The organism is Paenibacillus sp. Z3-2, assembly GCF_054161325.1.
The window spans coordinates 4497322-4554463 of the sequence record NZ_CP096397.1 but is presented as its reverse complement, the minus strand read 5'-3'; the positions used below and the strand labels follow the sequence as shown (position 1 = coordinate 4554463).

69 protein-coding genes and 3 tRNA genes (2 of these 72 running past the window's edge) are annotated in these 57142 nt (G+C 45.2%); 63 read left to right on the top strand and 9 right to left on the bottom strand.

What is annotated here, in order from left to right:
- Both ileS and M1D71_RS20350 read left to right on the top strand, forming a co-directional pair.
- Positions 1–854: the end of an isoleucine--tRNA ligase gene (gene ileS, locus M1D71_RS20355; protein WP_458123419.1), read on the top strand. 2245 nt of this gene lie to the left of the window's left edge; 854 of the gene's 3099 nt are visible here — the last part of the coding sequence; the start codon falls outside the window, past its left edge; the stop codon is at positions 852–854.
- 165 nt (positions 855–1019) lie between these two features.
- Positions 1020–1379: a DUF5665 domain-containing protein gene (locus tag M1D71_RS20350; RefSeq protein ID WP_458123418.1), complete on the top strand. Its 360-nt coding sequence runs from the start codon at positions 1020–1022 to the stop codon at positions 1377–1379.
- Positions 1380–1408: 29 nt separating this feature from the next.
- Here M1D71_RS20350 and M1D71_RS20345 read toward each other — a convergent pair whose 3' ends face one another.
- Positions 1409–2158: a TraR/DksA C4-type zinc finger protein gene (locus M1D71_RS20345; RefSeq protein WP_458123417.1), complete on the bottom strand. Its 750-nt coding sequence runs from the start codon at positions 2156–2158 to the stop codon at positions 1409–1411.
- Between the two features lie 218 nt (positions 2159–2376).
- On the opposite strand from M1D71_RS20345, the gene lspA reads away from it, so the two are divergent.
- From lspA to M1D71_RS20205, 28 genes are all read left to right on the top strand, one after another.
- A complete protein-coding gene (lspA, locus tag M1D71_RS20340) occupies positions 2377–2871 on the top strand; it encodes a signal peptidase II (protein ID WP_458127310.1) in 495 nt (164 codons plus the stop codon).
- Positions 2864–3826 (top strand): RluA family pseudouridine synthase, encoded by a 963-nt coding sequence (locus tag M1D71_RS20335; RefSeq protein ID WP_458123416.1) that lies wholly within the window; start codon positions 2864–2866, stop codon positions 3824–3826. The genes lspA and M1D71_RS20335 overlap by 8 nt, the downstream gene beginning before the upstream one ends.
- 110 nt (positions 3827–3936) lie before the next feature.
- Positions 3937–5190, top strand: coding sequence for an LL-diaminopimelate aminotransferase (locus M1D71_RS20330; protein WP_458123415.1), 1254 nt, complete (start codon positions 3937–3939; stop codon positions 5188–5190).
- A gap of 203 nt (positions 5191–5393) precedes the next feature.
- Entirely contained in the window at positions 5394–6284 is an 891-nt protein-coding gene (locus tag M1D71_RS20325) for a decaprenyl-phosphate phosphoribosyltransferase (RefSeq protein ID WP_458127309.1), read from the top strand.
- A 17-nt stretch (positions 6285–6301) separates the two neighbouring features.
- Positions 6302–6934 carry an HAD family hydrolase gene (locus tag M1D71_RS20320; RefSeq protein ID WP_458123414.1) on the top strand — a complete coding sequence of 211 codons (633 nt, stop codon included), beginning with the start codon at positions 6302–6304 and terminating at the stop codon, positions 6932–6934.
- Positions 6931–7251: an EamA family transporter gene (locus tag M1D71_RS20315; protein WP_458127308.1), complete on the top strand. Its 321-nt coding sequence runs from the start codon at positions 6931–6933 to the stop codon at positions 7249–7251. Before M1D71_RS20320 ends, M1D71_RS20315 begins: the two co-directional genes overlap by 4 nt.
- Positions 7238–7558, top strand: coding sequence for an EamA family transporter (locus M1D71_RS20310; protein WP_458123413.1), 321 nt, complete (start codon positions 7238–7240; stop codon positions 7556–7558). The genes M1D71_RS20315 and M1D71_RS20310 overlap by 14 nt, the downstream gene beginning before the upstream one ends.
- Positions 7559–7589: 31 nt before the next feature.
- Positions 7590–8915, top strand: a complete 1326-nt coding sequence (locus tag M1D71_RS20305; RefSeq protein ID WP_458123412.1) for a DUF6080 domain-containing protein — start codon at positions 7590–7592, stop codon at positions 8913–8915.
- A gap of 525 nt (positions 8916–9440) precedes the next feature.
- Entirely contained in the window at positions 9441–10004 is a 564-nt protein-coding gene (gene pyrR / locus M1D71_RS20300; RefSeq protein ID WP_017687330.1) for a bifunctional pyr operon transcriptional regulator/uracil phosphoribosyltransferase PyrR, read from the top strand.
- Positions 10004–10915 carry an aspartate carbamoyltransferase catalytic subunit gene (locus M1D71_RS20295; RefSeq protein ID WP_458127307.1) on the top strand — a complete coding sequence of 304 codons (912 nt, stop codon included), beginning with the start codon at positions 10004–10006 and terminating at the stop codon, positions 10913–10915. Before pyrR ends, M1D71_RS20295 begins: the two co-directional genes overlap by 1 nt.
- Before the next feature lie 126 nt (positions 10916–11041).
- Positions 11042–12346 (top strand): dihydroorotase, encoded by a 1305-nt coding sequence (locus M1D71_RS20290; protein ID WP_458123411.1) that lies wholly within the window; start codon positions 11042–11044, stop codon positions 12344–12346.
- Positions 12347–12755: 409 nt separating this feature from the next.
- The gene (gene carA / locus M1D71_RS20285) at positions 12756–13898 is read left to right on the top strand and encodes a glutamine-hydrolyzing carbamoyl-phosphate synthase small subunit (protein WP_458123410.1); all 1143 of its coding nucleotides are present in this window, start codon (positions 12756–12758) and stop codon (positions 13896–13898) included.
- Position 13899: 1 nt separating this feature from the next.
- The gene (carB, locus tag M1D71_RS20280) at positions 13900–17118 is read left to right on the top strand and encodes a carbamoyl-phosphate synthase large subunit (RefSeq protein ID WP_458123409.1); all 3219 of its coding nucleotides are present in this window, start codon (positions 13900–13902) and stop codon (positions 17116–17118) included.
- Positions 17119–17220: 102 nt separating this feature from the next.
- Entirely contained in the window at positions 17221–17961 is a 741-nt protein-coding gene (gene pyrF, locus M1D71_RS20275; RefSeq protein ID WP_458123408.1) for an orotidine-5'-phosphate decarboxylase, read from the top strand.
- A complete protein-coding gene (pyrE, locus tag M1D71_RS20270) occupies positions 17958–18599 on the top strand; it encodes an orotate phosphoribosyltransferase (protein ID WP_458123407.1) in 642 nt (213 codons plus the stop codon). Before pyrF ends, pyrE begins: the two co-directional genes overlap by 4 nt.
- Positions 18600–18871: 272 nt before the next feature.
- Positions 18872–19819 (top strand): ABC transporter ATP-binding protein, encoded by a 948-nt coding sequence (locus M1D71_RS20265; RefSeq protein ID WP_458123406.1) that lies wholly within the window; start codon positions 18872–18874, stop codon positions 19817–19819.
- Positions 19782–20891, top strand: coding sequence for an efflux RND transporter periplasmic adaptor subunit (locus M1D71_RS20260; RefSeq protein ID WP_458123405.1), 1110 nt, complete (start codon positions 19782–19784; stop codon positions 20889–20891). The genes M1D71_RS20265 and M1D71_RS20260 overlap by 38 nt, the downstream gene beginning before the upstream one ends.
- Positions 20891–23803 carry an ABC transporter permease gene (locus M1D71_RS20255; RefSeq protein ID WP_458123404.1) on the top strand — a complete coding sequence of 971 codons (2913 nt, stop codon included), beginning with the start codon at positions 20891–20893 and terminating at the stop codon, positions 23801–23803. The genes M1D71_RS20260 and M1D71_RS20255 overlap by 1 nt, the downstream gene beginning before the upstream one ends.
- Before the next feature lie 2 nt (positions 23804–23805).
- Positions 23806–24669: an ABC transporter ATP-binding protein gene (locus M1D71_RS20250; protein WP_458123403.1), complete on the top strand. Its 864-nt coding sequence runs from the start codon at positions 23806–23808 to the stop codon at positions 24667–24669.
- Between the two features lie 20 nt (positions 24670–24689).
- Entirely contained in the window at positions 24690–26141 is a 1452-nt protein-coding gene (locus M1D71_RS20245) for an ABC transporter substrate-binding protein (RefSeq protein ID WP_458123402.1), read from the top strand.
- Between the two features lie 105 nt (positions 26142–26246).
- Positions 26247–26438 carry a hypothetical protein gene (locus M1D71_RS20240; protein ID WP_458127384.1) on the top strand — a complete coding sequence of 64 codons (192 nt, stop codon included), beginning with the start codon at positions 26247–26249 and terminating at the stop codon, positions 26436–26438.
- A 71-nt stretch (positions 26439–26509) separates the two neighbouring features.
- Positions 26510–26583: transfer RNA gene (locus M1D71_RS20235), tRNA-Met, on the top strand.
- Between the two features lie 56 nt (positions 26584–26639).
- Positions 26640–26713: transfer RNA gene (locus M1D71_RS20230), tRNA-Ile, on the top strand.
- Between the two features lie 311 nt (positions 26714–27024).
- On the top strand, positions 27025–28578 hold the full coding sequence (locus M1D71_RS20225; RefSeq protein ID WP_458123401.1) for a tetratricopeptide repeat protein: 1554 nt from the start codon (positions 27025–27027) through the stop codon (positions 28576–28578).
- A 136-nt stretch (positions 28579–28714) separates the two neighbouring features.
- Positions 28715–28894, top strand: a complete 180-nt coding sequence (locus tag M1D71_RS20220; RefSeq protein WP_458123400.1) for a hypothetical protein — start codon at positions 28715–28717, stop codon at positions 28892–28894.
- A 169-nt stretch (positions 28895–29063) separates the two neighbouring features.
- A complete protein-coding gene (locus M1D71_RS20215) occupies positions 29064–29741 on the top strand; it encodes a hypothetical protein (RefSeq protein ID WP_458123399.1) in 678 nt (225 codons plus the stop codon).
- A gap of 115 nt (positions 29742–29856) precedes the next feature.
- Complete coding sequence (locus M1D71_RS20210; protein WP_458123398.1) at positions 29857–29982, top strand: YjcZ family sporulation protein; 126 nt, start codon at positions 29857–29859, stop codon at positions 29980–29982.
- 158 nt (positions 29983–30140) lie between these two features.
- A complete protein-coding gene (locus M1D71_RS20205) occupies positions 30141–30470 on the top strand; it encodes a DUF1904 family protein (protein ID WP_145323102.1) in 330 nt (109 codons plus the stop codon).
- Positions 30471–30510: 40 nt separating this feature from the next.
- Here the strand turns inward: M1D71_RS20205 and M1D71_RS20200 are convergent, their stop codons facing one another.
- Positions 30511–31737 (bottom strand): MFS transporter, encoded by a 1227-nt coding sequence (locus tag M1D71_RS20200; protein ID WP_458123397.1) that lies wholly within the window; start codon positions 31735–31737, stop codon positions 30511–30513.
- Positions 31738–31880: 143 nt separating this feature from the next.
- Positions 31881–32045 (bottom strand): DUF6199 family natural product biosynthesis protein, encoded by a 165-nt coding sequence (locus M1D71_RS20195; protein WP_458127306.1) that lies wholly within the window; start codon positions 32043–32045, stop codon positions 31881–31883.
- A gap of 336 nt (positions 32046–32381) precedes the next feature.
- On the opposite strand from M1D71_RS20195, the gene M1D71_RS20190 reads away from it, so the two are divergent.
- Entirely contained in the window at positions 32382–33530 is a 1149-nt protein-coding gene (locus M1D71_RS20190; RefSeq protein WP_458123396.1) for an ATP-binding protein, read from the top strand.
- Between the two features lie 109 nt (positions 33531–33639).
- Entirely contained in the window at positions 33640–34122 is a 483-nt protein-coding gene (locus tag M1D71_RS20185) for a NucA/NucB deoxyribonuclease domain-containing protein (protein ID WP_458123395.1), read from the top strand.
- 195 nt (positions 34123–34317) lie between these two features.
- Here M1D71_RS20185 and M1D71_RS20180 read toward each other — a convergent pair whose 3' ends face one another.
- Positions 34318–34542, bottom strand: a complete 225-nt coding sequence (locus tag M1D71_RS20180; RefSeq protein WP_017687353.1) for a hypothetical protein — start codon at positions 34540–34542, stop codon at positions 34318–34320.
- A 208-nt stretch (positions 34543–34750) separates the two neighbouring features.
- Between M1D71_RS20180 and M1D71_RS20175 the strand changes: the two genes are divergently transcribed.
- The gene (locus tag M1D71_RS20175; protein WP_458123394.1) at positions 34751–35200 is read left to right on the top strand and encodes a hypothetical protein; all 450 of its coding nucleotides are present in this window, start codon (positions 34751–34753) and stop codon (positions 35198–35200) included.
- A gap of 233 nt (positions 35201–35433) precedes the next feature.
- Positions 35434–35519 (top strand) — tRNA-Leu (locus M1D71_RS20170).
- A 74-nt stretch (positions 35520–35593) separates the two neighbouring features.
- Here the strand turns inward: M1D71_RS20170 and M1D71_RS20165 are convergent.
- The 3 genes from M1D71_RS20165 to M1D71_RS20155 all read right to left on the bottom strand — a co-directional run bounded on the left by M1D71_RS20165 (position 35594) and on the right by M1D71_RS20155 (position 37793).
- Positions 35594–36874, bottom strand: coding sequence for a tyrosine-type recombinase/integrase (locus M1D71_RS20165; protein WP_458123393.1), 1281 nt, complete (start codon positions 36872–36874; stop codon positions 35594–35596).
- Between the two features lie 73 nt (positions 36875–36947).
- Positions 36948–37367, bottom strand: a complete 420-nt coding sequence (locus tag M1D71_RS20160; protein ID WP_313958613.1) for an ImmA/IrrE family metallo-endopeptidase — start codon at positions 37365–37367, stop codon at positions 36948–36950.
- Positions 37368–37793 (bottom strand): helix-turn-helix domain-containing protein, encoded by a 426-nt coding sequence (locus M1D71_RS20155; protein ID WP_458123392.1) that lies wholly within the window; start codon positions 37791–37793, stop codon positions 37368–37370.
- Between the two features lie 191 nt (positions 37794–37984).
- On the opposite strand from M1D71_RS20155, the gene M1D71_RS20150 reads away from it, so the two are divergent.
- From M1D71_RS20150 to M1D71_RS20095, 12 genes are all read left to right on the top strand, one after another.
- Positions 37985–38191, top strand: a complete 207-nt coding sequence (locus M1D71_RS20150; protein ID WP_145323087.1) for a helix-turn-helix domain-containing protein — start codon at positions 37985–37987, stop codon at positions 38189–38191.
- A 38-nt stretch (positions 38192–38229) separates the two neighbouring features.
- Positions 38230–38538, top strand: coding sequence for a helix-turn-helix transcriptional regulator (locus M1D71_RS20145; RefSeq protein WP_458123391.1), 309 nt, complete (start codon positions 38230–38232; stop codon positions 38536–38538).
- A 55-nt stretch (positions 38539–38593) separates the two neighbouring features.
- Complete coding sequence (locus M1D71_RS20140) at positions 38594–39730, top strand: ParB N-terminal domain-containing protein (protein ID WP_458123390.1); 1137 nt, start codon at positions 38594–38596, stop codon at positions 39728–39730.
- A complete protein-coding gene (locus tag M1D71_RS20135) occupies positions 39714–40139 on the top strand; it encodes an ORF6C domain-containing protein (RefSeq protein ID WP_458123389.1) in 426 nt (141 codons plus the stop codon). The genes M1D71_RS20140 and M1D71_RS20135 overlap by 17 nt, the downstream gene beginning before the upstream one ends.
- Positions 40140–40317: 178 nt before the next feature.
- A complete protein-coding gene (locus M1D71_RS20130) occupies positions 40318–40620 on the top strand; it encodes a hypothetical protein (RefSeq protein WP_458123388.1) in 303 nt (100 codons plus the stop codon).
- Positions 40621–40719: 99 nt separating this feature from the next.
- Complete coding sequence (locus M1D71_RS20125; RefSeq protein WP_458123387.1) at positions 40720–41880, top strand: hypothetical protein; 1161 nt, start codon at positions 40720–40722, stop codon at positions 41878–41880.
- Positions 41881–41887: 7 nt separating this feature from the next.
- Positions 41888–42295, top strand: coding sequence for a hypothetical protein (locus M1D71_RS20120; RefSeq protein ID WP_458123386.1), 408 nt, complete (start codon positions 41888–41890; stop codon positions 42293–42295).
- A 23-nt stretch (positions 42296–42318) separates the two neighbouring features.
- Positions 42319–43347: a phage replisome organizer N-terminal domain-containing protein gene (locus M1D71_RS20115; protein ID WP_458123385.1), complete on the top strand. Its 1029-nt coding sequence runs from the start codon at positions 42319–42321 to the stop codon at positions 43345–43347.
- 37 nt (positions 43348–43384) lie between these two features.
- Complete coding sequence (locus tag M1D71_RS20110; protein WP_458127305.1) at positions 43385–44308, top strand: ATP-binding protein; 924 nt, start codon at positions 43385–43387, stop codon at positions 44306–44308.
- Between the two features lie 128 nt (positions 44309–44436).
- Positions 44437–45567, top strand: a complete 1131-nt coding sequence (gene dnaN, locus M1D71_RS20105; RefSeq protein ID WP_458123384.1) for a DNA polymerase III subunit beta — start codon at positions 44437–44439, stop codon at positions 45565–45567.
- Positions 45567–46079 (top strand): DUF1064 domain-containing protein, encoded by a 513-nt coding sequence (locus M1D71_RS20100; RefSeq protein WP_458123383.1) that lies wholly within the window; start codon positions 45567–45569, stop codon positions 46077–46079. The genes dnaN and M1D71_RS20100 overlap by 1 nt, the downstream gene beginning before the upstream one ends.
- Entirely contained in the window at positions 46039–46332 is a 294-nt protein-coding gene (locus tag M1D71_RS20095) for a hypothetical protein (protein ID WP_458123382.1), read from the top strand. The genes M1D71_RS20100 and M1D71_RS20095 overlap by 41 nt, the downstream gene beginning before the upstream one ends.
- Before the next feature lie 27 nt (positions 46333–46359).
- Here the strand turns inward: M1D71_RS20095 and M1D71_RS20090 are convergent, their stop codons facing one another.
- Positions 46360–46572, bottom strand: coding sequence for a helix-turn-helix domain-containing protein (locus M1D71_RS20090; RefSeq protein ID WP_458123381.1), 213 nt, complete (start codon positions 46570–46572; stop codon positions 46360–46362).
- A gap of 145 nt (positions 46573–46717) precedes the next feature.
- Between M1D71_RS20090 and M1D71_RS20085 the strand changes: the two genes are divergently transcribed.
- The 13 genes from M1D71_RS20085 to M1D71_RS20025 all read left to right on the top strand — a co-directional run bounded on the left by M1D71_RS20085 (position 46718) and on the right by M1D71_RS20025 (position 52956).
- Positions 46718–46879: a hypothetical protein gene (locus tag M1D71_RS20085; protein ID WP_193748451.1), complete on the top strand. Its 162-nt coding sequence runs from the start codon at positions 46718–46720 to the stop codon at positions 46877–46879.
- Between the two features lie 113 nt (positions 46880–46992).
- A complete protein-coding gene (locus M1D71_RS20080) occupies positions 46993–47172 on the top strand; it encodes a hypothetical protein (protein ID WP_127549746.1) in 180 nt (59 codons plus the stop codon).
- A 13-nt stretch (positions 47173–47185) separates the two neighbouring features.
- Positions 47186–47365 carry a hypothetical protein gene (locus tag M1D71_RS20075; protein WP_458123380.1) on the top strand — a complete coding sequence of 60 codons (180 nt, stop codon included), beginning with the start codon at positions 47186–47188 and terminating at the stop codon, positions 47363–47365.
- A gap of 64 nt (positions 47366–47429) precedes the next feature.
- Positions 47430–48095, top strand: a complete 666-nt coding sequence (locus M1D71_RS20070) for an HNH endonuclease (protein ID WP_458123379.1) — start codon at positions 47430–47432, stop codon at positions 48093–48095.
- 89 nt (positions 48096–48184) lie between these two features.
- Positions 48185–48358, top strand: coding sequence for a hypothetical protein (locus tag M1D71_RS20065; RefSeq protein ID WP_458123378.1), 174 nt, complete (start codon positions 48185–48187; stop codon positions 48356–48358).
- Entirely contained in the window at positions 48333–48881 is a 549-nt protein-coding gene (locus M1D71_RS20060) for a hypothetical protein (RefSeq protein WP_458123377.1), read from the top strand. The genes M1D71_RS20065 and M1D71_RS20060 overlap by 26 nt, the downstream gene beginning before the upstream one ends.
- A 236-nt stretch (positions 48882–49117) precedes the next feature.
- Positions 49118–49555: a hypothetical protein gene (locus M1D71_RS20055; RefSeq protein WP_458123376.1), complete on the top strand. Its 438-nt coding sequence runs from the start codon at positions 49118–49120 to the stop codon at positions 49553–49555.
- A 24-nt stretch (positions 49556–49579) separates the two neighbouring features.
- Positions 49580–49771, top strand: coding sequence for a hypothetical protein (locus tag M1D71_RS20050; RefSeq protein WP_458123375.1), 192 nt, complete (start codon positions 49580–49582; stop codon positions 49769–49771).
- Between the two features lie 140 nt (positions 49772–49911).
- Positions 49912–50658, top strand: coding sequence for a hypothetical protein (locus M1D71_RS20045; protein ID WP_458123374.1), 747 nt, complete (start codon positions 49912–49914; stop codon positions 50656–50658).
- Between the two features lie 121 nt (positions 50659–50779).
- The gene (locus tag M1D71_RS20040; RefSeq protein ID WP_458123373.1) at positions 50780–51232 is read left to right on the top strand and encodes a hypothetical protein; all 453 of its coding nucleotides are present in this window, start codon (positions 50780–50782) and stop codon (positions 51230–51232) included.
- Positions 51229–51612, top strand: a complete 384-nt coding sequence (locus M1D71_RS20035) for a YopX family protein (protein WP_458123372.1) — start codon at positions 51229–51231, stop codon at positions 51610–51612. Before M1D71_RS20040 ends, M1D71_RS20035 begins: the two co-directional genes overlap by 4 nt.
- A 484-nt stretch (positions 51613–52096) precedes the next feature.
- Positions 52097–52327, top strand: coding sequence for a hypothetical protein (locus M1D71_RS20030; protein WP_458123371.1), 231 nt, complete (start codon positions 52097–52099; stop codon positions 52325–52327).
- Entirely contained in the window at positions 52324–52956 is a 633-nt protein-coding gene (locus M1D71_RS20025; protein WP_458123370.1) for a hypothetical protein, read from the top strand. The genes M1D71_RS20030 and M1D71_RS20025 overlap by 4 nt, the downstream gene beginning before the upstream one ends.
- 115 nt (positions 52957–53071) lie before the next feature.
- Here the strand turns inward: M1D71_RS20025 and M1D71_RS20020 are convergent, their stop codons facing one another.
- Positions 53072–53392, bottom strand: coding sequence for a hypothetical protein (locus M1D71_RS20020; protein WP_458123369.1), 321 nt, complete (start codon positions 53390–53392; stop codon positions 53072–53074).
- A gap of 539 nt (positions 53393–53931) precedes the next feature.
- Between M1D71_RS20020 and M1D71_RS20015 the strand changes: the two genes are divergently transcribed.
- From M1D71_RS20015 to M1D71_RS20000, 4 genes are all read left to right on the top strand, one after another.
- Positions 53932–54486, top strand: coding sequence for a tyrosine-type recombinase/integrase (locus tag M1D71_RS20015; RefSeq protein ID WP_458123368.1), 555 nt, complete (start codon positions 53932–53934; stop codon positions 54484–54486).
- A gap of 258 nt (positions 54487–54744) precedes the next feature.
- Entirely contained in the window at positions 54745–55473 is a 729-nt protein-coding gene (gene terS / locus M1D71_RS20010) for a phage terminase small subunit (protein WP_458123367.1), read from the top strand.
- Positions 55463–56887, top strand: coding sequence for a DEAD/DEAH box helicase family protein (locus tag M1D71_RS20005; RefSeq protein WP_458127304.1), 1425 nt, complete (start codon positions 55463–55465; stop codon positions 56885–56887). Before terS ends, M1D71_RS20005 begins: the two co-directional genes overlap by 11 nt.
- A gap of 84 nt (positions 56888–56971) precedes the next feature.
- Positions 56972–57142 carry the start of a DUF4062 domain-containing protein gene (locus M1D71_RS20000; protein WP_458123366.1) on the top strand. Its footprint extends 849 nt past the window's final position, so 171 of the gene's 1020 nt are visible here — the first part of the coding sequence; it begins with the start codon at positions 56972–56974; its stop codon lies beyond the right edge, outside the window.

Below are 57142 nucleotides of genomic sequence, written 5' to 3'. Positions count from 1 at the left end.
CTACAGCGAAGTTGGTTGCTCCGTTCACGCCGATGCTGGCAGAAGATATCTATCTGAACCTTGCAACAGGTGCGAGTGTGCACATGGAGGACTATCCAGTAGCCAATGAAGCGCTGATTGATGCAGGACTGGAACAGGATATGGAGACGGCCCGCCGTGTGGTTGAACTTGCCCGTAACGTTCGTAACGAAACAGGCATCAAGACACGTCAGCCGCTGTCTGAATTGATTGTTTCCCTGGATAAAGGCTTTGATCTGGCAAGTTATGAAGAGATCATCAAGGAAGAGATCAATGTGAAAGGAATCCGTACGGAGCATAATGATGCGGAATTCGTTGACTTTACATTGAAGCTGAACCTGAAGGTCGCAGGTAAAAAATACGGCAAAAACGTAGGTTTCCTGCAAAACTTCTTCAAGGGAATGTCCGCAGATGAAACACGTAAAGTGGTTTCGGAAGGTGTGCTGAACATCGTTTCTCCAGAAGGTGAAGAGCTGCAAGTGACGAACGAAGAATTGTTGGTCGATAAACAGGCCAAATCAGGCTTTGCCTCAGCATCTGGTTACGGTCTGACGGTTGCGCTCAATACCGAAATCACGACAGCATTGGAACAGGAAGGTTGGGTCCGTGAAGTGGTTCGTGCCGTGCAAGATACCCGGAAACGACTGGACCTGCCGATTGAGAAAAGAGTACGTTTGACGCTGGATGTGGATGCAGCGCTTCAGGAAGCTATTCAGGCGTTTGATGATGTGTTGCGCGAAAATGTACTCGTGACAGAAGTGACATTTGGCACGAACGAGGCCATGGAACGTGTTGAAGCCGGAGGCAAATCGATCGGTATTTATATCGAGGTGTAATTCGGAGTATCTTCCATCCAACGAGGACAGCATATAGAGTATGGACCAACGAGCCGCAGAGGCAGGGAACATTTTCCCTGTATCTGGGCTCGTTTGGTTTTTGGGCAAAAAGGAAATGATTCTATTGTACAGTCAATCTATATTGATCAAAGGAACGGAGCAAACATGAGCGAACATGATGACAAGCAATCTGCATCCATTTCACAATCGACATCAGATGATCTGACTTCACATGACAAAATTGAAGAGTTACATACCTTGACTAACCGCCTTGCTAATGAACTGGAGCGTTCCCGAATTGCGCAATACACGGAATTGTTAAACAGACCCTGGAAGCTGATTGGACTGAACTTGATGTCTGGAGCCGCACGAGGTGTGGGGATCGCAATTGGGTTCACTTTTTTCGCAGCAACGATCATTTATGTTTTACAGCTGCTTGGGGCGCTCAATCTTCCTATTGTTGGGGATTACATCGCTGATATTGTGCGCATTGTCCAGCGTCAGCTTGATATGAACACCTACTAAGTCATGTAGGGATTGATATTAAGGTGCAATTAATACATGTCATCCGTCTCCGTGTCCGTGTCCGTGTCCGGTTCTAACAGACCATCGCCTTCACCATTCTCCAGGTACTGGCGATATTGCCGGTTGCGCACAATGGATACGTCATGACCGTAGATATCTGTTGCAACAAAGCTTTCGTACGCTTCAACACAGCCTTCCACTTCATCTGTTGCTTCAATGGCCATAACATCATAGCTGTCAATATCTCGTCCTTCAGCCATGGCTGGTGAATTCGATGTGCCCCAGCTCTCAACGATCTGCCAGGCATCCTCGCCATCGAAGCCATTTTGGTCATCATGTTCGTCCAGACTTGTTCGACCAAATGCCGGGGCGAGGAATTCTTCCTCCACAGGGCGGTTTACGGAGACAACCGTTTCCGGTTGATGTTTTTTGCAATATTTGGTGTAGGGCACAGCCTCCATACGTTCATATGGAATGGGTTGCTGGCATACCGCGCACGTACCATAATGCCCTTCTTCGATGGAGTGCAGTGCCGAGTCGATACGCTCCAATTGGAACTCATCGTGTTCCAGCAGGGAAATATCTTTCTCGCGTTCATAGACCTCCGTAGCTATATCACCAGGATGGTTATCAATCGGTGATAGTTCACCTGTCTGTAGCTTGAGGGAGTCTCCGAGGCCATAATGTTCGTTTTCCGATAGTCTATGTTCAATGTCGCGCTTATCAGTCATCAATTGGGAACGTAAAGATTGTAGCTGTTTGGCAGTAAAATGTGACATGGTTTTCCCCTTTCTATTCCGTGTGGAATCCGGATTTTGTCTCTATTGTAGGATGTACCATTAAGGACAGGATTACAGAAGGGAAATGTTATCGTTTTTGCCAAGAGCGTGGCAACACAGCGCGCCGTGGACGATTTCCAAACAGCTGTGCTACAATAAACAAGTCTGGCGTAAGCCTGGTATCGTTTGGAAAAGACAAGAACGGAGTGACAACAAACGTGGTGTATTATATCCTCGCTTTTATCGTATTTTTATTGGATCAGGGAACTAAGTTCCTAATTGCAACCCGGATGGAACTCAGAGAAGAAATTCCGGTCATCGGCAATTTCTTTATCATCACATCACATCGTAATTCAGGTGCAGCTTTTGGTATTCTGCAAGACCAGCGTTGGTTCTTTATTGTGGTTACGGTGATTGTAGTCGTTGCCTTGATTTGGTATTTGCAAAAGGTAAAAGATACCCCGCACAAATTGCTGCCTGTGGCGCTTAGTTTAGTGCTGGGTGGAGCGATCGGCAACTTCCTTGACCGGGCCTTGACCGGAGAAGTTGTGGATTTTGTACAGCTTAACTTTGGAAGTTACACGTTTCCCATTTTCAACATCGCCGACTCGGCAATCTGTATCGGTGTAGCGTTGATCATTGTGGAGACGTTGCTTGAAGGACGGCGCGAAAAAGCAGCCGCGAAGATTGAAGGGAATGAACATCATGAGTAATCTGAATGAGGAACAGATCAACGACGAAGAACTATTGAATGGCAATGAGCGTATGGAATGGACTGTTGCCGCTGAACATAAGAAAGAACGCATTGATAAATATATTACGGAAGCTGTGGACAACGTATCTCGCTCCCAAGTTCAATTGTGGATTGGAGACGGGTTAGTTACGGTAAATGGTGCTGTAGTTAAAGCCAATGCCAAGTTATCCGAAGGTGATCTGATTGAACTACAGATTCCTGAACCAACTTCCGTTGAGATCATTGCCGAAGATATTCCGCTGGAAGTGGTATATGAAGACAGTGACTTGATCGTGATCAATAAACAGCGTGGTCTTGTGGTGCATCCAGCACCAGGACATACGTCTGGTACGCTCGTCAATGCGCTCATGTACCACTGCAAAGACCTTTCAGGTATCAATGGGGAATTGCGCCCAGGTATTGTACATCGCATTGATAAGGATACGTCTGGTCTTATTATGGCTGCCAAGAACGACCGTGCGCATGCCTCACTGGCTGCTCAGTTGAAGGACCATACAGTGAACAGACGTTATATCGCGCTCGTTCATGGTCATCTTAATCATGATCAAGGGACCATTGATGCACCGATTGGACGTGATACCAATGACCGCAAAATGTATACGGTCACGGAACGCAACAGTAAACATGCAGTTACGCATTTTACCGTTACGGAGCGGATCAATGACTACACCTTGCTGGAATTGAAACTGGAGACAGGACGTACTCACCAGATTCGGGTTCACATGAAATTTATTGGTCATCCGCTTGTCGGAGATCCCACGTATGGACGGAATAAAGGCATCAAAATGCAAGGACAGGCTCTTCATGCTGCCATTCTTGGATTCGTGCATCCGACTACGGGAGAATACCTTGAATTTACAGCTCCGCTTCCGCAGGATATGGAAGACGTACTTGCTTCACTGCGCAGTCGTTAACAGCTCCAAGAAAGTACAAATGTTCGGATACTTTGTCCATGGCTTTGAATACGCAAATCCTTCATATTTAATTGTAGAAATTTGCGTCAAATGAGGAGATGAACAACGTTATGAGTATCGATAAATATCAAGAAACTTACATTCAGACTAATTTTGCCGACCGTATCGGTGGCTCCAACTATGGTAAAGACACGAACATTTATAAATTCGAGAAAATCAAACGCGCCAAAGCTTCGGCCAAAAAAGATTTCCCCGATGTGGAACTGATTGACCTTGGTGTAGGTGAACCAGACGAGATGGCTGATGCAGGCATTGTCGCAGCACTTGCAGAAGAAGCTTCCAGACCTGAGAACCGTGGTTATGCTGATAATGGTATTCCTGAATTCAAAGCTGCTGCTGCTTCTTACCTGAAAAACGTATTCAACGTAGAAAGTATCGATGCAGATACTGAAATCGTGCACTCCATTGGTTCCAAACCGGCTTTGGCGATGATGCCTTCATGCTTCATCAATCCGGGTGATGTAACGATCATGACCGTTCCAGGTTACCCGGTTATGGGCACACATACAAAGTATCTGGGTGGAGAAGTGTTCAACATTCAATTGACGAAGGAGAACAACTTCTTGCCTGATCTGACGGCTATTCCGGAAGATATCGCAAAACGTGCGAAGTTGCTCTACCTGAACTATCCGAACAATCCGACTGGTGCAAGTGCCACAGTGGAGTTCTTCACTGAAGTAGTGGAGTGGGCGAAAAAATACAACGTAGTCGTAGTCCATGATGCTCCGTATGCAGCATTGACGTACGATGGCAAAAAACCATTCAGCTTCCTGTCGGTACCTGGTGCGAAGGATGTCGGCGTCGAGCTGCACTCTCTGTCCAAGTCCTACAATATGACGGGTTGGAGAATTGGCTTCGTAGCGGGTAATCCGCTTGTAGTCAAAGCATTCAGCGACGTGAAGGACAACAACGACTCCGGTCAGTTCATCGCGATTCAGAAAGCTGCTGCATATGGTTTGAATCACCCTGAGATCACAGAAAAAATTGCAGAGAAATATTCCCGTCGTCACGACATGCTCGTTGCCGCACTGAATGAACTGGGCTTCCAGGCTGAAAAACCTAAAGGTTCCTTCTTCCTGTATGTTGAAGCACCAAAAGGTGTAGTTGGTGGACGTCGCTTCGAATCGGGCGAAGATTTCTCCCAATTCCTGATCCGTGAGAAACTGATCTCGTCCGTACCTTGGGATGATGCGGGTAACTTTGTTCGTTTCTCCGTTACCTTTGAAGCTAAAGGTGAAGAGGAAGAGAAACGTGTTATCGCTGAGATCAAGCGTCGTCTAAGCGACGTACAATTCGAATTTTAATTGCAGCACCCAATAGCTTCATTATGTACACACGAAGAGACCAGAAACGGTCTCTTTTTTATGTCCATATTAGATTTTTTTTCATTTACTCCCTTTACAAAATTATACAAGCAACATATGATTAGATCTTTACGTTATTTGTTATATACAGAAGTTGTTTTTGAAGGGAGTTATTACAATTGTTATCATCACGAACGAGTACGGTGTCCTCAGCGACTACAAAAAATGGCAGTACAGTTTCAGGATTTATCAGATTGTTAAGACCTAAACAGTGGACTAAAAATCTGCTGTTATTTGCTGCGTTACTTTTCTCTTTTGAAGAGATCCGGACGGAAACCATTCTTGCGACGTTGCTTGGTTTTATTCTATTTAGCCTCGTTGCAGGCTGTGTTTATATTTTGAATGACTATGTAGACCGGGACAGGGATCAGCAGCATCCGGTGAAAAAGTATCGTCCCATTGCTTCGGGTCAGGTGAATCCGGCTCATGCTTTGTTGTTTGGCATTATCCTGTTAATCCTTTCGGTAGGAACAGCCTTCGTAATGAACCCGCTATTTGGGGTATTATGTATCGTCTATTTTCTGTTGAATGTGTCATATTCCTTGGTGCTGAAGCATCTCGTTATCTTGGATATGATGACTATTGCAGCGGGTTTTGTACTTCGTGCTATTGCCGGTGGTGTACTGATCCATGTACCTTTCACACCATGGTTTTTGATCTGTACGATGCTGCTGTCGTTATTTCTGGCCATTGGCAAACGGAGAAATGAACTTACCTTGCTTGAAGGGAACACAGGATCACATCGTAAAGTTTTGGATAACTATTCCATTACCTTGTTGGACCAATTCAATACGATTGTGACGACAGCTACGATTATTAGCTACTCCCTGTTCACATTCACTTCAGATCGAACCATTCATCTGATGTGGACAATTCCACTGGTCATTTATGGCATGTTCCGTTACTTGTATCTAATCCATATGAAAAACCAGGGGGGATCGCCTGATCGTGTGCTGTTTGAGGACAAGCCCATATTAATTACGGTTATATTGTATGTGATAAGTGTTGTTACAATCTTTACTATCTTTGAATAAGACTGAGGGGGATCAGGGTGAAAAGCACGAAAGTCGCGATCTTTGATATTGATAAAACGATTATACGCAGTGATTCCATGTTTCAATTTGTACATTATGGTGTTCGACGTTACCCTTGGCAGGTATGGAGATTGCCTGTCATTGCATTACATACGGTGTTATTCAAGGCGGGATTCATGACTGTGGAACGAGTCAAGCGCTCCTACTTTCAAGAAATTGAGCGCATGTCTGAGAAAGATCTGGAGCATTTCTTTGATACCCGCTTGCGTACATCCATTTTTGCTGAGGCCAGTGTGGAGATGCAGCATCGCAAGGAAGCAGGCTACCATGTCTTGCTTGTCACCGCGTCTCCGCATGCCTATATGAAATATTTTAAAAACTTTCCCTGGGTGGATCATGTAATTGGGACTGAACTGGTCCGTCATGCGAATGGTTACACGTGCAGAATTGAAGGCAGTAATTGCAAAGGGGAAGAGAAGGTGCGCAGAATTCAGGCTTATCTGAGTGAGAAGAACATGGTAATTGACTATGATCAGTCATGTTCCTACTCGGACTCCTTATCCGACCTTCCGGTCATGCAGCTTGTGAGTCAGCGTTACTTTATTAACAAGCGTGTTCCGGACATGGAGGCATTAACGTGGGGGAAATGAAGTCGCGTCATGCAGGTAAATGGTTGATGCTCGTCTCCGCTTTTCTCACAGCCACGGGTCAATTGTTCTGGAAATGGGGACTAACCGAGTGGATATACCTGGGTGTTGGTTTTCTGTGTTATGGACTTGGGGCGATTCTAATGATTAAAGCTTTTGCTCTGGAAAAACTTTCAGTTGCATATCCTCTGATGTGTGCCAGCTACGTGTTTGCTTTAATCTATGGATATTTCTTGCTCGGTGAAGAAATTACGGTGCAGAAACTGGCCGCCATTGTGCTGCTTGGAATCGGGGTGACATTAACCAGTGTTGATCGATAGTTGGATGGTTGCTGTGTTAATTGTCATGACGTTGTGCGGTGCACTGGGCGGGGCCGGATTGAAAGCTTATGCGACGAGTCGCAATCGTCTGCATGTGCTCTTGGGACTCGGATTCTACGGGATGGGTGCGTTACTGAATATTGTGTTGTTGAAGTTTCTTCCATTAACCGTCGTATTGCCTGCCAACGCATTAACATATGTCTGGACTCTCATCATAGCGCGGTTGGTATTTAAGGAGAAGGTGGGCCCTTTACGGTGGATCGGTGTGGCATGTATTATGGGCGGGCTATGTTTATTGGTGTTCTAGAACTTATTTAAATTGGATGTGAAATGAAAGTATGAAATTTTTGGATTACATATTTTATAATCGCAGAGTCAACTATACAGCTTTTTTCCTGTTTGCGGGATTCGCTTTGTTCTATGGTTTAATGAATGGCTCGTATGTTCTGTATATTGAGAATAACGCAGAGATGTTGGGGGCGTATACCCCATTTAATACGACACTGTTTCCAATCAATTTATTCAACTTTGATCCTTCGATGTATTATGGGGACAACAGTTCTTCCGTTATCCACCCGCTCATTTCTTTTCTGGCAGTTACCCTTGCAGCTGTAGCGAAGCTGCTGGGAGGTAACTGGTTCTTTCTAATCTTGCAATCGTTGATCAATGCGGGTTCGGTGGTGCTGGCGTATCTGTTCTTGAGTCAAAAAGAAAACAGACCGACGATCACACCGCTGCTGTTCGCCTTGTTGTTTGGTTTCAGTTCCTACTTGATGTATACCGCGCTGATTCCGGACTCGTATCCGTATGTACAGTTCGTTATCCTTCTCTCTGTGGTTTACATGCAGTATACTCGTGAGCGTCAGGACATACGTTATGTACCCAATGCTTTGCTTGCATCGATTAACTTCGGGCTAACCTCGACAAACATCGTACCGTTTGCTGCTGCCACATTCTTCAATATGCATGCATGGCGCAATAAGGCGGGGTGGAAGAAATATATTGGTATCATGGTGCTAGCAGTTCTGATGATTGCCGTGTTTACCGGCATTCAGTATGTTGCATTTGGAGGTAAGAGCTGGGTTAGTAATTGGCTGTTGGGCATTCAAAATGGCGGGACCAGCTATGCAACGCCATTCCAGATTGCGGTTCATTGGAAAGCATTGAACATGCTAACCATTAATCCGATGCTGACACCGAAGATGCATTTGCTGGACCCTGGCATGGCAGCCTTTGTTACGGATCTGTCCCGTTCCAATCCAATCTACGTGCAGATTACAGGTATCTTTATTTTACTACTGGCATTCATGGGCTTCATTAAGGGCATTCGTGAACGTGAAGTGTGGACCCTTATGCCATATATTATGTTTGCCTTTTTGCTTCATGTTGTTGTGGGCTTCGGTCTGGCCGTCTTTCAATACGATATGTACCTGTATGCGGGACATTATCTGTTTGCGTTTTTCCTGTTGGGTGGAGGTTTCGTCATCCGTATTCGTCCGGGTTTGGGCAAAAATGCACTATTCGTTCTGCTTATGTTATCCGTGCTTATTACAGCTGGTAATAATATATATCGTCATATCGAGACCTTATCCACGATTAAGCAGTCCTATGAACAGCTGGAGCAGGATCGTATGCTCCTTCAAGATTCAGACTCAGTCCTTTAAAAGTATTCTTAACCCTTTACCGTATCTGTGGATGCAGGTAGAGGGTTATTTTGGCTATATCGAATTTCTCATTTGCCTATGGATAAATATGCAGAAATGTTGTATAATTATGAATAACCAATGAGATGTAATGTGCATGGATGTTTTTCGGCCTAACTGCTGATTCTAAGAAGAACGTAGCAGAGGATTTTCACCTGCGATGGTGAGGTGTTGACAGAGGGTTGTCTATCTGTCATAATTCATGAAGACAAACGGACATATTGAGTACAGAACCCTGTGAGGTCCTGCAATATGAACGACATGAATAGCACCTTTAAATCAGTCCCGTGAGACTGGCAAGGTAACGTGAACGATACATCGTTTTTTGCTGCGGCAAATGAAGCGATGCATCCCCGAGAGTAAACTTTCTTCAGAGCGGTCTGAAGTTCGGAGACTCCTTGCCAATAAACACGGCAAGGAGTCTTTTTTGTTCTCCTCGTCACGGGGCCATGATGCTGAAGGGAAAATCCTGAGGAGGCTGAACGCATGAGCACAGAGACACATGTCATTATGGATGAGACGGCGATCCGCCGCGCATTAACACGGATTGCCCATGAGATATTGGAAAAAAACAAAGGAATCGACGATTGTGTATTGGTCGGTATTCGTACACGAGGGGTTTACCTGGCTGAACGGATTGCCGCCAAGATTGAAGAAATCGAAGGCGCCAAAGTCCCCTGGGGAGAACTGGATGTGACTCCTTACCGCGATGACCGCTTGGACGAGAATAAAGCGAATCGCAAGGAAATGTTGATTATGACACCTGAATCACTTTCGATCCATAACAAAAAAGTGATTTTGTTCGATGATGTGCTTTATACCGGACGGACGATTCGCGCAGCGATGGATGCCCTGATGGACTGTGGAAGACCGCAGAACATTCAGCTAGCTGTACTCGCAGACCGCGGACACCGGGAACTTCCGATCCGACCTGATTTTATCGGCAAGAATGTGCCGACTTCCAAATCAGAGGAGATCGAGGTTGCACTCATGGAAACAGACGGACAGGACGAAGTCAAAATCACTCAGAACCGGGGGGAACAAGCATGATGATTACACAACCAGCATTGAGAGACCGGAGCTTGCTTGGACTGAAGGAACTTAGCCGAGGAGAAATTGATTCGATTCTGAACAGAGCAGCTCACTGGGAAGGGCAGAAAGAGAAACTGGTTCCCGTACTGGAATCACGCTTCGTTGCCAATATGTTCTTCGAAAACAGCACCCGTACGCGCTTCTCGTTCGAAATGGCAGAGAAACGCTTGGGCGCACAAGTGCTGAACTTCACGGCAGCGGCATCCAGTGTGGAAAAGGGAGAGTCCATCTACGATACGGTACGCACGCTTGAGTCGATGGGCATTGATGCAGGGGTAATCCGGTTGAAACCGGCAGGCGTTCTGCAACAACTGGCTCAGAAAGTGAATGTACCACTCGTTAACGCTGGAGACGGTAATAATGAGCATCCTACACAGGCACTGCTGGATCTCTACACAATGCGGAAAGCATTTGGCGAACTGAAGGGCCTGCGTGTCTCCATCATTGGCGACATTTTGCATAGCCGCGTAGCACGCTCCAACCTGTGGGCACTGCAAAAGTTTGGTGCAGATGTACGTTTCTGTGCACCACCAACGATGCAGGCACCGGAACTCGCAGAGTATGCGCCTTATGTCGGTCTTGAAGAAGCGCTGGATGCAGATGTAGTCATGATGCTCCGTGTTCAATTGGAACGTCATCAACATGGCTTGATTACTTCAGCTGAGGATTATCGCGAACACTACGGATTGACGGAAGAACGTGCGTCACGCCTAAAACCAAGTACGATTATCATGCACCCTGCTCCTGTGAATCGCAACGTCGAGGTAGATGACGCGGTTGTGGAGAGTGAAGCATCGCGGATCTTCCCGCAGATGGCAAACGGCGTTCCAATCCGCATGGCGGTTATGGAACGTGCGATGAAACTGTAACAGGGTCTGGCTGTGGGTCATAGGCTGATGGTACGGAAGTTCTTATAGAGCAATATGAGAGTACACGATAAAGAAAATCATCCGGCTTGCCTGGTAAACCGGACAGAACCGAAGCGGAGGGCAATTATGCTACAAATTATAAAGAACGCCAACATCTTGAACCAACAAGGGGAACTTGAACGGAAAACCATCATTATAGATGAAGGTAAAATTAAAAAGATCGTTGGTCTGGAAGACAAAGCCGTAGTGGATGCCGAAAAGTCAGCGCATCATGTGACAGACGCATCAGGGAAACTGGTCATTCCAGGATTGATCGATATGCACGTGCATCTGCGTGAACCTGGATTCGAACACAAAGAGACAATTGAAACAGGTGCCCGTTCAGCAGCACAAGGCGGATTTACAACGATCGCGTGCATGCCGAACACAAGACCGGTAACAGACACACCGGAAGTTGTGAAGCTTGTATTGGATAAAGCCAAAGAAGCCGATCTGGTGAAAGTGTTACCTTATGCAGCGATTACGAAAAACGAACTGGGTCGTGAACTTACCGATTTTGCGGCATTGAAAGAAGCAGGGGCTATTGGATTCACGGATGACGGTGTAGGCGTACAAAATGCTCAAATGATGAAGGATGCCATGAGCCTCGCGGCAAGCATGGATATGCCGGTTATTGCACACTGTGAAGATGACTCACTGGTTGTCGGTGGATATGTGACAGAAGGCGAGTTTTCGAAGCGTCACGGCATCAAAGGGATTCCAAATGAATCCGAGGCCATCCACGTGGGCCGTGATATCTTGCTCGCGGAAGCAACCGGAGTGCATTACCACGTCTGCCACGTAAGTACAGAACAGTCGGTTCGCCTGATCCGTCTGGCGAAGTCCATCGGCATTAAAGTAACTGCTGAGGTGTGTCCACACCATCTGGTGCTGTCGGATGAAGATATCCCGGGCATGGACGCTAACTGGAAAATGAACCCACCGCTGCGTTCACCACGCGATGTGCAGGCTTGTATCGAAGGATTGCTGGACGGCACGCTGGACATGATCGTAACTGATCACGCGCCACACAGTGAGGAAGAGAAAGCCAAAGGCATGGAGCTGGCACCTTTCGGAATCGTAGGATTCGAAACAGCCTTCCCGCTGCTTTACACAAAGTTTGTGGAAACAGGACTGTGGAGCTTGGATTTCCTGGTGAAACGCATGACTGCTGATCCGGCACGTGTATTCCGACTGGATACAGGCAAGCTCGAAGAGGGAGCACCAGCGGATATTACGATGATTGACCTGAACGAAGAAAAGGCAGTTGATCCTGCAATGTTCGCAACCAAAGGAAGAAACACTCCGTTCACAGGCTGGAAGCTGAAAGGCTGGGCCGTACAAACATGGGTGGATGGCAAAAGCGTGTGGAGCAACACTGTACAACAATAAAACAGTACCATGGTAACTCGATAAATCATAAATCATTAGAACGTATATCTTGAATTCTTCAAAAAACAAGCCTTTATAACTCTAAATTTACAACTTTTACACCAGTAACATCTTTACAACTAACTCGAGGCAACTCATGCCGAGAGTCCAATATACGAAACAAACAAAGTTGAATGTCATGATTTTGAACTTGGACACCAACGTTACTGCGGAGTGGGCAGAAAGAACCCGAAGAAACGAAGTGCTCGCCTTTATCACCGGATTACATCATTTGAACAATGATAAAAAGTAATCCGGGGATAACAGCGATCAAAGGGTCTTCTGCCCACGGAGCCGCACCAAACGTAACGTCCCCCCATGTTCAACCCCAATGCATTCAACGTTGATAAACACAGAGGAGTGAAATGGGATGCAGGCACAGGCAAGATTATTGTTGGAAGACGGCACACTGTTCACCGGGAAAGCATTCGGTGCTGAAGGTGAAACTACAGGTGAGGTCGTTTTTAATACGGGAATTACAGGCTATCAAGAGGTGCTTTCGGATCCTTCCTATTGCGGTCAAATCGTGACCATGACGTATCCGCTGATCGGAAACTACGGCATTACGCGTGATGACTTTGAGTCGATTCGTCCATACGTACACGGTTTCGTGGTGCGTCGTCATGAGCCAACGCCAAGCAACTGGCGTGCGGAATATAGTGTAGACAATCTGCTCAAGGAATACGGTATCGTAGGAATCAGCGAAATTGATACACGCATGTTGACTCGCCGGATTCGTCACCACGGCACAATGAAGGGAATTCTCACAACAGGATCGAAGCCTGTAGAAGAACTGCTGGAGATGATGGGAGACACCACCATTGCCGAGCTGCGTAACCAGGTGCCAATGACTTCAACGGAGCATGTATACAATAGCCCGGGAACGGCTGAACGTATTGTACTCGTGGATTACGGTGCCAAAACAGGGATCTTGCGTGAACTCAGCAAACGCAACTGTGACGTTGTCGTTGTTCCACACGATGTAACAGCAGACGAGATTCGTCGCCTGAACCCGGACGGAATTCAACTGTCCAACGGCCCTGGGGACCCGAAAGACGTACCTCACGCGGTTAATATGATCAGTGAACTGCTTGGCGAATACCCGATCTTCGGCATCTGCCTGGGTCACCAGTTGTTTGCACTTGCGGCTGGAGCAGACACCGAAAAACTCAAGTTTGGACATCGCGGAGGAAACCACCCGGTGAAAGAACTGGAGAGCGGACGTTGCTTCATCACATCCCAGAACCATGGATTTACTGTTAACGAAGAGTCTGTGAAGAGCACGGACCTGGAAGTTACACATATCAACAATAACGATAAGACTATTGAAGGTCTGAAACATAAATCATTCCCGGCATTCTCGGTTCAATACCACCCAGAAGCAGCCCCGGGTCCTTACGACAGCAGCTATCTGTTTGACCGCTTCATCGAGATGATTCGCGAGCACAAAATCACTAACCCGCAAAAGCCGCGTCAAGCCGTATTGGCAGCCGCAGTGAAAGGAGCACAATAACATGCCGATTAACAAAGATCTCAAAAAAATCCTGGTGATTGGTTCCGGTCCAATCGTCATCGGTCAAGCGGCCGAATTCGACTATGCCGGTACACAAGCATGTCAGGCACTGAAAGAAGAAGGCGTGGAAGTTGTACTCATTAACAGCAACCCGGCGACCATTATGACGGATACAAACATGGCTGACAAAGTATACATTGAGCCAATCACACTGGATTTTGTAACCCAAATCATTCGTCAGGAACGTCCGGATGGCTTATTGCCAACACTGGGTGGTCAGACTGGTCTGAACATGGCTGTGGAACTGGCACGTGCGGGAGTTCTGGAACGTGAAAATGTAAAATTGCTCGGAACACAGTTGACATCGATCGAGAAAGCGGAAGACCGCGATCTGTTCCGTGATCTGATGCGTGAACTGGAACAACCTGTACCTGAGAGTGTGATCGTAACGACACTTGAAGAGTCACTTGAATTTGCAGGTGAGATCGGTTATCCAATCATCGTGCGTCCAGCTTATACGCTGGGCGGAACAGGTGGGGGAATCTGTGCGAACGAAGAAGAGCTGCGCGAGACTGTGGCAGCGGGAATTCGTTACAGTCCGATTGGGCAATGTTTGGTTGAGAAGAGCATTGCAGGCATGAAAGAAGTCGAGTATGAAGTGATGCGGGACAAAAACGATAACTGTATCGTTGTCTGCAACATGGAAAACTTTGACCCGGTAGGTGTTCATACAGGCGACAGTATCGTCGTGGCACCAAGCCAAACACTGTCGGACCGTGAATATCAAATGCTGCGTTCAGCTTCCCTGAAAATTATCCGTGCCCTGAACATTGAGGGTGGATGTAACGTACAATTTGCACTGGATCCACACAGCTTCCAATACTATGTTATCGAAGTAAACCCACGGGTAAGTCGTTCATCGGCCCTGGCTTCCAAAGCAACGGGTTATCCGATTGCGAAAATGGCTGCCAAAATTGCCATGGGTTACACGTTGGATGAAATCGTCAACCCGGTAACTGGTCAAACATATGCTTGCTTCGAGCCTACGCTGGATTACATCGTGAGCAAAATTCCTCGCTGGCCGTTCGACAAGTTCATCTCGGCGAACCGTAAACTGGGAACGCAGATGAAAGCAACAGGCGAAGTTATGGCCATTGGCCGTACATTTGAAGAATCGATTCACAAAGCCGTTCGTTCCCTGGAAATTGGCGTACACCGCCTCTACCTGAAGGATGCCGAGACGCTGGATGAAGCTACGCTGAATGAGCGTCTGATCAAAGCTGATGATGAGCGTATCTTCCTGATTGCCGAAGCATTCCGCAGAGGGTATACGTTACAACAGTTGCAGGATCTAACCAAGATCGACTGGTGGTTCCTGGATAAAATCGAAGGTCTGATCGCATTCGAAGATCGCATTCGAGAAGAGTCCGAATTGTCTTCCGACATCCTGTATCAAGCGAAACGGCTTGGATTCACAGACCGCGCCATTGCTGAACTGCGTGCGCAAGGTCAACCTGGAGGCACATTAACGACTGAAGCGGAAGTTAGAACTCGTCGCGAACAAGAAAACCTTCGTCCAGTTTACAAAATGGTAGATACGTGTGCAGCTGAGTTCGAAGCCACAACGCCTTATTACTACTCGACTTACGAGACAGAGAATGAAGTGATCCCTTCAGACAAGAAAAAAGTTGTTGTGCTTGGCTCGGGTCCAATCCGGATCGGTCAAGGGATTGAGTTCGACTACTCTACTGTACATGCAGTATGGGCATTGCAAAAAGCAGGCTATGAGGCAGTCATTATCAATAATAACCCGGAGACGGTGTCTACGGACTTTAATACATCTGATCGATTGTACTTCGAACCTTTGTTTTTCGAAGATGTCATGAACGTGATTGAACAGGAGAAGCCAGTAGGGGTTATTGTACAGTTCGGTGGTCAAACAGCCATCAACTTGGCAGCACCACTCCGTGCCGCAGGTGTAACGATTCTTGGAACGGATCTGGAAAGCATTGATGAGGCGGAGGACCGCAAGAAGTTCGAGCGTCTGCTCTCCCGTCTGGAGATTGCACAGCCGAAAGGTAAAACGGTCATTTCCATCGATGATGCAGTAGAAACAGCTCAAAGTCTGGGTTACCCTGTTTTGGTCCGTCCTTCCTATGTACTCGGTGGTCGTGCGATGGAGATTGTTTACTCCGATGCTGAATTGCTGACATACATGGAGCAGGCGGTTAAAATCAATCCGGAACATCCGGTTCTGATCGACCGTTACATGATGGGTAAAGAAGTTGAGGTTGACGCCATCTGCGATGGTGAAACGGTACTGATTCCGGGAATCATGGAACATATCGAGCGTGCAGGGGTTCACTCTGGTGACTCTATCGCGGTATATCCTCCTCAACATCTGTCCCAAGATCTGAAAGAGAAGATTGTAGAGATTACAATCAAAATTGCGAAAGAACTGAAAACGGTAGGTTTGGTCAACATCCAGTTTGTTATCCATGATGGCCAAGTATACATTATCGAGGTGAACCCGCGTTCGTCCCGTACCGTGCCATTCCTGAGCAAAGTAACCAACATTCCGATGGCGAACTTGGCAACACAAGCCATTCTGGGTGTGAAACTGAAAGATCTTGGTTATGTTGACGGGCTGTGGCCTGAGTCGGACCATGTATCTGTCAAAGTTCCGGTTTTCTCCTTCGCGAAGCTGCGTCGTGTTGAACCAACCCTTGGGCCTGAGATGAAATCGACAGGTGAGGTTATGGGTCGTGACCCGAATTATGCGAAAGCATTGTTCAAAGGTCTCATCGGAGCTGGAATGAAAATACCGGCAACCGGAGCGATTGTCGTGACTGTAGCAGACAAAGACAAGGACGAAGCTGTACCATTGCTCGAAGGTTTCTACAGACTGGGTTACAAAATCATGGCTACCGGCGGAACAGCAGCTGCGCTTGAAGCAGCGAACATTCCGGTAACGACTGTGAACAAATTGAGTGAAGGTTCGCCGAACATTCTGGATATGATTCGCAGCGGCGAAGCGAACTTTGTTTTCAACACACTGACCAAAGGCAAAACACCGCAGCGTGATGGATTCCGTATCCGTCGTGAAGCGGTAGAGAACGGCATTGTATGTATGACTTCATTGGATACGATTCGTGCGCTGCTGATCATGCTGCAAACGATCAACTTCTCATCGGAAGCAATGCCTGTCTTTGTTAAATAAATAAGACTCTGATGAAGGACATCAGTCAGCCTGCGGGCTGGCGAGATGTCCTTTATATCGGGCAAAAACGGAAAAATGAGCAAGTGGAAGGGAGCGCTGTTGATGAATCACACGAATTTCAATGAAATGGCTGGCCGTTTGATGGTAGCACTCGATTATCCTGGAGCGAAAGAAGCTCAAGAATTGGTACAAGCTCTTGAGGGCATTCCCTGTTATCTCAAGGTGGGCATGCAGCTGTTCTACGCAGCAGGACCTGACTTTATTCGGGAGTTGAAGTCCAAAGGCTACTCCGTTTTTCTGGATGTGAAAATGCATGACATTCCCAACACGGTTCGGGGTGGTGCTGAGAGTATCACGCGTCTGGGTGTAGACATGTTCAATGTGCATGCAGCGGGCGGAACCATCATGATGCGTGCTGCACGTGAAGGCGCTGAGGCGGCAATTGCTGCTGATCCTTCCATACAGAGACCTGAGATCATTGCAGTCACCCAACTGACCAGTACGAGTCTGGAAACGATGAATAACGAGATTGGCATCCCGGGAAGTGTGGAAGCTGCTGTGGTTCGTTATGCAGGCCTGGCCCAAGAGGCTGGACTGGATGGAGTTGTTGCTTCTCCACTGGAAGTGCCCGCAATACGGGCAGCGTGTGGCAGTTCTTTTCATACCGTTACACCAGGAATTCGTCCAGCGGGTAGTGGTCTCGGGGATCAGACACGCGTCTTGACGCCGGGTGAAGCCATTGCCAGAGGCAGCCATTACATTGTTGTAGGCAGACCGATTACAGGCGCTCCCAATCCGCGAGAAGCGGCAGAAACCATTTTGAAGGAGATGTTGAACGCATGATTGAACTGAATGAGATTCCAAATCATATTGCTTCCCAACTGTTGAAAATCAAAGCCGTGGCGTTGCGTCCGCAGCAGCCATTTACATGGACATCGGGCATCAAATCACCGATATACTGCGATAACCGGTTAACGATGTCCTATCCCGAGATTCGTAATGATATTGCTGAAGCCTTTGCAACGATTATTCGTAACCAATACCCGGATGCAGAAGTCATTGCAGGTACAGCAACTGCAGGTATCCCGCATGCTGCCTGGGTGGCTCAGAAGCTGAATCTGCCGATGGCCTACATTCGTGATAAAGCCAAAGGACACGGCAAGGAGAATTTGATTGAAGGGCTGATTGCCGAAGGACAGAAAGTGGTTGTCATCGAAGACCTGATCTCTACAGGTGGCAGTTCGATCAAAGCAGCAGAAGCCGTACGCGTAGCAGGTGCAACACCTCTCGCCGTGCTTGCGATCTTCAGCTACCAGCTGGATAAGGGGGTTCAAGCGTTCGAAGACGCAGGAATTCCACTTCAGACGCTGTCCAATTACACGGCTCTGATGGATGTGGCTTTGGCTCAGGGAACGATTCAGGAGAGTGACTTTGAATTGCTCAAATCCTGGCGTGAAGATCCTTCTTCATTTGGTAAATAATATCATTGATAGCCCGAAAAAATGTTCATGACTGAACGGTATCAAAATTGTAATGATTGCCGTCATAGCGGCAAAACCATCGAATATGCAATAGGCATCCCGCACTTTGGGGTGCTTTTTTCGTTTGTTCATCAAAATATTAACTTTTTCCCTCTACCGTTGTAAAAAGCTTGTAACTTTTAGTTGGGATCGGTCGTTTATAATTCAGTGTAGGTTGGAACAGATTTCTAATTTTAGGTTTTTTGAAGAAATGAACGGGATTTCAAGAAAGGATGAGCGTGATTGCTGGCATGAAGAATTTATTTCTGAGAAAAAGACCTGCCAAGAGCCAGTCAGGCGATGAATATCAACAGGGGGAAACGCAGCTGGAGGCATCAACGGTTTCGGGAGAAAATACATACGAGAATGAACACGATCACCCGACGAGTGAACCTCCGTTACCTGAAAGTGAAATCGCTTCGGATGAAGTGGCTGCAGCTGCTGTCACTACCGTTGATGAACCCCAGAAGAAGATCAAACCGAAGAAGGATATGCTGCCTCCATATGATGGACCTGTACTGGAGGTTCGTAATGTACATCGCAGTTTCCAGACAGGCAGTCGCATCATCCATGTGCTCAAAGGCATTGACATGGAAGTGAATCCGCAGCAATTGGTCATGCTGAAGGGGCGTTCAGGTTCAGGCAAAACAACGTTGCTGAATATGCTCGGTGGATTGGATCAGCCTTCAAGTGGAGACATTCTGTTCTCCGGTCAGCCTCTTCAGGATTGGGGAGACCGGCGGCGAACCGCTTTGCGGCGCAAGGAGATTGGTTTTATTTTTCAGGCGTATGCACTGATGCCCTTATTGTCTGCTTGGGAAAATGTAGAATTGTCGCTGCGAATGGCGGATGTACCGCGAGCGGAATGGAAGGACAGGGTTGGTCATTGTCTGGATCTGGTTGGACTATCCAAAAGGGTGAAGCACCGTCCTTTTGAGATGTCCGGGGGAGAGCAGCAGCGGGTGGCTATAGCCAAGGCAATTGCCCATAGACCCCGATTGTTGCTTGCGGATGAGCCTACAGCGGAACTGGATTCCAAGATGGGCGCACAGGTTATGGCGGTATTCCGCAATATTATTGAAGTAGAACAAGTAACGATATGTATGACAACACACGATCCTACAATTTTGGAGGTTGCGGACCATGTTTATGAAATGGCGGACGGCAGATTTATCAAGTAAAGGGGCCGCTCCGAAGAGGGGGAAACGCGCAGCAATTATTGTAATTGGTGCGATAATGGTTGCAACGATGTCCGGTTGCTCATTGCTGCCGTCAGAAACAGAGGAAGAAGTGCTGCCACCAATTACGCCGCCAACCATCTCCAAGAAACCGGAATACGAAGTCCGGACGGAAACGTTGGAGAAAAAAGTAAGTGGTAGCGGCAAGATGATGAGTCAGCGGGAAGAGAAGGTGTACTTTACACTCGATGGTATGCATGTCAAAGAGTTGAATGTTAAACCGGGGGATAAAGTGAAAAAGGGTCAACTTCTCGCTGTGCTCGATGTGGAGAGTGTAGAGAAGGAAATCCGTGGCAAGAAACTGCAGATTCGCAAATCCGAAGTTCAAATGAAGGAAACCCTCCGCAAGCAGGATGAGATGGACCCGGTGGAGTTCGAAGAGGCAACGATTGCGTTTGAAGAACTGCGCCAGGAACTCGCTGATCTGGAGGAACAACTGGGCAAGGCCACATTGACCGCTCCGTTTGGTGGCACCATTATTGCTGTGCAGGTAGAGAAGGGTGCAGCCGTGAAAGCGTATGATCCGATTGCTACGATTGCGGATACATCGAATCTGGTTGTGGCAGCTACCTTTGCCAAAGAAGATCTGGAGAAGTTCTCAGCTGGTATGAAGGCAGAAGTAGATATTAATGGAGCCGGTAAAGTTTCTGGCAAAATTAAAGTCATGCCTATCGCGGAAGCATCGGGAAGTGGCAGTGGCGAAGGAACGGGTGAAGGCGGTACGCCTCCGACGAAAGAAACGCTGGATAAGTATGTTATCGTTACACTTGCAAAAATGCCAAAAGGTGTGGAACGCGGGACACCTTTATCGGTCTCCATCGTAACGCAGCGTACCGAGAACGCGATTGTGATTCCTGTATCCGCTTTACGCTCCATCGGTTCAAGAACGTATGTGCAAGTGGTGGAGAGTGATGGCAGCAAGCGTGAAGTGGACGTTGAAGTTGGTCAGCAGACATCGACAGATGTTGAGATTCTGAAAGGTCTGACCGTAGGCCAGAAAGTAGTGGGACGCTAATGGGGCTGCCATTGCTTCGGCTGCTGTTCCGCAAAATGTGGAACACACGCTGGATGACCTTCAGCACACTGATCGGATTGATTGTGGCGGTAGCGTTCACCGTCAGTATTCCAATGTATGCCGATGGTGCACTGAAACGGGTCGTCGCGCAGACGCTGCAGGATAATAGTGAAGGATTGCCAGCCGGTTCGTTGCTTATGAGTTATCAGGCACCCGGTGGAGTCAAGACAGACACACGGGGTCTGGATGAAGTAGATCGTTATATTCGTGAGGATGTTCCTCGCGATATTGGGTTTCCTTTTCATACGTATGTGAATTCCAGATCCATTCGGAGCACAGAGGTGAGTCCGGAAGATCCAACCAAAGTGGACGCCAGCCGGGTGCGCAGTATGAGTATGGGCACGATGAGTGGACTGGGTGCGCAGGTGAATTATTCTGCCGGAGTGAAACCTGGCAACCAGATTAAGGACGATATCATCGAGGCAGTCATGTTGGAAGAAGGCATGTACCGTAACGATCTGCATATCGGCGATATTCTGGAATATCCGGTGTATAGCGGCCTTGATATCACGTTACGTGTGAAGATTACAGGGTCCTTCAAGGCAGATGATCCAAACAGCCCTTACTGGGTACAGGGATTTGACGGGATGATGAATGGACTTTATGTGGATGAATCGGTCTTTAATGATGTATTACTGAAGGAAAAAGGCATTCCACTTCAGAATTCACGTTGGTATTATGCTTTTGATCTGAAAGAAATTCAAACCAGCCAATTGTCGGGTCTGACTTCCATGCTGGAAAGGCTGGACATCGATCTGTATCAGCGGTTGAAAGATACGAAAGTGGACATCACCTTCGGTGATCTACTCAAGCAGTTCCGCAGTCAGAGTCTGCAATTGCAGACCATGCTGTTTACCTTGGCAGCACCGATGATTGCGATGGTCTTTTATTTTATTGCGATGAACGCCAGACAGTCATTACAGAAGCAAGAGAGTGATATTGCGGTATTGCGCAGCCGTGGAGCTTCAGCTCGGCAGATATTCTCTCTTTACCTGCTCGAAGGCATATTCCTTGGTGTTATTGCGTTGATTATTGGACCGTTGCTCGGTTGGTTTATGGCCAAGAGTATTGGTTCAGCAAGTGGCTTTCTCTCGTTCGTAGATCGGAAGTCGATTCCGATTGGTATATCCAAAGAAGCCATTCTATTAGGCGTAGCAGCAGTACTTGTTGCCATCATTGCGTCCCTGATTCCGGCGATAACCTACGCACGAGCAACCATTGTGTCGGCCAAGCGGCGCCAAGCAAGGACAGACCGTGCTCCGGTATGGCAGCGCTGGTTCCTGGATGTTGTGTTACTCGGCCTGGCTGGATACGGATACTACCTGTTCTATGAACGTCAGATGTTGACCTTCCAGACCGGAATGACAACCGATCAGCTGCAGGTACAGCCGTTTCTGTTTTTTGTACCCGCACTCGCGATCTTTGCGCTCGGACTGTTCTTCCTGCGCTTGTTCCCGTGGATTTTGAAGCTCATCCAGCTGATCGGTCGCAAGTTTCTCCCGGTCCCGTTATATCTGACATTAACGCAGCTATCACGTTCGTCTTCTTCTTATTACCCACTGATGATACTCCTTGTATTAACATTGGGACTTGGGGTGTACAACTCGGCTGCGGCTCGGACCATTGATCTGAATTCTACCGAGCGTACCCTATACCGTTATGGTTCTGATGTGATTATGCAGACCGTGTGGGAAGGAACGCCTGAGATTAAGCCGGGTGGTTCCGGACAAAATGGCGGTTCGGGTGGAGGTCAACAAGGTGGAGGCGGAGGTTCTGCTGGTGGTGGTTCCGGCGGAGGCAATGGCGGCGGAGGTGCTCCAGGTGGAGGCGGTGGGTCTTCGCAGCCTTCCAAAGTCATCTATTCTGAACCTCCATTCGAAGTATTCCGCAGATTAGATGGGGTTGAACATGCAGCAAGAGTGCTGCAGACCAAGGGTAATATTATCGTTTCTGGTAAATCAGGCGGACAGGGAATGCTGGTCGGAATAGATAATGTAGACTTTGCTCAAGTGGCATGGTTCCGCAACGATCTTTTCCCAGCACATCCTTACAAGTACCTTGACTTGCTTGGTAAATATGAAGGGGCTGTATTGATCTCTTCCAAATTTGCTGACAAGTTCAAGCTGAAAACCGGAGACCTCGTCTCGATGGGTGTGCAGGGACAGGCAATTGAATTCGTCGTGTTCGGGATCATTCCTTACTGGCCAGCCCAGTATCCGGATCAGATGCCATTCTTCGTGGCCAATCTGGATTATATCTATGATCAGGTGCCTCTGATTCCTTATGAGGTGTGGCTGAAAATGGAACCAGATGCCAAAGTGGCTCCATTAATGGAGAAGCTCGCAGCAGAAGGTATTGAGTTATCGTCTGTGCGTGACGTACGCACCGAATTGGTATCTCAGGGCAAACATCCGTCACGGGGCGGTGTATTCGGGATTCTGAGTCTTGGTTTCCTGGTATCGGTTATTATCTCGTTGATTGGATATGTGCTGTACTGGTTCTTCAACCTGTCCGGACGTGTTGTGCAGTTTGGTGTATTACGAGCCATGGGGTTATCCCGAGCGCAACTGAGCGGCATGCTGCTGCTGGAACAGGTGTTCACGGCGGGGCTGTCGATCCTGCTCGGTATCGGTATTGGTCAGGTATCGAGTCGTTTATTCCTGCCATTCCTGCAAACGACGGATAATGTATCTGCTCAGGTACCTCCGTTCCGGATTGTCTTTGAACAGCAGGATATGTTGCAACTGTATGGGGTCACCGTGGTAATGTTGGTCATCGGTGCAACGATGTTGCTCTGGCAGATTCGCAGGCTGCGGGTTCACCAGGCGGTCAAAATGGGAGAGGAGAGGTAAACGTGATCCAATGCGAAGGACTTGTCAAAATTTTTAAATCCAGCGATGTGGAAGTCGTTGCCCTTCAGGGCCTCAACCTGACTGTCAATCAAGGTGAAATGATGGCGATAATCGGTAACAGTGGTAGCGGTAAATCCACACTGCTGAATATTCTGGGTGGGCTTGATCGGCCTACTGCCGGCACGGCTGTTGTGGGAGATTGGGATCTGCTTAAAATGACAGATGCCCAATTGGTCGAATACAAACGTCATACCGTAGGGTTTATCTGGCAAAATAACGGTCGTAACCTGCTGCCTTATCTCACGGCACTGGAAAATGTGGAGACACCCATGATTCTGGGAGGCAAACGTGACCGTGCTTATGCAAAACAATTGCTGGAATGGGTAGGCCTTAAGGATCGGATGCACAACAAATTGCATCAATTGTCAGGAGGGGAGCAGCAACGGGTAGCCATTGCGATCTCATTATCCAATCGTCCCAAAATTCTGCTTGCAGATGAACCAACAGGTTCAGTCGATTCCGAGACATGTGACACGATCATGGCGATTTTCCGAAGAATGAACAAGGAACTCGGTGTTACGATTGTTATCGTTACCCATGACTTGACTCTTGCTGGTAAGGTAGACCGGATCGTTGCGATTCGGGATGGCTTGACGAGTACCGAGTTTGTGAAGCGTAACCCGAATCTGGATGATGAGCATAGCTTGTCCGAGGCGGGTATGCCAGACATCCATGAAGCATTCGTCATTATAGACCGTGCAGGACGACTTCAGGTGCCAAAAGAGTACCTGGAAGCCTTATCCATTGATAACCGGGCTACATTGGAATTTGACGGTGAACGTATTGTCATTACACCGCCAAGATAATATTAGAGGGGGAACTGAAAATGAAGAACAGTATGTGGGGAAAACGTGTGCTTGCTGTCATGGCTACAGCAACACTGGCACTGCCGCTGATTGCCGGTTGTACGGCAAGCGAGGCCAAGGATACGGAGCAACGTGTATTGCGCGTGGCTACAATGTGGGGAGGACAGGATGACAGTTACTTCCGTCAGCAATTTACCGATGCTTTTGAACTGACACATCCCAATGTAACCATTGAGATTGTAGCCGCCGTTGATCAGAGCAGCATGTATGGGTATGGCAACACGGAAGAACAGCAGGAAGTTCCGGATACGATGGAAAGTCTGAAGAAAATTATGACTGGCGATAACCCGGTTGACGTCATCGTTGCCGATACGTCTACAGTCAAATCATTAATTCAGGAAAATCTGGTAAAACAGCTGGACCCGTTGATGCAGGAAGACAAGTTTGACACCAGTGACATTGTTCCTAGTGTACTGGAGGGAATTAAAGACCTTGGAGATCAGAGCATTTATGCGTTAACACCAACGTTCTCCTCTTCGGCTTTGTTCTACAACAAGGGCATGTTTGAGAAAGCGGGCGTGGAACCACCAACGGACAATATGACGTGGGACGATATTTTCAATCTGGGTACACGGCTTACGAAAGGGGAAGGTAAAGACCATGTATTTGGTTTCTCCTTCACCACATATCAGGGTGGTTCGCCTTACTACTCCATGCAACAATACTACAGTTCTTTGCAGCTGAAGACATTCGACGACAAAGCAGAGAAGATGACAGTGGATTCTCCTCAATGGGAGAAAGTGTGGAGTACTATCAGCAAACTTGCGATTGACAAAGTGATCCCTAAAGGCGACGAACCACAGGATCAGGATCCAAGTGGACGCTATGATCCGGTTCAGGGTGATCTGTTTCTGAGTAGCAAGGCAGCCATGGTTATTGGTGATTATAGCTATATTAATCAATTAATCGATGCGAATAAAAATGCAGATAAAATGAAAGATTTTACGAAGGTAGATTGGGATGTTGTAACACCTCCAGTTCACCCGGAAGCTCCTGAAATTGGGGGAAGTATCTATTTGAGCAATCTCATGGCGATCAATAGTGCGGCGCAGAACCCGGATGATGCATGGGAATTGATCAAGTACATGAACAGTGAAGATTGGGCCAAGATCAAGGCACGCAGCAGTTATGAGATGGTATCCCGGAAGAGCTTCATTAAACCAAAAGATGGCTTGGATTATAACATTCAAGCATTCTACTCACTGAAGCCTATTCCGCCAACGAATACCAATCTGGATAAACTGTATCAGAAATCCCCAGGCTTATGGCAAGTAAGCGAAAAAGGGATGGAATATTTCAATCAAGTACTTGAGAACAAAAAGACACCAAAAGAAGCGCTTGGCGAGTGGGCGGCTAAAGGAAATGAGATGCTTGAGAAACTGAAAAAAGACCCTAAAGCCACGTTTCAATGAGATTTGATGATGTAGTCCGATCATGACGAGGATAGCCGCTGAAGATTTTAATCTTTGGCGGCTATTTTTATGTGAAATGGGGTATTCTACAAAAAGCAGGAATAAATGACGACTCCGGAAAGGACGAACGGTATGCACTGGGTGTATTTCAGCAAGTTGTATGCAACCAAATTTCAGGCAGGATGTCTGGCCAAACGAATGGAGCAGGACGGATGGATCTATGGTCACAATGACCCGGCAGAAGTCGAAGTGTATCGTTCACGCAAAGGTCGTTATGGTGTACGTTTTATTCCCTGACATTACCCCTTGACTTATTAAGGTAGTATGGTGTATATTAATTAAGTCGCTGTTTTAATATTTCTTACTGACGCGGGGTGGAGCAGCCCGGTAGCTCGTCGGGCTCATAACCCGAAGGCCGCAGGTTCAAATCCTGCCCCCGCAATTTAGTTTCACTTGGATGATTCACAGCCATCATCTGCACGTTATACATTATGTCTAGGGCCCTTAGCTCAGTTGGTTAGAGCGGTCGGCTCATAACCGATTGGTCACAGGTTCGAGTCCTGTAGGGCCCATACTCTTGAAACCCTTGCTGAGCAAGGGTTTTTTTCTGTCTTCATTTAGGTGCTTGCAACTTCTACGTTTAGCTTGAGCCTCCTGGCCCTATGTAAACTAGATCAATGTCTTTCTTAAATGAAACAGATCATAGGCCTGCCCTCAAAAGCAGGTTTTATTCTTGTTGAAGGGGAACACTGAACTCCATCGAGTAGATAAGGTTCTATGATATAATACATTACAGAGATTGAAATGGTATTCGATAATAAAGTAGTACGTGAACATCTAAGAATCTTATGAAATTATAGATAGAAAGCAGGTTTAACGTTTAATGACGTCAAAAGAAAGTCAACGTTTTCGTTACAGTGAAGCTCCGGTCTGGGATTGGCAACGAGCTTATTATGAACAGAAAGGGCTAGAGGCATGGACTGAGAATCAGGTGCCTCAATATATCACCAGTAATCCAGTGATTGCAACGGCGTATGCAGAGATGATTTTTGGTTTTCTCCAGGACCTCGCGAACAAGGGGCAGATCACTGAGACCGTGACCATTCTGGAACTTGGGGCGGGAGTAGGGCGTTTGGCACATCAAATCCTCGTTAAACTGATCGAGTTAAAGGATTTTGCCGGAATAAAGTTACCTCCATTCAGATATGTGATGACTGATCTTGTAGCGGAGAATGTGCTAGGCTGGAAAGAGCATCCATCGATGCAATCCTTTATTCGACAAGGGATATTGGATTTTGCGCGTTTTGACGCTGTAGAAGATACGGAGTTAAAACTGGTCGTCGCAGGTACGGTTATTCAGCCGGGTAATCTGAAACAACCATTGTTGTTGATTGCCAATTACTTTTTTGACAGCATCCCGCAGGAACTAATCTACATTGGGGATGGCGAGATATATGAGTGTGATCTGCTTGTTCAGTCTCCGGATCATCGTGAACTTGATCCCGCTGAGATGCTGAAGAATATGACGCTGAGTTATGAGTATCGCCGGGCGCCCGAATACAGTGCAGATAACTATCCGTATTCGGAGCTTATCACATTGTACAAGGCGGAGCTGGAGGATTCACATATTCTTTTTCCTGCCATCGGCTTGTCCTGTCTTGAACGCTTGAACAAATTGTCACAGTCAGGTTATGTGTTGATTACCGCTGATAAAGGGGATCATCGGCTGGATAACTGGAAGTTCGCAGAGCCACCTGAATTCGTTCTTCACGGGAGTTTTTCTCTAACAGCCAACTACCATGCGATTCAATATGTCCTGGAACAACAGGGCGCCCATACTCGATTCACGACACATCATTATAAAGATCTGAATGTTGGGTGCATGTTGATGGTGGAAGAACCGATGAATTATGTGAACACGCGGTTAGCCTATCATCGATTTGTTGAACGTTTTGGACCGGATGACTTTTTCAGCATGAAACAATGGGTAGACTCTCGAATAGAGAGTATGGAGTTGAAGCATATTTTACCGTTTTGGCGTCTGGGCGGATATGATGCTGAGTTCTTGATCCACAGTGCTACGCACATTTCCAGTCTGCTTCCTGATGCAAGTGATGAGGAAATGCTCGATATTCAGTCTGGGATTCATACGATGTGGTCGTCCTACTATGTGATGGAGCAGCAAGGGGGACTGGCGTTTCTGGCGGGGCAGTTATTATATGAGATGTATATGTATGAGGATGCCAAACGGTTTCTGGAGATATCGTTGGTTGCAGATCCGAGTAACCATAATCCGGCAGTTTTGTACGATTTGGCTGTGTGCTGTTATGAACTTGAACTGGAAGAAGAAACCCTGGCATATACCCATAAAGTACTGGCTCTGGAACCTGATCATGAAGAAGCAGCAGCGTTACTCCAGAGTTTCGAGTTGATCTAAACAACATAATTGTAGTCTTGTCTCCTGTATGTATGAAATGGGCATGTTTATATAGAAATTGAAACGTTTAATGGACGATCAACGTATTACTGGGATATTAAACCAATTATCTATTTCAACAGAAGGAGACAGGGCTATGAAGAAATTGTTATCCGTTGTATTGTATCCATTAGCTTGGGTACTGGGGGCACTAAGTGTTTTATCAGGAAATGCAATCAGTGTGGCAGACAACGCTCTATTGGTGAAAGATATCGCTACAGATCGAAGCTATGATGGACAGGCTATATATGATAATATTGAACGTAGAAATGTCTAACTACATACCATTGAACTGTAAAGGTAATTGTGTCAGCGATTAATGGCTTTAGAACAATTACTCTTGAAGCGAAGTACGATGAGCAGGAATCTGTTCGTACAACCTTTAAGCCGGTTTCGTACCTTATTTGGGTATGAACCGGCTTTTATTATTGAAGGGGGGATGCCAGTTGAAAATTATCATTGGACAACCGAGGCTCGAACAGGATTTGCTGCAGCTTGGAGCCGAACTCAAGCAACACCCTGATGCAGATGTATTGTTCTTTCCTGAGGGTTATCTGAACCAGAATGTTGAAGAAGCTTGCCGCCTTGCGGCTGAATACGGAACCATGATTGTATCAGGTCACCGCAGACTGGACGAACGTCCGAAGGACCGATCCATCATCATCAATAAGGCCGGAGAGATTGTCTTGGAGAAAGCCAAATACACTCTTGCTGAAGTGGTTGAAGAACAAGGGTGGGTGATTAGCACTGTATTATGTGATGAGCTGGTGCTGCAAGGATTTCGCAACGAAAATATAGGACACGTGGACATCGTTATGCATTCGATTGGTGTGGGCATGTTCAGTGAAGAACAGTATAGCGAATGGGTCGAAGCGGCTCGGCAGATTGCTTTACAGCATCAATGCGTCGTCATAGGGACGAGCCATGCGGATGGTTCCTACCGCGATAGCGAGATCTCTATTTCCATCGCCTATTGTATAGCGCCCGGCGGAGAGGTTGTTTTGGCATCTCATAGTGATACATGTACTCGTACGATTCTTCTGAATAGAGGAGAAGATTTAGCTCCTTCAAGTCACACGACGCAAGAAAACCGAATTAATATCACTGTCAGTCCATCCGCTTAAGCATCGAGCTTGAATCCCGGATGAATGGGCTGATGAACTTGCCGAATCGCCCGGTCACTTGTGCAGAATACGCATATGTTATGGCATACCTTGAAATTCAAAGGAGGCCAATCAAATGAGTCAAGTTGGATACGGTTATGGTGGTAATGTTGGAGGATTTGGCGGCGGATGGACTTCTACAAGTGCAATTCTCGTACTGTTCATTCTGCTCGTAATCATCACAAAATCTTTCTGGCTGTAAGTCACGTATAGAATCGTGCAGGCAATGGCTCCGCTGAGACTTCAGCGGGGCTTTTCCTATTGAATCAAGCGTACTATGACATTCGTGACATTTGACAACTGAAAACAATGTGCTTAAAATCACATAAGAGACTATTAACAGAGATTGAAGGGATAGCAATGCCGTTTATTCGCTTTAAAGGATTCACAGGTCCTCAGCTAGAGGAAGTTGTACCCCAAATTACAGAGCAGATGGCCCTTATTACTCATATTCCACGGGAGAGAATGAAGGCAGAGCGTCATGATGTACAGGCGCTAACACCTTCTCCAGCTTCTATAGAGATTCTGATGTTTCAACGTGATCAGGAGATTCATAACCGGATTGCATCGTCGTTGCAGGCTATTCTGGAAGAAGCATATATGCCGGATGTGCATATTTTCTTCAATATATTGTCACCCGCTTTGTATTATAAACAAGGTAAGCCGCTGACAGATTATCGATTGGATTGAGATTGTGAGAGACGAGCAGATGGTTGCTCGTCTTTTTGATTTACATATATTTCGTATGTTTAGCGATGTGCTGCTTTCTGTGAACCCGGCTCAACGATAAAGAGCATAGCGCAGACACGATAAACAAGGCTGCACCAATAAGGTATACCCATCGAACGCCCAGTTGATCAGCGACTAGACCGAAGATGACGATGGAGATACTCATGACTGTAGAGATCAAGATACCTTGTGCGGCGTATACCTTGGATAGGGATTCGACAGGGGTACTACTCTGAAGCGCTGTCTGCTGAGCCGCATTACGAATCTGATAAACTGGACCCATAAGTAGGCATAACACCAATGCGAGCCAAGGCAGGCTGTTTAGACCATAAGCAATGGTCATCAGGCTGAAGAGAAGCGACCCCATGGTCATGCTGGCGATCAGGTGCTTCTGAATCCATTTGGCCAGAGCAAGAGCCAGAATGCCACCAAGCAGGGTTCCAACAGCGTAACTGGAGTTCATGAGTCCCCACCAACCTTCTCCTCGTCCCAGTGCTTCTTTCGCAAAGGCCAGTGTAATAGCACCAATCCAGACGGAACTGGCCAGACCCTGGGCAATGTCCATAAGTGTGATCAATCGTAAGGTTGGGTTCTTCCAAAGCATACTCCATCCTTCTCGCAGGACATCTCGCTTGACGGTAGATTTCTCGGGTTGTTCTACAATATCCCGTGTGAGGGAACCAAGGGTAATCAGGAAGATCAGAACGGCCCAGGACAGGCTTGTAGCTGCCCAGAATATCTGTGACGCACCCCAGTTCATCACCGCGAATCCTGTCATGGCATACCCGACAATGGTGACAGTCTGATTGGAGAATGAGAGAAGGCTGTTGGCCTTCACCAGGTCTTCTCCCTGAACCAATCGCGGCGTTAGAGCATTCAGTAGCGTAGATTCCCATCCTTCCAAAAAGGAGAGAAGGACAACACCCATCAACAGAAGTGGCAGTTGTGTGCTCAAGTGAGTTAACGAAATCGCGATTCCAGTCATGATGAATGTTTTGACTACGGGAATGCCGATCAACAGTCTGGAGAATGGGAAACGGTTCACAAGTAATGGTAAAGTAAAGCCTGCTGTTATATGTACGATCATACGAATGAATGGAAACATCGCAGCATAGAGTACCGATCCAGTCTGACCGTAAATATACGTAGTGATGACCATGATATATATGATATTAATAAGCGAGAGCAGCGTTTTGGCAGCCCAGTACGGATAAAATGCGATGTTCATGCCAAGATGTCCTTTCCGAAACGATATGTCTATATTACGGGCATTGTCATCTTCGCACCACAAACAAAGTTATCATTTTCCCGTCATTTCAACATAAAAAAAGAAACTGCCCAATAGGACAGTTGTCTTCGGATTTCTATAGTTCATGCCATAGTCAGAGTGAAGGCGATAAGCAACATCAACAAGCTGGTCATTCTGACCATAGTCATATAAGGCCTGCTGGGCTCAGTTTCACCCCGGGAAATCCAGCCATACCGTAGATACCAGCCGAATTTTGGGAAACAGAAATTGATGATGCACAGGATCATGAATATAAAAAAGAGGGTTCTCATACCCATCTTCCTTTCTTGACTTACATAACAGATCTCATCTCAACGTTTGCGTCGGGTAAAGAAGACTACAATCAGAATAATAATGATGATAATTAACAGAAATTTCATTTGTGTTCCTCCTGATGACAAGTTTAATTAAGTCGAATGTTAGTTATGAACTATTACCCATGAATCACATCATTTGAATAACTGTGTTACAATTAAATATATCGGTTTTATATCAACACATACCATTCGGTTAGTTGTATCTTCATATAAAGTACGAAAACAGAATATACAAACAGTAACGTGTATGAGATGAAGGAGGAAGGCATGAGCCAAAATAATCAACTCTCATTACAATGGGAATTTATCATCTCGAAAGTGAAATCCTCCGTGACGGTGGTCGATGCCACCCTGCCTGAGCTTCCGCTTATGTATGTAAATGAACATTTCACCCGGCTGACAGGATACACCTATGAAGAGTCTGTTGGACAGAATTGTCGGTTTTTGCAAGGACAGGACACAGACCCCGAAACAGTAATGCAGATTCGGGATGCATTAAAAAAGCAACAGTCCATTAAGATTGATATCTTAAATTATACAAAAAGTGGCCAGAAGTTCTGGAACGAACTGAATATTGATCCCATCTTCAATGAATCCGGAGAGTGTCTGTATTTTGTAGGCATTCAGTACGATATTTCTGAACGAAAGTATGCCGAGCAGCAGTTGAAATTCGCGACTTCCATGGCTGAGATGAACAGCAGAGGACAGTTGGAATTCATTGGCAAGCTGAATCACGAGCTTCGTACCCCGCTTAATGGCATTATGGGCATGATTGAACTTGCCAGTATGGGTGAAATCAACGATGAGCAGAAAGAATATCTGGAGCTTGCACGTCAATCGGGTGAGGCGCTCCTGAACATCATTAACAATAGTCTGGACATGGCGAAACTCGGCAGAGGGAAAATGGCTGTGGAGAACATTGAATTTCAGCCTCTGAAACTGATTCAACAGATAATGAAGACACATGAGCCTGCAGCACAGGATAAACAAATACGTCTATTCTGTCACGCTGATCTGAATGTTCCTGATGTGCTTGTGGGTGATCCGCTAAGACTTCGCCAGGTACTGGATAACTTGCTGAGTAATGCGATTAAGTTTACGGAACAGGGGGAAGTGCAATTACAGGTGGATGTCAAGCAACAGTTGATGGACACCGTTGTATTGGTATTCTCTGTACGTGATACGGGAATCGGTATTCCTCAACATCATATGGAACAATTGTTTGATGCATTTACACAGACAGACATCTCCCATGCACGCCGATTTGGGGGAAGTGGGCTTGGTCTGACCATCTGCAAAGAGCTGCTGGAACTGATGAATGGTCAGATTTCGGTGGAGAGTACCGAGGGGAAAGGTACACAGTTTGAGGTTACACTGCCATTGCTGCGCCAACAGGCCATTCCCAATGTAGGATAATCATTTCATCAGAACAGCCGGGCGGTCTCGGCTGTTTTTTTATTGTATTGTATTGTTTTACGAACGGGCGTTCTGATATAATGCAAGTGGTGAATGGGGGAGACACAGCATGAGTAAGAGACGCACAAGACGAACACGCAAAGGTAAGCAAGGCTTCAAAAAGCAGATACTGACGTTGGTAGCAATGCTGCTGGTAGCCCTCTATGCCTGGGCTGGGGGAGAATGGCCGGAGGAGATACCTTCTCCATTCGGGGGGACTAACAAGAGTGTGGACCATACCATTACGTTCCCTTCAGAGCGCTATCCCGAAACGGCCAACCATATTAAGGCTGCCATCAAGGCAGGGCATTCGGATGTATGCACCATTGATCGTAGTGGAGCCGAAGGGAATCGGGATTTATCACTCAAGGGCGTTCCGGTCAAAAAGGGTAAGGATCGGGATGAGTGGCCGATGGCGATGTGTGCAGAGGGTGGTACGGGTGCAGATATCCAGTACATTACCCCGAAGGATAATCGCGGTGCAGGTTCTTGGGTAGGGAATCAGTTAAGTACATATCCAGATGGAACACGAGTGAAGTTTGTAGTGAAGTAACGACAGGGTATGGGTGAGCAGAAAAAAGGATAGTAAATCCTTCATTGCGTGGCAGTGGCAGCATGGTACAGGAAAAAGTGAAGAGATAAACCAGACGTTCAGGCGTCTGGTTTTTCTGGTATGAAGTACTGGCATAAATGGATCTTGCTGACGTATCTATACGAGAACTGATTTTCTATATGATTACAGATCCGACTATACGAGTTGCATTCCGCTTAAATGATGAGACCGGATGCTTAACAGACGTGTAACGTGTTCAACTTCATCAAACGGTATCCACAGACTGCCGTGAACGGTACGTAAGGAGAGAATGGATGTATCGGCGGTACGCTCGGGAAACCCGGTTACCGTCTGACCGCTTGTATTACGAACCATGATCTGTTGTTTGCGCCGGATGGCAATTTCTACCTCTTTTTTCATAAGTCATTGCTCCTGATTATGAGATGTTAAATCCATATGTCAATGTTTTCAATGGTTAATTTGACTTCTTTATCTAGTCTATCAGAACTAGGTATAGATTTCCAGAAGAGAAATCAGCAATTCTATAGGTGATTTGTCTTAGCCGTCGTTTAGCCGTTTTTGAATGGGAGTTACGGGGTTATATTAGGGTAAAAGGGAGGGGAACGGAATGACACAATTGATGATTGGGCTGGCCCGTACCGAGAACGAGGCGATATTGATGCTGAATCAGGTGAAAGAGGAAGGCATCAAGGATAAATATTTGGGAGCGGTGGCGAAGGAACAGCTTAATCTTGAGCTGGTGAGCGAGAAGACAGGTCTGCCCAAACCGTTGAAAGGTGCTGGAACGGATGGTGCCTTTGGTGCTCTGAAAGGCATACTGGCTGGTCTGGGGAAGCGAATGGATCAGACGATGTCGATTGGAAAAGCAGTACGCAGACTTGCCGGTAATGAGATTGGGAGTGAGACCGATGATTTGGTGCTTACACTGACGGAAGCAGGGATCTCGGAAGAGGACGCACGGTACTACGAAGAATGGCTGTTAAAGGACCATATTCTGGTTATCGTGGAATGCAGTGAGGAAGAAGCTGCTCGCGTTCGGCCTATTCTACTTTTTTAGTTTAATTTAAGGCTGATTTTAGGTTTCTTTAATGTTGGGGAGGTATTCTTATCTTACACCTCCCTTAATATAGATTGGTTTACCGGAAGTCCGGGACCGCAACTCGGACTTTCTAGGCACTGTGAGCTGACGCTTGCAGTGCCTGTTTCATTTTTATTATTTTTAATAAAAGGTGTTGCAAAGTTAATTCATTCATGGTAAGATATTTCTTGTCGCCAAGAAATAATATCCATGCCGGGGTGGCGGAATTGGCAGACGCACAGGACTTAAAATCCTGCGGTAGGTGACTACCGTACCGGTTCGATCCCGGTCCTCGGCATCCATTAAGAAAAGGAAACTCCTTGATACATAAGGGGTTTTCTTTTTTTTATAGTTTGAATTGAATTGCCTGAGTCATAGGGATTGAGCGTCTTTTTTGCCGTTGGGGACGGATTGGGGACGAGATTTAGGATCGAAGACATCGAGGTGTGCTGTTGTTTTGCGACTTAACTTCTTGGTGACGTGAGCATATGTGTCTGTGGTCACCTGGGAGGTCGAGTGTCGTAACCGATGTTGGATCTCTTTAATAGATGCACCCTGCCCGAGCAAATAGGTCGCATTTGTATGCCGCAGACCATGTAGGGATACATTGCGGAAACCATTCCGCTTACACCATATTGTCCACTGTTGCGATGGGGAGGTGTGGTAATAAGGTTTACCTGTCCCTGCATGGAATACAAAGTTTCTATCTCCGCCTTTCCATGTCCCCGCTGCTTTAGCTTCAAATCGTAATTTGCGCATGGCTTTGACGTGTGCTGCCAACTGCTCCATATACCATTGTGGCATATCTACATAGTCTTCGGATGCTTCGTTTTTTGTATCTGTAATGTCCGCCTGTCCATTTTCTGTATTTGAAATGCTTTCATCGATACGCAACCGGTTATTTACAAAGTCACAGTCGTCTTCATCTAAAGCGATCAACTCCCCTCGTCTGAATCCTCCAATAATCGCTCCTAGAAAGTAGAGTCTCCAGTGCGTGTCGCTATTGACTAACGTTTCAATGACCTCAGTGGCTTCGTCTTCCTCGAAAAAGTTCTTACGGTCTTTCTTTGCCTTTTTGTCTTCCTTGCTTATCTGAGGGCGTTGTACGCCTTCTAGTGGGTTCTTGCTGAGGACGCCCCATTCTACAGATCTTTTGAAAATACTCATGGTCACATCATAAACATATTGAATGGTTCTAGAACTAATGGTTTCTTTACCGCCTCGCTTATCAATTCGCGCACCAGGTTTACGTAAGTCATTAAATAATGTCACCAATCTCATTGTTGTGATCTCATCAAGTTGTAAGTGCCCTATGATTGGAGCTACATGATGATTGATCTTGGAGCAATGTGACAGATATGTGGTTCGCTTTAGTTTTGGCTCACCGTATTTAAGCTTCCATTCATTCTCATAAAATTCTTTGAAAGTAAGCTTAGAGGGCGCAATGTAATTGCCACTCAATACTTCTTGTTTAAACTTCGCGAGCTCGTCATCCAAATAATCTTTTAGTTTCTTAGTTGTTTTCAGCAGTGCTTTATCCTCAACAGTTATTGTCTTTCGAGGACGATTTCGGCTGCCGTCATTATTAAGTCCCAAATCTACGGTCAGTCGCCACTTGTTTTCCCCTCGTTTTTCTATACTTCCTTTTGCCATCTGTTTTCCTCCATTCGAACGTCAGTTCTGTTTTTGTGTATGGTAAACAGCCTTGCGGCTGGAAAGCGCAAAGTTACATTTCTAAGTTATGAAGCTGTTTCGGTATGCCGCATCTCAAGAGGTATGTTTCTTCTGTTTCTCCTGGCTCGCGCTCAGTTAGTTGGGTTAACAGTTTTACAGCAAAAATATTTGCTTGTCGTTCGAATTTGCCTGTATTGAAGAAAGTATGCTCATCAATCCAGAATTGGCTTAGGCCAGAATGAAGTCGATCGTGTCCAAGTTCATGAGCACACACTACACGCTGCCACTCTTCAGGCAAGCCGTTATGTATAACAATAAATCGCCTTCGCAACCGTCTGTAGTACAAGCCTCTCGTACCGGGTCCGAATTCCGCGTGTTGAATTATTATATTAAGTCCTTTAGCTATTACAAAAGGATCGTTGGTCTTGAATCTGCGAACGAGCTTGCGAATGATCTCATCCAAACCGGTCACCTACTCTTCGTCTTTAGGGGTTGCCTTTTTCTTACGTCCATAAGTTTTCTTGTTTAGCTCTTTAGCTTCCCAAAGTAGCCCGGTAAGAATGTCCATAGCTCTCTGACGATTTTCATCTGTAATTGGCACCCCATCAAACAAGACAGGTTGGTCTTCTTCAAGGATTTTCTTAATATCGGCTAAGTCTTTAGCTGTGGCCCATTCTGGAGCGTTGTGAGTAGTGTCTTCACTCTCAGTGAAGTGGTCAAGCGGCTTGTTAAAATAATCGGCAATTATCTTAATCAAGTCAATCTTAGGACTTTTTGTTGCTCCGTTCAGAATCTTAGTGAGTGTTGTATAAGGTATACCTGTGTCTTTAGAGACTCTATAGGCGCTTAGATTATTCGAATCCATCAATTCTTTAATTTTATCTGACAGCATTAACATCACGACCTCCGATAGTATCACCTAAAAAGGATATAACCTAATACGGTTATAATAAAACAAAAAGAGGAGATATGTCAAGCTTAAGAGAGGATCAAAGAGTAAACATATAGTTTTATAACCTAAAACGGTGATGAATGAGTTTTACTATAACCTAAAACGGAGATATAGTGTGTTAAGGGGGTGAACACAACATGGGGTTAACAATCGGAAATAACGTTCAAAAATTCCTTGACGAAAGAGGGTGGACGCCGTACAGGCTGGGTAAGGAAAGCGGTGTTTCAATGACTGTAATATATGGCTTGAAAGAAAAAAAACAGGGGCCAAACGCTGAAACGCTTGTAAAACTTGCAACTGCTTTAGATGTAACAGTTGATGAATTGGTAAGGGATCATCAATGACCCCAGTATACCATACCTCAATAGAAAGGAAATGTGAAATGGATAATCCCTTAGTTTTACTTGAGGCAGCAATTCGTTCAATGATATCCGAGCAAGTAACTATAGCAGAAAATCGACTCAGGGCAGAGTTTGCTGGACTGATTGATAAAACTCTGGACGTAGCAGAGACGGCAGCACACATAGGGATCTCTGAAAAACTGATATACCGTATGTGTCAAGAAGGAAGCATTCCACATGAACGTTATGGGGCATCAGGTTCCAGAAGACCTGTAATCAAGTTACGTCTCTCTGATTTGGAGGCATGGAGAGCTGCTCAGCGGGCTGCTAGTTACAAAAAAGGAAGCTGAATTTAGCTATAACATGCCGATTAACTTCAATTTTATGTTTGAAAGGGGTCTTATCTTGCTCATAGACATTAATAAAATTAAGGTCAGCGACCGTATCCGCAAGGACTTCGGTGGCATTGAAGAATTGGCGCAAGACATTGATCAAAACGGACTTATCAATCCTATAGTAGTAACACCAGATTATCAGTTAATTGCAGGAGAACGTCGCTTACGTGCTCATCAGTACCTGGGACGTAAAGAGGTTGTAGTCCGAGTGATGGAAATCAGTGACTTTGAACATCAGCTTCGGCTTGAAATATCTGAGAACGAGCACCGGAAAGAATTCACGTTCTCTGAGAGGGTTGTATGGGCAAAACGGTTGGAGGAAGTCGAACGAATTAAAGCCAAGGAACGGATGGCAGGAGGGAAGGAAAATATTCCTGCGCATCCCGCTGGACAAGTCCGCGATATCGTTGCTGATCAAGCAGGCTTTGGGTCAGGAAGAACCTACGACAAAGCCAAGTTCATTATGGAAAACGCCACACCGGAAATCATTCAGCAGCTTGACGCAGGGATCATTTCCACTCATAAGGCTTTTACTGAGACAAAGGAGCGACTTGAATCTGCTGTGCGAGAAGCTGAGACTCGGGCCAACCAGGCTGAGCAGGAGAAGGAAGAACTTCAGCGGCGGTACAAGGATGCTATTCCGGCAGAACAGGTGGATGAAGCAGTAGCAGCGGCAGTAGAACGCCGAGATGAAGAGACAGAAGTTCTTCTCGAACAGAAATCTCAGGAAGCTGCTAAGAAGATTAAAGAGCGTGATCAATACTGGAAGGACAAGCTTCAGGACGATGTGGAAGCAGAACGTCTGAAGGTAGAAGAACTGAAATCCGGCTATCAGCGGACGAAAGAAGAGTTGGAGACAATGAAGCTCCAGCAGCCTGATGACTTTGATGAACAACAAGCGGCAGCTCAGATGAAAAAACTTCGCTTCGAAGCTGACAGTAACACTATTCAAATCAGCATCCATGTTAAACAGTTCCTTCAAAAGGTTGGTATTACATCATTCATGCTTGGCGCAGTATCTGGTGCAAGCACGAGTGAGAAAAAACGGTTGTCAGAAGGTCTTGATATGCTTCAATCCTTCATAGACCAGCTTCGGCCGGCAATTAATTCAAGAAAGGTGGTAGACAGACATGACATTGATTCCTAATCAGCCTGACTATCTGACAATCGTTGAAAGACAGTTGCAGCTTACAGAGGCGCAGGGAGTTGCTATCCGAGGATTATGGGATGGCATGAAACAAATGCAAGATGACGTTGCTGAAAAGGTCGGAGAGGTCCAAATGATGGTTCAGGAGGTCCGGGACAGCGTAACGCTGACGGATGCAGAGTGTTACCAACTCCAGTCTCTTGTTCGCAAGAAGTCGAATGCGTTAACCAAGGACCGGTATAAAGAGTCCGATGAGAAATTCAAGGACCTGGTCGGTCGTTATCGTAGGATGGTCTGGAGTAAATTGAAAGATCGGTTTGAGGTAGCGAAATACAGCCATGTACGGCGTATCGACTTTGATGATGCGGTTGAGTTCATTAAGGAGTTTCGTCCGGAAGACTACATCTGAGCTGATAGGAGTTGAAACCGATGAGATTAAAATTCATGACGCTTGATGATTTGGCACGTATCTGGTCACACAAGCCATTACAGCATGCGATCATTCAAAGAAACATTGCTAAAAAGAAATGATGATACGCACTCATAGGTTAATGCAAACCAGAGTATTGCGAAGAAAGATAAGGGATTTGTGTGATACTGCGATTGATGCATTAGAAATGGACCTTAGCATAAAACCTATCAAACAACAAATCAAGGTGCTTCGTAACGAGCTTGAGGATTTGGAACAGTCAATCGATAAGAATGCAGAATATGAAGGACTAATCTGGAAAGAACCATCAGGGTATAAGGTCGAAGGGACAGTGATTGGTTTGTGTAAACACTGCGATAGAGAAGTGTTCTCGGGACAAAAATTTCCTGATCCAAAAGAAGAAGGACTCTTTTGTAACTACTATTGCAGAAGAGTTTACCGCAATAACAGCATCAAATGAGTCCTTAAAGTTAATCGTGCTACCAACACGATCATTTGAAAAACAATTCAACGGAATTATATCACGGAAATTAAATAATGCAAATAGGAGGTCTGCTCTGTGAAAGGAAACAAGGATTTCACTGTATGGGGCACAAGTCTTGCTGTTAGAGGAGATAAAGAAATATCTCACCCCACTTTCATTAGCATGTTAGACATGATGAAAGGAAGAGGCTTCACTATTGGATCAGATCCACATATCAATCGTAATTACTCACTTCTTTCAAAAGATCATTTTGCAGGAAGTAAGGGTGATCTGCTCTTCGTAGCAGAGAAATATAACTGCGGCGCAAAAATTGAATTCTATCAAGAAATAAATGTTGAGAATCGAAACGGTGGAAGATACGACTTTGATAAATTCGATAAGATGTCGTATCTGCTGCAAAAACGATTCTTGGTTGAAATAAAACACATGGAACATTTTTTGATGAGTGAAGGATACTCTTGTGACACTGAGCCAGTTTTGAAAACGTCCCACGATAAGGTATTTCATGAACTTAACTCACCAAGCAGACATTGGAGTTCAGAAAATCTACCTGATTATAACGCTTTGGACAAGGATGGGAAGAGAATATCCAATGGCGAAGTGAAGTATTTCAGAGATCGAAAAGGAACGCTGATGCGCGGCGTAGTCTATCACAATATCAACAATATGTGGTGGGTGATTATGAACAAAGATCATTACACCAACATGGCTGCATTCGAACTGTTTGATCTATTAACAAAACCTGAAAATTGTATGAGGAAGCTTTCGAAAAGATCGGGTCATCACAATCCTAAATCCAGGTTCGTTCCGAGTGAAGAAAATCTAAAAAATTGGAAATCTTCAGGTAAGCAAGCAGGGAGATTCGGCAGGGCAGATTTAGCCAATAGAGTATTAGCCTATCTGTATGAAATAAATTGGATGTCTCGTAAATTCGAGTTTATCAAGAAAGAGAATGGTCGTCTTGGATTAGTCGAAACAGAAGGGAATCCTTATTTCATGGGACAACGTATTGGTGAAAGAAAATATGATCCACCCCAGGCTGTAAAGCTATACTCGCGTAATTTACCGATGTCGAGTACAGAAGCATCGTGGATTAATGGATTGCGTGACTATGTCACTGGTGGCAAACCTACCATTTCAAGATGGTTCTGTGATGATAGAAATGGAGAAGGTGGACAGGCTTACCTTTGGCCTGAGGTCAGGGAACGATTGCTCCATATCGGAGCGCATGTATAAGTAAGGAGTGACTGCATTGTCTCTACAAAAACAATATACGTTAGGTGAGCTATACAGCCTAGCAGAACAGTGCAGTCACGATTATCCGGCTACACTGGCTCGGAAGATTGAGTTTTTGACCGAGGTACAGGTTATTTTAGGCCGTAGAGCTGCTGAAGCAGTGAGAGACTATAAACGCACCTATGCTGAAAGAAAGCGTGTATACGCCGAAGCATACCTTGCTGCCGGAAAAGATAAAGCTCAGCGTGCGGAGCTGGCAATCACTCAGATTCGTCTTCAGGAAGCTGATGCCGAGGCAGACAAGGTTCGATGGCATAACGCAGTAGAAAGTAATGACCAAGTTATAAACTCATTAAAATACAGCCTGAAGGTTCTGCTGGCTGAGTACAACAATCCTGCCAGCGGGAATAGGTAGGGCTGATAATGCGAGGTTGAATCATGGCAGAAATTAAATGGATCAAACTCAGTACCGGAATGTTCAGTGATACAAAGATTGAACTCATTGAAGACATGCCTGAGGCTGATACGATCATTGTAATATGGCTCAAGTTACTGACAATGACCGGCAAGGCAAATATGGGAGGATACATCATGTTGACTGAAAACATCCCATATACAGAAGAAATGCTATTGTCTGCTATTAAACGTCCTTTACCTGTTATAAAAATGGCTTTATCCATCTTTGAGAGATTCGGTATGTTAGAAGTTTCTGAACACGGAGCTTACTTCCTCCCGAATTGGGAGAAGCATCAGAATATTGATGGCATGGATAAGGTCAGAGCACAAACAAATGATAGGGTTCGAAAGTTTCGAGAGAAGCAAAAGTTGCTTTATCCAGGTCAAAAAACTAATCCAGATTGTAACGTTACAGGAAACGCTACAGGTAACGTTACAGTAACGCCCGGTAACGGAACAGAACTAGAACTAGATTTAGAACAAGAAAAAGAAAGTAGTTGTTGTTTATCGCCCGAGGCTGATGACAATTCCAAAGATGAGGGGATACCGTCTTCCCGGCAAGGTACCGTTCCTGCCACTCCTGAAACAGATGCTGACTCTGGACAGGATGAAATATCATCGACTGAATTGGATTATCGCAACGCGGTTGCCAGCAAGTATTTACAACGCAGAGGTAAGGGCATGGATATATCTCCAGCGGATGAGGTGAGCATTTCCGAATTGATCAGAGACAAGGTGCCACTGCAAACGGCTCTTGATGGAGTTGACAAAGCATTTGACAACTTCAAACCCAAGCATTCTCGGGACGAGATCAGGAGCGTGAACTACTGCTCTACAGTGATTCAAGCTCTCCATGCTTCGAACACAGAAAATTCGAATCAATTGGATACACAACATGCAGCAGAACAGGTGCCTCCTGAAAACGTTGTTCCTGAAGTGCCAGGCGAACAGTACACCGAAAACGATCTTCAAAAAATGATTGCTGAACTAAGAGCAAAACAAGGGATGTGAAGCAGTGGGCAGCTTTCAAGAAGAGCTAAAAGCGTTGATGCCAGATCGGTTTTTGGAACGCCGAGCCTCTGCCATTGAACGGATTGATAATCACCCAGAGATGCAGAGGCTTAGACAAAAGTATCCTGATCGCTCCGGAGACCTGACAAGCCCAAGACGGTACAGGGATGTATCCGAACATTTGGCTCAATGTGATGCATGCGAGATGTGCCCCGGTCTAATAGGATGTCAGAACGTCCAGAAGGGGCATAGGAGCGTCGAAGAGCCTAGCCCCGACAAATCGGACGAGTTAGTATTCCGGCTAAGGAAATGCAATTTGTTAAAGGCCTACGAGAAGCAGCAAGGCATCGGTCAGAGAATCAAGAGCCACTATATACCATCGCACATTCTGGATGCCACCTTTGACGATATTGAACCTGACCCACAGCGGTTGGCTGCGATTACGGCGGCAGTGAAGTTCTGTAGCACGTTCGTTCCAGGGGAAACGACAGAAGGATTGTACCTTTATGGTCCGATGGGGGTAGGTAAGAGCCAGATCGCAGGAGCGATTGCTCAAGAACTTGCCAAATGTGACATGGATGTTCTCATGGTCTATGTACCGGATTTTTTGCTGGAAGTTAAAGATGCTATTGGTTCCAAGACAGAGACGGTTGAGAACAAACTTGACTCTCTCAGGACTGCTTCTGTACTGATACTTGATGATATCGGAGCCGAGACCTTAACCATTTGGACAAGGGATGAAGTAATTGGGCCTATACTCCAGCGACGCATGGAGCGGCTGCCGACAATCTTCACATCCAATTTGACTATTAAAGAATTGAGACATCACTTGGCTAATGTAAAGGATGCCAAGGAGATGGACAGAAAGCAGCATGAGAAAAAAGCGGAGCGAATTATTGAACGTATTGAGCCTTTTGTAAAAATACTGCCAGTGGGCGGAAGAAATAGACGGAGGAGATAGTAGGATGTGTAAAACTTGTGGTGGTGCAACGGTAAAATATCAATTTGTCGGTGCAATGATGATGCTTGGTCCATGCCCTGAATGTAATCCAAAGTCGAAAAAAAAAGTGAAGGAGGGAACCCGACCTTATGAAAATAATCGTAGATAGTGAGTTGTTGGTTGAAGCTCTAGAAGATGCGAGCAAGGCCATTTCAAGTAAAAATCTCATGCCTATTTTGGATTGTTTCTTGATCGAGGCAAACAGCGAAGGATTGAAGGTTACTGGGACGGATACACGCACAACGATTCAGTCGTACATCTTCAGCAAAGACGTCCAGGTGGAGGTAAATGGACAAATTGCTATCCCAAAACTGTTAATGGAAATGATGAAGAAGCTCAATGGTGATGTGAGTATTGAAACAAAGGGAACAACCGCGATCATCAGATCCCGAAAGAAAGAAATCGACATGGGCGTTTTCGATCCAGAGGAATTTCCGCAAGTGCCGGATATCGATGATAGTGAGTTGTTTGAGACTACTGGCAAGGAACTCAGGAGACTATTCAAAAAGGCAACTTATGCAGCCGATCCCACGGGTAAAAATGCAGCAATACTCGCAGGAGCACACATCTATATCGATGACGGTTTGATTGGTATTGAAGCGACAGATAGACATCGACTCGCAAAAACGGAGTATGCCACAGATGTTACTAAATTAGGTGGAGCTGTTATAGAGGCTAAGGCACTCGGGGATCTCCAAAAGATAATTTTGGATAAAGACAATATCGAATTTGGTTTCTCGAAATCTGCTGGAGGAGAAGTGGTCCACGTATTTGCGAGAACGGATCGATTCACTTTTTACTCTAGGGTACTGGAAGGTGCCTTCCCGGATGTGAGCCGAATGTCAGTTGTACCGGAGGGTGTTACTAAAATTACGGTGGAAAAAGATGAACTAATGAGTTGCCTCGACCTCGTTTACACACTCGCCAAAGAAGACAAGCACAACCAGATCGTTATCAGTATCACAGAAGATGAAGTGAGTATTCGCGGTAAAGGAAGAGAGACAGGAAAGGCAAACGAGAGCATAGTTCCATTGACATTCAGAGGTGAAAATTTCGCCGTTGCTCTGAACTCCAAGTACTTCATGGATGCTATTAAAGCATTAGATGGAGATAAAGTGACCTTGGTGTTCTCAGGTAAAATAAAGCCTATTTACATCCTGGATCAGAGCGATGAAAAATCGGTGCATATCATATTGCCTTATAGGACGGTAGATGTGTAATGAACAAATACAATGCAACCAAAGTGATTGTTACTGAAGACGGGACATTGTTTTCGGAATGGATCGTTAAAAAGCACAATCTGGATATAACCGGTATACGATTCGATAGTATGGCTGAGGGAGAATATTATCAGTTCCTGCTCCAACAGAAAATGTTCGGGGAGATTAAAGACTTCACATGTCATCCTAAATTTGTTCTTCAAGAGAAACCGAAGGTCACTTACATTGCTGACTTCCTGGTAACGGAATTAGATGACAGTCAGCGGGTGGTAGACATAAAAGGAGTAGAGACCTCCACGTTCCGAGTCAAACTGAAACTATTCCAAGCTATATATCCGACTTTACCAATAGATATACTTGTTAAAAAGCGAGGAGAATTCATTCCTCTTGCACATTACAAGAAGGAAAAATCAGCGCGTAAACGGGCGGCGAATGCACTTAAAAAACGAGTAGATGAAGGGAGAAAGCAAAATGAAAATCAAACATACCGTAATCAAAAACGAGGACATTAATAAGCATCTTAACCAACAGGAGAAAGAAGAATTGCTGCGCTTATTTCATAAAATTCAATATGGTCGAGTTTCGGAGGGAAAAGTTGGATTCAACATGTACCTCGTCATAAATACTGACGAAACTTACGCTGAAGACGTTGTACGGATCTTACAAGAAAACGGCCATTGGGGTCCAACACACGATCCAAATCAAATCGAGTTTCGGCAAGAGGGAGATACGATGGAGCTTCCAGAAGTTAAGAATCCCGTCTGAATGGAAATTAAAAAGGAGCACAGAGGTTTACTTATCCTCTTGCTCCTGCACTATAAACAAATCTTCCACACCTATACCTAATGCTCTTGCAATAGTAAACAAATGTGTAGATTCATGACGAGTATTTCTATCAAATCGACTTAAGGTTCCCTGAGGAATACTGGTCATTTCTGATAATTGTTGTTGAGTAATCCCCTTTTCTTTTAAAAGAGCCATTAAATTAGGATTCACATTAATCATAGTAGTCACCCTTTCAAAGGGATTATACGATAACGAATATTTATTAGCAAGATGGATTGACTGAATATTCGATATCGTATATGATTAAACCAAGAACGAATATACGTAATACGATAACGAATAAAATATCGGGAGTTGAATCAATTTGAGAAGAACTTACAAAGAAACGCCTTATTGGACCGATGGATATTGGGAATTTGAATACGACCTCACTTTACTTACCATCTGGATTAGAGAGTTGAAAGTTCGTCTGAGCGAACGAAAACAGGCCATTAGGCTCAGAGCGTTCACTGGATACGTCCAGTGAGGTTGGCACCACTCAGAGGCAAAGGAAACATTTCCTGACCTCAACAATGAAACAGTGTACTGGAACGATCAACGTTGTGCTAGAACTAAATAGTCAAAAGGGAGGTTTGCTCTATGACTGAAGCTGAAAAAGATGAATTCTCCACAGCTTTATCTGAAAGGTATGCGCAAATCAAACAATTCAGTTCCTATAACAAAGAATTGATGAATACATGGGATGCAGTGATCAGCGATTTACCACCCGACATAAAATCAAAATTTGAAGAAAAACATAGTCGATTGTCGGCTTTGTAAAGGAGGTTTGGATGTGAGTACTGTAGATTTGAACAATTTCGATGAACAACCTGTCGAAGTGCAACAAGCTATTGCTTTTTATGTTGGATACACAGTAAACGGAGTACAGGCTGCCGCTCAGGAAAGACAGGCTCATTACGCTGTTTTAGAGCGTATTGGGTTATTGGAGCCTATAAAATCCGTAGTGGAGTAGCAGTGAAATAGGTTCAAAATATAAGCATAAGCACAGGAAAAACGTTGGAAAGGTGGATGAGGAAATGGCCCATCAGACATTCTGGAAACCAGAGAAAAAAGTGAAAGAAAAGAAAATGAGCAGCTTCGGGCGGAGTAAGAAAGACAAAAAGCCTGTGCCGGAATGGAAGAAGGACATTTTAGCCCATCACCAATCCAGACCAGGCTCAAAAGAGCGTGGCGATTTTCCAAAAGAAGTTATAGCTGAACTTATCGAAGAATCAAACGGAATTTGTGAATGCTGCAAGATTGCGGGAGGGACGACTACTCACCATGTATATCCGCGAGGAAGGAAAGGGCGCGGAGTTAAAACCAACGGGCTGCGGCTTTGCTGGCCCTGTCATGATCGGATACAAACGAATGAGGAATTACTCCAGTTTTGGATATCTGCCTTCCGTGATAAATACGGAGACCGATTCTGGTTCGATGAACAAGATTGGGATGAATACAATCGGAAGCAAGATGTGCAGCAGAAAGTGGATCAGGAAAAACAGAACCGTCAGCAATCTTTAAACCCGGTTAAGGAACTTATCTCTTCGGCGGCAGGACGTTCATTGAAAGCAAAAGAGGTCCGGCTTATTGAAATGATGGATGATAAACAAATCGCAATATTCGAGACTTTAATTAACGATATTGTAAGAGTTGAAGAGAAGCATCGAGTCCCGTTTGGTTACGGACAATTCGATGATTAATATCTATTTACTTCGTTTAACAATGATTTTAAAACATATATATGAGGTGAATCATATCCCCGGATAACAGAGGAAGGGAGACAAGACACATGAAAACACGATGGGATATTTATGAGTGCGAATGCGGACTAGGCTACGCGATCCGACAGGAAGTGGACAATGAAATCGAAGAACCAGCTTGCCCACATTGCGGCGGAACAGATGCACGACTGATCCAATTAAAGGACGGTGAACGAATTGAGCCAACTGGAGCTAATCGATAAATCTGTTGTTGCCAAACCATCGACGGACTGGATCGGCGCGGACGAGAAAGTATTGGCTCTACAAAAGCATCCTAATTTCGCAGTTGGCGAGATCGTTGCATACAAAATGGTTCCATCGATTTTCGATCCAAACAAGGTGTTGGTCTATGACTGCATCAGCAAGGACAAAGGTACCAAGAAAAACCCGTTCCACTACGGGAACATTCACCACACTTTAACTGGAGGTCTGTATGATGCCATTGATCGCGAATACCAGTTAGGAAACCCTGGGTGGTGGATGCTTAATGAACCTTCAAAAGATAAAGCGGATGCACATGCCCAATGGCGTCCATGGATATGGAAGAATGAAACGGCGAATAAAGAATTTTTGGAATGGCATGCTGGTCATTTCGCGGGCTGGACAAAGGAAAAGTGGAAGGCGAATAAACACACCTGGAGAAAAGAGGCGCTGCCGATTGTACAGGTAGCGGAACCAGCTCCAGTTATCGAGAAAGAGGCTCTGGAGCAATTAACACTTTTTTAACAGAGGAAGGGAATACCCTCCACCACAAATTGAGGCTTAGGGCCTCTCCCTACTAAGGAGGATATAACATGATTTGGATAACATTTAGGTGTGATTGCGGATGTCCGTTTGCAATACCAAAATTGGATGTACCAGACCAACCATCTTGCCCTAATTGCGGGATGGAATATGGCGTTGATGCTACAGGAGAATGCATAAATGACCCGAAAATCGAACCTTTTAGGGGTGATATATAGATGACACAAACAGCGGAAATAACCAAAGAACATATTCTCGGAATGAGCCCAGGACGGGATTTAGATGCCTTGGTAGGAAAGTACGTTATAAAAGAAACTCCTGAAATCAAATGGTACGCCGTTAACAAGGAAGAAAACACGATCTGCATGGATTTCAACTATAAATCAGAAGCGGATGAATGGCTTGAATTTGACAACAAGCATTGGCTTGAAAGTGAAATCAAAATTGTGCGGCGTGAAATATATCGGGAATATTCAAAATCTATATCAGCAGCATACATGATAGTCGATCGGTTCAATGAGTTAGATGACAACCAATTAAAGCATCGGTTTATGCGAGAACTAATTGACTTGGATCGCAGTGGAGGATTTGGGCGGGTACACTCCAGCCCGGCTGACCGATGCAAAGCCTCGTTATTGGCGGTACTAGACTTGTAACCATTAAACGAAGGAGTGATCTAAATGAAAAGAGTTGCCATCAAGGTGTTATTGGAACGAGAAATTTGGATCGATAAAGATGTTTGGGAAGATGAGTTCGACGGACAATTACCATCTGACATGGAAGATTTAGAAATGTTGGAAGAAGCCAGCACTAGATATAACACAGAATTAAAGAACGTGGAGATCATTAGCGAATTTGAACTTACTGAGTGAGCCGCGTTATTGGCTGTACTGGACATATACACCTTATCCGGCCTCCGCTTACGCTAAGTAGATTCGGCCGATCCGATGGCGGCTGTGCCGCAAAGAGACGAACTGTAAAACAAATATATCAATTAAAGGGAGCGAAATATATGTCATTGGAAAATGGAATTAAAGACGTAATCAACACCAAATTAGAGGATGGAACAGTCGAAAAGCTTATTGGGGAGCAACTTGAAAAAGGTGTGCTAAACGCCTTGGATAACTTGTTCCGGTCATATGGGGATGTCACGAAAATCATTGAGGAAAAAGTCAAATCAGTAATGATCCCTTATTTGGAAGGTTACGATTACAGCAGATATATCGCCAAGCTTGATTCCGTTTTAGTGGATGTATTACAAAGTTCTGCGTTAGAAAATAAAAAGCTGCTAGAAAATTTCAAAGAACTAATGATTCCTGAACAAGACAAAACAATCAAAGCAACAGAATTGTTCGAACGTTGGATGAAATATGTAGCGAAAAATGTTGAAACGGATGATCTTGATGTTTGTTACGAAGATGGGCCGCCTACTTACGAATATGTGAGTGTAAGTTTTGAAGTTGATTATAACGAAGAACGTTCTTGGAGTGATATGAGAAATGCAGTACTAGTTTTTGAATGTGAACACGATGAAAAGATGAATTATCAAATTAGAATCCACAATTGGAAAAGGTTCGATAAAGATGAATGGACAATTGACTACAAATCTATTCACGACATAAATTCCCTAAAATATTTGGATGAGTTCGCAATATTTTTGATGAAGCTAAGTCAAAATGGAACAAAACTTATCCTTGATTCTGATGGAGATAGTGATGAAGTTGAGCCAGAAGAAAAACCTGAAGCATCGTTCAGCTAATGCACAGCACAACGAAATGACGCATAAGGCCGATAGGCCATCGATATCGACCGAAATACTAAGCGAAGCGAGGCCGTATCAGGTGTTGGTCGGTCTCCCCAAATAGGAGGATATACAAACCATGAGTAAAACAATCGACTTCTATAAAACAAGCAATATGGCAATCGAGATCGTTGAAATGTACTGCGATATATGTGAGAGCCCATTCTATGAACTGGATGGACGCGAACTTGATTGTTGTCCTAAGTGTGAGCATCCATTTGTGTCATGCACTCCAGGACAAAATGATTCAGACCGTGACACTTATCTCCTGATTGTAGACCCGGTAACAGGTGTTCCAGCGGTTGTGAGACGGGACGGGAAGCCTATGTTGGATAAGGGATACGAGGTTAAACCGGGCGACATTGTGAACGTGGTCGATGAAATACAATTCCCATTCCTGAAGAAAGTTGAGGTTGATCATATCGCATGGCACCGGGGCGGCTGGTATGCGGTATTAAGATTCGCAGACGAATTATACACGATTCCGCTTGAAAGAGTTGTGTTGGCTCCCAAGGAAGGAGCGGACCAATGAGCCTGTATGAATTCAAAGCAAGAGCGTGGGATACAGAAACCAAAGAAATGTCATACGAGTTCTTGGAACGGAACTGGCTAAGGGTATGCATATGGTCGCCGTACATGGTGTTAATGCTTAAATCCGGGGTGAAAGACAGCAAAGGTAAGGATTACTACGATGGCGATATCGTTAAAGTAAGCAAGTTGAATTTTGAGAGCAGCGGCCCATTGCCTGAAAATCTGGTAGTGAGGTTATACGGCGGCATGTTCCAGTTATTCAGAGGCAATGAACCTTTAATGGGTTTGCATTTGGGATATATAGCAGACGGAGAAGTGATCGGAAATGTCTATGAAAATCCTGAACTATTGGTTAAGGAAGGAGCGGGAAAGCATGAATAAGGCGATATACACCAAAACGGGAGCTTTACGCAAGAACCCACCGCCTCAATATATCATTCGAGGTACTACCAAAACTGTTCCGACTAGACAATTGCAAAAAATAAGTCTAACAGACATGACTTTCTTTCTCGGTCCACAAGGGCAACCATTGGTTGAAAACCCAGATTATACGGAGTGGATGCATGCAAGACGTGAACATGAATCTCATATAGCAGCACACAGAATGTAGGGGAAGGAGCGGGTGCAGAATGAGACAGTTTGGATTAACTTACGACGATGCCATTGCAATACAATCCTGTTTGGTGATCGGGCTTGAGGCTCAGAAGATCAGATACGATGATCACTGTCATGAAATGTCATTCCCTGATCGGATGGCAGCGCAAAAGGACTCTTCACGGACCATGAAAAAGATTGCATACCTCAATAGATTCACCGGGGCTCATAGCAGACGGAGCCTGAAAAAGTTAGGAAAGTTGGTGGTGGAATGAACAACCGAGTAGCTGGTTTGATAAATGAGTGGGAAGGCGTAGCTCCAGAGGATTTGATTGAAGCTATAAACGAACGTGATCAAGCAATGAAAGAGCTGACTGAAATTAATGCTAAGATTGCTTCAGACCGGGATCAGGTCAAGAGGGAACTTGAGTGGTTCGAAGGTCGGTGCTTGGAATTAATGAGAGAAAAATGTAAGCGGGAGATCCGGGAGGGAACGGCATGAGCAAAGAAGAAGTAGTAGTTATCACACCTAAGCAGGAAGACATTGATGATACAAATAAGATCATCCAGTTAAACTTCTTCTCGGATGTAGATAAGGAAGATATCCGTAAAACTAAATGGCTCCTCGGGAAATATATAGACATGATTGATATCATTCAAAACTATGAATTTGCACTAAAACAAATCGAAAACGGAATGTCTGCATACGATCTACTATCGGCGGAGGGATCGGTTGCAAAACGGGAATCCGGGCATGAACTGACATCAGATGTAACGGCGAATTCGGTGATTTTGAAGGACAAGCGTCATGATAACTACAAGCTTTATGTATTCATAACCAATAACATTAGATTCGCCATAAACAACATCAAAGATCCTCATGAGAGTGTAGCTGCGAGACTGCTATTTTTGGAAGGGAAGAAGTATCTGAAAGCACAGGTGTACATGGAAAAAGGATATCGCAAGGACGTTCCTGGTATTGCAGCAACTACATTTGCGGATAAACGGCGTAGAGCAATAGCTAACATCGCTAACAGTCTTAAGTTCAATAGAACTTTGGACTTTGTAACAATCGACTATGGTCGTGGGCGGAATAAGGAAGGTGAAATAGGATTGTTAAATCCCAATTGAATTGAGAGAAAGCCCTGCCAGCATTGATGTTGGCGGGCTTTCTCTTAAGCACAAAATAGAGGTTTAAATTGAATATTGTAGTGTATAAAAAAGCATCCCGAAGGATGCCTGGATATTACTTTACATATAAAAAACCTTCACTTGGAATCTTTGCAATAGTACCATCCTCAAAACGAAGCAGGATATACTCATTCACAACCTCAGATTCTACTTTCAGGCTTCTTACATTTTTCCCAATCATATCTGTAGCACGAAGCACTTCAATTTTTCTTGATCCTTTACAAACAGTGCATGTGTCGTACTTCGGTATTCCAGATCTCTCCATCCAGAGATTCGTGTCATAGTGAGACGGTGAATTCCTATCATGCCTATCCCATTCTCTGTCCCACTCTTCATTAATTATTCTACCTTTGTCGTCGCAATGAAAACACTCCAAAACTAATCACCTCCTATTTATTTCTATATCGGCAAGCTATAAGGTGATTTTTAGTCAAAAAAGATCCCTCCACAATGAAGAGCCCACTGATAGACATACTTATAGTGGCGATTAACAAGGAGCAAATATTCTCAGTGGCGGACGAGTTGGACGTGGAGGAATTAAACCAACGCTTGCTAATGTGCGTAAGCGGCTTGGGAGCGGTAGTATGATTAAAGTACAATGAGATTTATTAATTATACTCGTTTATTCATTGAATCTAATGTATGAAAAGCGAAGTAAAATTGTAATAAAAGCATGTTATCTTAAATCCATATAATAACGTAAATGAGAAGGTCGCTCTTAGGAGCGGCCTTTTTGTATTGGAGGGAAGAATGTGGAGGGTAACTATTTCAGCAGAAATGAACCGGCTATTCCAAGGGTATCGGACAAACAGCCGGAACAGTGTCGTGGGTGTGGGTGGGGAACGTGGACAGGAGTGAATCAATTGTGCATGCTACCATCTCCTCGGAAATCTAAACTGAAAGGGGTGAAATGTAATGAAATTCGTACAACCCATCCGTGACCCAGTGAAGTTGAAAACGATGAAAATTAATTTGAAAGAAAAAAATGAGAGAAACTATATTCTTTTTCAAGTCGGGACTAATACCGGGTTTCGAATATCTGACATATTGCCATTAAGAGTTAGAGATGTTAAAGGAAGTCATATTCTGATATATGAAAGTAAAACAGGGAAAGAGAAGAAGGTTTTGATACGTAAATCACTGCGCAGGGACTTGGATGCGTACATTGCTGGGAAAATGGACTGGGAGTACTTATTCCCTAGTCGGAATAGAAAATCAACTTTAGATCAGAAACCGATTACCAGGAGTATGGCATACAAAATCATCAGAGATGCGGCTGTTGAAGTTGGATTAACTGAAATAGGAACACATTCAATGAGGAAAACGTTTGGGCACAAATTTTACAACGAAAAGAAGGACATAGCGTTACTAATGGATCTGTTCAATCATACAGAAGAAAAGGTGACTTTAAGATACATTGGCATCCTTCAGGACACCTTGGACGATGCATTAGAGGACTTTGAGCTGTAACGAATTCACTTCAAACAGGTAATGATGAATTCAAAATGTGGGAAACGGTAGAAAACTGGTAGTGAAAAGGAATCTGAGCAATTAAGGAATTACACACAATACGTATTAAGGAGAATTTGATTGACATTTTATTGCTGATTAAGGCTGGTTGTGCCAAGGTTTGTGGCGCTCAACTGCTCAAACTCATTCGTAACGTTTGACTATTACTGACCTTAAATAGGAATTCCAACTCAATTGCATGAAAGTGGTGATAATTTTGTGAGCAGGAAGCAGAATCCAAATCGTAAAAAGGCGTTCAAAATTTGGAAAGATAGTGGCGCTGTGATGAAGCCGAAAGAGATTGCAGAAAAGTTGGGCATCACACCTGAATCAGTCCGAAAGTGGAAATCACTTGATCAATGGGAAGGGAAGATGGCTAACGCTAAACCGGGTGCTCCCCGTGGCAATCAGAACGCTAAAGGTAATCGAGGTGGAAAAGGAGGTCCACTGGGCAATCAGAAAGCTGTAACTCATGGATTGTTCCGTAAGTTCGAGCCGCAAGATCCTGAGTACCTAGAACTCATAGATATTGTTCAGCAAATGGAACCTATAGACATGATCTGGCATAACATCACCCAGGGATTCCGTAAAATCATTTGGGCGCAGCGTATCTTCTTCATCAAAGACAAAGAGGATATGACCAAAGAATTGAAAAGGGAGAAACCAGGTGAGTATGGAGATGAATATGAATGGGAAATCCAATTCGCTTGGGATAAATATGCTAGTTTTATCAAGGCCGAAGCTACGGTCATGCGTGAGATCAGGGGAGCTATCAAACAATTCCTTGATATTGCACCACAGGAAGATGAGCGCCGATTGAAGTTGAATCAGATGCAGGCCAAAGTTGATAAAACCCGCCTTGAAATTGAGAAATTGAAGAACGGTGATGGAGATACCGAGGATGACCTCATAGAAGATTGGGTAAAGGCGGTGGAGTCTGGTGAGTAAAGAGTCTCCACAAACGAAACGCAGATTTGCTGCATTCAAAAAGCGAATCCCTGAGTACCGGAAGAATCCGGTTCTTTTTTGCGTGGAATTACTGAAATTCACTCCTGATGAGTGGCAAGCAGAAGTAATGATGGACATAGCTGGAAGTCCGCGAGTGTCAGTGCGATCTGGACAGGGTGTTGGTAAGACCGGCCTTGAGGCTGCGGTGGCATTATGGTTCCTATCGTGTTTCCCGTTTCCGAAGGTTATCTGTACAGCACCGACACGTCAGCAGCTGCATGATGTCTTGTGGGCTGAGATTAGTAAGTGGCAGGAGAAAAGTCCTTTGCTCAAACGGATTCTCAAATGGACGAAGACTAAGATTTACATGCGCAACTATGAGGAACGTTGGTTTGCCACAGCCCGGACAGCTACCAAGCCGGAGAACATGCAGGGTTTCCATGAAGACTACATGTTATTTATTGTGGACGAAGCGTCTGGCGTTGAAGATCGTATCATGGAGGCTATATTGGGTACGCTCTCAGGTGAATTCAATAAGCTGCTAATGTGTGGGAACCCAACACGAACCAGTGGAGTATTCTATGATTCTCACAACCGAGATCGTGCTGATTACAATACACATAAAGTATCTTGCTTAAACAGTCCTCGGACAAGCAAAGAGAATATAGCAATGCTTGAACGTAAATACGGAAAGGGATCTGATGTATGGCGTGTCCGAGTTGAAGGTGAGTTCCCTCGTGGAGAGTCGGATACTTTCATAGCATTGGAAGCCGCTGAGTTTGCGAAGAATGAAGTACGAATTGAATCAAACGGACACAAACTTACTGTCGGCGTTGACGTGGCTCGTTTTGGTGATGATGAGACGACCATATATGGACAAATTGGTGGGAAGGTGGCGAAGAGTCACTTCCACCACAAGCAGGATACAATGACGACTGCCGGCTGGGTATTACGGATCATTGATGATATCAAGTCAGAGCACGCAGAAGTGGATGAAGTGGAAATTAGAGTCGATGATAGCGGCGTAGGTGGAGGTGTGACGGATCGACTGAATGAGATCAATGATGAGAAGGGGCTCGGATATACTATCATCGGTGTTAACAATGGTTCATCGGCAGAAGATGCTCATTATGGAAATCTTGGGTCTGAAATGTGGGGTCACATCAAGGCTTTACTTGAAGAAAACATGAGCAACTATATGTTAGGAGTTCCAGGTGTTCTTGAATTACCTGATGACGAGAAGTTGGTAACACAGCTGACATCCCGAAAATGGAGAATGGGAAGCAACGGCAGAATCTATCTGGAAAAGAAAGATGACATGAAGAAGCGAGGACTTCAATCTCCCGATAGAGCAGATGCTTTTGTTTTGGCTTTTGCTAATATTCAAACAGAATCTGGATTTGCTTTTGGGTAAGCATCTCGGAATAATCCATTGTTGGAAAAAAGGTGTTATACTACTCTAAGACTGACTATTCGATTTTTCCACATGGAGGGAATTATGGACAAAAGATATCAGGTGTTTGTAAGTTCTACCTATCAAGACCTTCAAGAAGAAAGACAAGAAATAATGCAAGCATTACTGGAGCTGGACTGTATCCCATCAGGGATGGAGCTTTTTCCGGCTACAAATGATGATCAATGGACTCTAATCAAGAGTGTTATAGATGAT

Coding starts and splice junctions, on each gene's coding strand:
- M1D71_RS20050 (WP_458123375.1), top strand. CDS start 49,580: ATGAAAAGAGTTGCCATCAAGGTGTTATTGGAACGAGAAATTTGGATC.
- M1D71_RS20015 (WP_458123368.1), top strand. CDS start 53,932: ATGAAATTCGTACAACCCATCCGTGACCCAGTGAAGTTGAAAACGATG.
- M1D71_RS20350 (WP_458123418.1), top strand. CDS start 1,020: ATGAGCGAACATGATGACAAGCAATCTGCATCCATTTCACAATCGACA.
- M1D71_RS20135 (WP_458123389.1), top strand. CDS start 39,714: ATGACATTGATTCCTAATCAGCCTGACTATCTGACAATCGTTGAAAGA.
- M1D71_RS20100 (WP_458123383.1), top strand. CDS start 45,567: ATGAACAAATACAATGCAACCAAAGTGATTGTTACTGAAGACGGGACA.
- M1D71_RS20345 (WP_458123417.1), bottom strand. CDS start 2,158: ATGTCACATTTTACTGCCAAACAGCTACAATCTTTACGTTCCCAATTG.
- M1D71_RS20150 (WP_145323087.1), top strand. CDS start 37,985: ATGGGGTTAACAATCGGAAATAACGTTCAAAAATTCCTTGACGAAAGA.
- M1D71_RS20025 (WP_458123370.1), top strand. CDS start 52,324: ATGAGCAAAGAAGAAGTAGTAGTTATCACACCTAAGCAGGAAGACATT.
- M1D71_RS20315 (WP_458127308.1), top strand. CDS start 6,931: ATGAAGTCGCGTCATGCAGGTAAATGGTTGATGCTCGTCTCCGCTTTT.
- M1D71_RS20055 (WP_458123376.1), top strand. CDS start 49,118: ATGACACAAACAGCGGAAATAACCAAAGAACATATTCTCGGAATGAGC.
- M1D71_RS20090 (WP_458123381.1), bottom strand. CDS start 46,572: ATGATTAATGTGAATCCTAATTTAATGGCTCTTTTAAAAGAAAAGGGG.
- dnaN (WP_458123384.1), top strand. CDS start 44,437: ATGAAAATAATCGTAGATAGTGAGTTGTTGGTTGAAGCTCTAGAAGAT.
- M1D71_RS20265 (WP_458123406.1), top strand. CDS start 18,872: ATGAGCGTGATTGCTGGCATGAAGAATTTATTTCTGAGAAAAAGACCT.
- M1D71_RS20080 (WP_127549746.1), top strand. CDS start 46,993: ATGACTGAAGCTGAAAAAGATGAATTCTCCACAGCTTTATCTGAAAGG.
- M1D71_RS20205 (WP_145323102.1), top strand. CDS start 30,141: ATGCCGTTTATTCGCTTTAAAGGATTCACAGGTCCTCAGCTAGAGGAA.
- M1D71_RS20145 (WP_458123391.1), top strand. CDS start 38,230: ATGGATAATCCCTTAGTTTTACTTGAGGCAGCAATTCGTTCAATGATA.
- M1D71_RS20255 (WP_458123404.1), top strand. CDS start 20,891: ATGGGGCTGCCATTGCTTCGGCTGCTGTTCCGCAAAATGTGGAACACA.
- M1D71_RS20065 (WP_458123378.1), top strand. CDS start 48,185: ATGAAAACACGATGGGATATTTATGAGTGCGAATGCGGACTAGGCTAC.
- pyrR (WP_017687330.1), top strand. CDS start 9,441: ATGAGCACAGAGACACATGTCATTATGGATGAGACGGCGATCCGCCGC.
- M1D71_RS20095 (WP_458123382.1), top strand. CDS start 46,039: ATGAAAATCAAACATACCGTAATCAAAAACGAGGACATTAATAAGCAT.
- M1D71_RS20200 (WP_458123397.1), bottom strand. CDS start 31,737: ATGAACATCGCATTTTATCCGTACTGGGCTGCCAAAACGCTGCTCTCG.
- M1D71_RS20030 (WP_458123371.1), top strand. CDS start 52,097: ATGAACAACCGAGTAGCTGGTTTGATAAATGAGTGGGAAGGCGTAGCT.
- M1D71_RS20165 (WP_458123393.1), bottom strand. CDS start 36,874: ATGGCAAAAGGAAGTATAGAAAAACGAGGGGAAAACAAGTGGCGACTG.
- M1D71_RS20155 (WP_458123392.1), bottom strand. CDS start 37,793: ATGTTAATGCTGTCAGATAAAATTAAAGAATTGATGGATTCGAATAAT.
- M1D71_RS20035 (WP_458123372.1), top strand. CDS start 51,229: ATGAGCCTGTATGAATTCAAAGCAAGAGCGTGGGATACAGAAACCAAA.
- M1D71_RS20290 (WP_458123411.1), top strand. CDS start 11,042: ATGCTACAAATTATAAAGAACGCCAACATCTTGAACCAACAAGGGGAA.
- pyrE (WP_458123407.1), top strand. CDS start 17,958: ATGATTGAACTGAATGAGATTCCAAATCATATTGCTTCCCAACTGTTG.
- M1D71_RS20335 (WP_458123416.1), top strand. CDS start 2,864: ATGAGTAATCTGAATGAGGAACAGATCAACGACGAAGAACTATTGAAT.
- carA (WP_458123410.1), top strand. CDS start 12,756: ATGCAGGCACAGGCAAGATTATTGTTGGAAGACGGCACACTGTTCACC.
- M1D71_RS20195 (WP_458127306.1), bottom strand. CDS start 32,045: ATGATCCTGTGCATCATCAATTTCTGTTTCCCAAAATTCGGCTGGTAT.
- M1D71_RS20295 (WP_458127307.1), top strand. CDS start 10,004: ATGATTACACAACCAGCATTGAGAGACCGGAGCTTGCTTGGACTGAAG.
- M1D71_RS20245 (WP_458123402.1), top strand. CDS start 24,690: ATGAAGAACAGTATGTGGGGAAAACGTGTGCTTGCTGTCATGGCTACA.
- M1D71_RS20175 (WP_458123394.1), top strand. CDS start 34,751: ATGACACAATTGATGATTGGGCTGGCCCGTACCGAGAACGAGGCGATA.
- M1D71_RS20220 (WP_458123400.1), top strand. CDS start 28,715: ATGAAGAAATTGTTATCCGTTGTATTGTATCCATTAGCTTGGGTACTG.
- M1D71_RS20180 (WP_017687353.1), bottom strand. CDS start 34,542: ATGAAAAAAGAGGTAGAAATTGCCATCCGGCGCAAACAACAGATCATG.
- M1D71_RS20190 (WP_458123396.1), top strand. CDS start 32,382: ATGAGCCAAAATAATCAACTCTCATTACAATGGGAATTTATCATCTCG.
- M1D71_RS20185 (WP_458123395.1), top strand. CDS start 33,640: ATGAGTAAGAGACGCACAAGACGAACACGCAAAGGTAAGCAAGGCTTC.
- M1D71_RS20305 (WP_458123412.1), top strand. CDS start 7,590: ATGAAATTTTTGGATTACATATTTTATAATCGCAGAGTCAACTATACA.
- M1D71_RS20210 (WP_458123398.1), top strand. CDS start 29,857: ATGAGTCAAGTTGGATACGGTTATGGTGGTAATGTTGGAGGATTTGGC.
- M1D71_RS20110 (WP_458127305.1), top strand. CDS start 43,385: ATGCCAGATCGGTTTTTGGAACGCCGAGCCTCTGCCATTGAACGGATT.
- M1D71_RS20040 (WP_458123373.1), top strand. CDS start 50,780: ATGAGTAAAACAATCGACTTCTATAAAACAAGCAATATGGCAATCGAG.
- M1D71_RS20070 (WP_458123379.1), top strand. CDS start 47,430: ATGGCCCATCAGACATTCTGGAAACCAGAGAAAAAAGTGAAAGAAAAG.
- M1D71_RS20260 (WP_458123405.1), top strand. CDS start 19,782: ATGTTTATGAAATGGCGGACGGCAGATTTATCAAGTAAAGGGGCCGCT.
- M1D71_RS20330 (WP_458123415.1), top strand. CDS start 3,937: ATGAGTATCGATAAATATCAAGAAACTTACATTCAGACTAATTTTGCC.
- pyrF (WP_458123408.1), top strand. CDS start 17,221: ATGAATCACACGAATTTCAATGAAATGGCTGGCCGTTTGATGGTAGCA.
- M1D71_RS20115 (WP_458123385.1), top strand. CDS start 42,319: ATGGCAGAAATTAAATGGATCAAACTCAGTACCGGAATGTTCAGTGAT.
- M1D71_RS20225 (WP_458123401.1), top strand. CDS start 27,025: ATGACGTCAAAAGAAAGTCAACGTTTTCGTTACAGTGAAGCTCCGGTC.
- M1D71_RS20240 (WP_458127384.1), top strand. CDS start 26,247: ATGACGACTCCGGAAAGGACGAACGGTATGCACTGGGTGTATTTCAGC.
- M1D71_RS20045 (WP_458123374.1), top strand. CDS start 49,912: ATGTCATTGGAAAATGGAATTAAAGACGTAATCAACACCAAATTAGAG.
- carB (WP_458123409.1), top strand. CDS start 13,900: ATGCCGATTAACAAAGATCTCAAAAAAATCCTGGTGATTGGTTCCGGT.